The organism is Nocardia sp. NPDC004711, from assembly GCF_053601595.1.
Map to the genome: position 1 here is coordinate 57,672 of NZ_JBSGCB010000038.1, position 44,251 is coordinate 101,922.

The 44,251-nt window shown below is 69.7% G+C and carries 37 protein-coding genes (1 of these 37 running past the window's edge); 22 read left to right on the plus strand and 15 right to left on the minus strand.

Annotated features, from left to right (window positions below):
- Positions 1–1,573: the beginning of an ABC transporter ATP-binding protein gene (locus ACWEKS_RS32685; protein WP_452343658.1), read on the minus strand. Its footprint begins 2,150 nt before the window's first position; the window shows 1,573 of its 3,723 coding nt (coding positions 1–1,573); the start codon lies at positions 1,571–1,573; its stop codon lies off the left edge, out of view.
- A gap of 142 nt (positions 1,574–1,715) precedes the next feature.
- Between ACWEKS_RS32685 and ACWEKS_RS32690 the strand changes: the two genes are divergently transcribed.
- Positions 1,716–2,249, plus strand: a complete 534-nt coding sequence (locus tag ACWEKS_RS32690) for a VOC family protein (RefSeq protein ID WP_452343659.1) — start codon at positions 1,716–1,718, stop codon at positions 2,247–2,249.
- On the opposite strand, the gene ACWEKS_RS32695 is transcribed toward ACWEKS_RS32690, so the two are convergent.
- From ACWEKS_RS32695 to ACWEKS_RS32705, 3 genes are all read right to left on the minus strand, one after another.
- Positions 2,250–3,038, minus strand: coding sequence for an ABC transporter permease (locus tag ACWEKS_RS32695; RefSeq protein ID WP_452343660.1), 789 nt, complete (start codon positions 3,036–3,038; stop codon positions 2,250–2,252).
- A 79-nt stretch (positions 3,039–3,117) separates the two neighbouring features.
- The gene (locus ACWEKS_RS32700; protein WP_452343661.1) at positions 3,118–4,065 is read right to left on the minus strand and encodes an ABC transporter ATP-binding protein; all 948 of its coding nucleotides are present in this window, start codon (positions 4,063–4,065) and stop codon (positions 3,118–3,120) included.
- On the minus strand, positions 4,062–4,778 hold the full coding sequence (locus ACWEKS_RS32705) for a hypothetical protein (protein WP_379379715.1): 717 nt from the start codon (positions 4,776–4,778) through the stop codon (positions 4,062–4,064). Before ACWEKS_RS32705 ends, ACWEKS_RS32700 begins: the two co-directional genes overlap by 4 nt.
- Positions 4,779–4,907: 129 nt before the next feature.
- Here ACWEKS_RS32705 and ACWEKS_RS32710 point away from each other — a divergent pair, with 129 nt between their 5' ends.
- Positions 4,908–5,747 (plus strand): helix-turn-helix domain-containing protein, encoded by an 840-nt coding sequence (locus tag ACWEKS_RS32710; protein WP_452343662.1) that lies wholly within the window; start codon positions 4,908–4,910, stop codon positions 5,745–5,747.
- A 4-nt stretch (positions 5,748–5,751) separates the two neighbouring features.
- Positions 5,752–6,171 (plus strand): VOC family protein, encoded by a 420-nt coding sequence (locus tag ACWEKS_RS32715; protein ID WP_452343663.1) that lies wholly within the window; start codon positions 5,752–5,754, stop codon positions 6,169–6,171.
- Positions 6,172–6,176: 5 nt separating this feature from the next.
- Here ACWEKS_RS32715 and ACWEKS_RS32720 read toward each other — a convergent pair whose 3' ends face one another.
- Positions 6,177–7,208: a glutathione S-transferase family protein gene (locus tag ACWEKS_RS32720; RefSeq protein ID WP_452343664.1), complete on the minus strand. Its 1,032-nt coding sequence runs from the start codon at positions 7,206–7,208 to the stop codon at positions 6,177–6,179.
- 234 nt (positions 7,209–7,442) lie between these two features.
- Between ACWEKS_RS32720 and ACWEKS_RS32725 the strand changes: the two genes are divergently transcribed.
- Both ACWEKS_RS32725 and ACWEKS_RS32730 read left to right on the plus strand, forming a co-directional pair.
- Positions 7,443–8,237 carry an enoyl-CoA hydratase/isomerase family protein gene (locus ACWEKS_RS32725; protein ID WP_452343665.1) on the plus strand — a complete coding sequence of 265 codons (795 nt, stop codon included), beginning with the start codon at positions 7,443–7,445 and terminating at the stop codon, positions 8,235–8,237.
- A gap of 353 nt (positions 8,238–8,590) precedes the next feature.
- Entirely contained in the window at positions 8,591–9,829 is a 1,239-nt protein-coding gene (locus ACWEKS_RS32730) for a class I adenylate-forming enzyme family protein (protein WP_452343666.1), read from the plus strand.
- A gap of 32 nt (positions 9,830–9,861) precedes the next feature.
- Here the strand turns inward: ACWEKS_RS32730 and ACWEKS_RS32735 are convergent, their stop codons facing one another.
- Positions 9,862–10,596, minus strand: coding sequence for a tyrosine-protein phosphatase (locus ACWEKS_RS32735; RefSeq protein ID WP_452343667.1), 735 nt, complete (start codon positions 10,594–10,596; stop codon positions 9,862–9,864).
- A 375-nt stretch (positions 10,597–10,971) separates the two neighbouring features.
- On the opposite strand from ACWEKS_RS32735, the gene ACWEKS_RS32740 reads away from it, so the two are divergent.
- The gene (locus ACWEKS_RS32740) at positions 10,972–11,454 is read left to right on the plus strand and encodes a TetR family transcriptional regulator (protein ID WP_354833816.1); all 483 of its coding nucleotides are present in this window, start codon (positions 10,972–10,974) and stop codon (positions 11,452–11,454) included.
- 66 nt (positions 11,455–11,520) lie between these two features.
- Positions 11,521–12,699: an amino acid deaminase/aldolase gene (locus ACWEKS_RS32745; protein ID WP_452343668.1), complete on the plus strand. Its 1,179-nt coding sequence runs from the start codon at positions 11,521–11,523 to the stop codon at positions 12,697–12,699.
- A gap of 21 nt (positions 12,700–12,720) precedes the next feature.
- Here ACWEKS_RS32745 and ACWEKS_RS32750 read toward each other — a convergent pair whose 3' ends face one another.
- Positions 12,721–16,305 (minus strand): AAA domain-containing protein, encoded by a 3,585-nt coding sequence (locus ACWEKS_RS32750; RefSeq protein ID WP_452343669.1) that lies wholly within the window; start codon positions 16,303–16,305, stop codon positions 12,721–12,723.
- A gap of 388 nt (positions 16,306–16,693) precedes the next feature.
- Between ACWEKS_RS32750 and ACWEKS_RS32755 the strand changes: the two genes are divergently transcribed.
- On the plus strand, positions 16,694–17,416 hold the full coding sequence (locus ACWEKS_RS32755) for an alpha/beta hydrolase (protein ID WP_452343670.1): 723 nt from the start codon (positions 16,694–16,696) through the stop codon (positions 17,414–17,416).
- 36 nt (positions 17,417–17,452) lie between these two features.
- Positions 17,453–17,980: a gamma carbonic anhydrase family protein gene (locus tag ACWEKS_RS32760; RefSeq protein ID WP_354833823.1), complete on the plus strand. Its 528-nt coding sequence runs from the start codon at positions 17,453–17,455 to the stop codon at positions 17,978–17,980.
- On the opposite strand, the gene ACWEKS_RS32765 is transcribed toward ACWEKS_RS32760, so the two are convergent.
- Complete coding sequence (locus ACWEKS_RS32765; protein ID WP_452343690.1) at positions 17,974–18,621, minus strand: phosphoribosyltransferase; 648 nt, start codon at positions 18,619–18,621, stop codon at positions 17,974–17,976. The genes ACWEKS_RS32760 and ACWEKS_RS32765 overlap by 7 nt on opposite strands.
- A gap of 165 nt (positions 18,622–18,786) precedes the next feature.
- Entirely contained in the window at positions 18,787–19,647 is an 861-nt protein-coding gene (locus ACWEKS_RS32770; RefSeq protein ID WP_452343691.1) for a carbon-nitrogen hydrolase family protein, read from the minus strand.
- Positions 19,648–19,862: 215 nt separating this feature from the next.
- Between ACWEKS_RS32770 and ACWEKS_RS32775 the strand changes: the two genes are divergently transcribed.
- Positions 19,863–21,659 (plus strand): DEAD/DEAH box helicase, encoded by a 1,797-nt coding sequence (locus ACWEKS_RS32775; RefSeq protein WP_452343671.1) that lies wholly within the window; start codon positions 19,863–19,865, stop codon positions 21,657–21,659.
- Between the two features lie 82 nt (positions 21,660–21,741).
- Here the strand turns inward: ACWEKS_RS32775 and ACWEKS_RS32780 are convergent, their stop codons facing one another.
- On the minus strand, positions 21,742–22,485 hold the full coding sequence (locus ACWEKS_RS32780) for a hypothetical protein (RefSeq protein WP_452343672.1): 744 nt from the start codon (positions 22,483–22,485) through the stop codon (positions 21,742–21,744).
- A gap of 226 nt (positions 22,486–22,711) precedes the next feature.
- On the opposite strand from ACWEKS_RS32780, the gene ACWEKS_RS32785 reads away from it, so the two are divergent.
- Positions 22,712–23,881, plus strand: coding sequence for an acyl-CoA dehydrogenase family protein (locus ACWEKS_RS32785; RefSeq protein WP_452343673.1), 1,170 nt, complete (start codon positions 22,712–22,714; stop codon positions 23,879–23,881).
- A 9-nt stretch (positions 23,882–23,890) separates the two neighbouring features.
- Positions 23,891–25,018: an acyl-CoA dehydrogenase family protein gene (locus tag ACWEKS_RS32790; protein WP_452343674.1), complete on the plus strand. Its 1,128-nt coding sequence runs from the start codon at positions 23,891–23,893 to the stop codon at positions 25,016–25,018.
- Positions 25,019–25,403: 385 nt separating this feature from the next.
- On the opposite strand, the gene ACWEKS_RS32795 is transcribed toward ACWEKS_RS32790, so the two are convergent.
- Positions 25,404–25,898, minus strand: coding sequence for a hypothetical protein (locus tag ACWEKS_RS32795; RefSeq protein ID WP_452343692.1), 495 nt, complete (start codon positions 25,896–25,898; stop codon positions 25,404–25,406).
- Between the two features lie 183 nt (positions 25,899–26,081).
- Between ACWEKS_RS32795 and ACWEKS_RS32800 the strand changes: the two genes are divergently transcribed.
- Positions 26,082–26,447: a hypothetical protein gene (locus tag ACWEKS_RS32800; RefSeq protein WP_452343675.1), complete on the plus strand. Its 366-nt coding sequence runs from the start codon at positions 26,082–26,084 to the stop codon at positions 26,445–26,447.
- An 11-nt stretch (positions 26,448–26,458) separates the two neighbouring features.
- Here the strand turns inward: ACWEKS_RS32800 and ACWEKS_RS32805 are convergent, their stop codons facing one another.
- From ACWEKS_RS32805 to ACWEKS_RS32820, 4 genes are all read right to left on the minus strand, one after another.
- Positions 26,459–27,385: a hydroxymethylglutaryl-CoA lyase gene (locus ACWEKS_RS32805; protein ID WP_452343676.1), complete on the minus strand. Its 927-nt coding sequence runs from the start codon at positions 27,383–27,385 to the stop codon at positions 26,459–26,461.
- Positions 27,382–28,593 carry a CaiB/BaiF CoA transferase family protein gene (locus ACWEKS_RS32810; protein ID WP_452343677.1) on the minus strand — a complete coding sequence of 404 codons (1,212 nt, stop codon included), beginning with the start codon at positions 28,591–28,593 and terminating at the stop codon, positions 27,382–27,384. Before ACWEKS_RS32810 ends, ACWEKS_RS32805 begins: the two co-directional genes overlap by 4 nt.
- A gap of 263 nt (positions 28,594–28,856) precedes the next feature.
- Complete coding sequence (locus tag ACWEKS_RS32815) at positions 28,857–29,807, minus strand: TauD/TfdA dioxygenase family protein (RefSeq protein ID WP_452343678.1); 951 nt, start codon at positions 29,805–29,807, stop codon at positions 28,857–28,859.
- A gap of 147 nt (positions 29,808–29,954) precedes the next feature.
- Positions 29,955–30,725 carry a deoxyribonuclease IV gene (locus ACWEKS_RS32820; protein ID WP_354833838.1) on the minus strand — a complete coding sequence of 257 codons (771 nt, stop codon included), beginning with the start codon at positions 30,723–30,725 and terminating at the stop codon, positions 29,955–29,957.
- 224 nt (positions 30,726–30,949) lie between these two features.
- Here ACWEKS_RS32820 and ACWEKS_RS32825 point away from each other — a divergent pair, with 224 nt between their 5' ends.
- From ACWEKS_RS32825 to ACWEKS_RS32865, 9 genes are all read left to right on the plus strand, one after another.
- Positions 30,950–32,878 carry a serine/threonine protein kinase gene (locus ACWEKS_RS32825; RefSeq protein ID WP_452343679.1) on the plus strand — a complete coding sequence of 643 codons (1,929 nt, stop codon included), beginning with the start codon at positions 30,950–30,952 and terminating at the stop codon, positions 32,876–32,878.
- 217 nt (positions 32,879–33,095) lie between these two features.
- On the plus strand, positions 33,096–34,817 hold the full coding sequence (locus ACWEKS_RS32830) for a serine/threonine-protein kinase (protein WP_452343680.1): 1,722 nt from the start codon (positions 33,096–33,098) through the stop codon (positions 34,815–34,817).
- Positions 34,818–34,917: 100 nt separating this feature from the next.
- The gene (locus tag ACWEKS_RS32835) at positions 34,918–35,691 is read left to right on the plus strand and encodes an ABC transporter ATP-binding protein (RefSeq protein WP_452343681.1); all 774 of its coding nucleotides are present in this window, start codon (positions 34,918–34,920) and stop codon (positions 35,689–35,691) included.
- The gene (locus ACWEKS_RS32840; protein WP_452343682.1) at positions 35,691–38,219 is read left to right on the plus strand and encodes an ABC transporter permease; all 2,529 of its coding nucleotides are present in this window, start codon (positions 35,691–35,693) and stop codon (positions 38,217–38,219) included. Before ACWEKS_RS32835 ends, ACWEKS_RS32840 begins: the two co-directional genes overlap by 1 nt.
- A 158-nt stretch (positions 38,220–38,377) precedes the next feature.
- Positions 38,378–39,388, plus strand: coding sequence for an ABC transporter ATP-binding protein (locus tag ACWEKS_RS32845; protein WP_452343683.1), 1,011 nt, complete (start codon positions 38,378–38,380; stop codon positions 39,386–39,388).
- A 40-nt stretch (positions 39,389–39,428) separates the two neighbouring features.
- Positions 39,429–40,481, plus strand: a complete 1,053-nt coding sequence (locus ACWEKS_RS32850) for an extracellular solute-binding protein (RefSeq protein WP_452343684.1) — start codon at positions 39,429–39,431, stop codon at positions 40,479–40,481.
- On the plus strand, positions 40,478–42,193 hold the full coding sequence (locus ACWEKS_RS32855) for an ABC transporter permease (RefSeq protein ID WP_452343685.1): 1,716 nt from the start codon (positions 40,478–40,480) through the stop codon (positions 42,191–42,193). Before ACWEKS_RS32850 ends, ACWEKS_RS32855 begins: the two co-directional genes overlap by 4 nt.
- Positions 42,190–43,086: a metallophosphoesterase family protein gene (locus tag ACWEKS_RS32860; RefSeq protein WP_452343686.1), complete on the plus strand. Its 897-nt coding sequence runs from the start codon at positions 42,190–42,192 to the stop codon at positions 43,084–43,086. The genes ACWEKS_RS32855 and ACWEKS_RS32860 overlap by 4 nt, the downstream gene beginning before the upstream one ends.
- A 184-nt stretch (positions 43,087–43,270) precedes the next feature.
- The gene (locus ACWEKS_RS32865; protein WP_452343687.1) at positions 43,271–44,041 is read left to right on the plus strand and encodes an alpha/beta fold hydrolase; all 771 of its coding nucleotides are present in this window, start codon (positions 43,271–43,273) and stop codon (positions 44,039–44,041) included.
- The last annotated feature ends 210 nt before the right edge of the window (positions 44,042–44,251 follow it).

The following is a 44,251-nucleotide window of genomic DNA, read 5'->3' on the forward strand; positions in this document are numbered from 1 at the left end:
GGGAGGCGAAGATGGCGGCCTCGGTGACGGCGTCCACCGCGGAGGTGGCGTCGTCGAGCACCAGGATGCGCGGGTCGGCGAGCAGGGCGCGGGCCAGCGCGATGCGCTGGCGCTGACCACCGGAGAGGGTCAGGCCGCGTTCGCCGACCACGGTCTCGTAGCCGTCGGGCAGGGCGTTGATGAAGTCGTCGGCCGCGGCCTGTTTGGCGGCGGCCTGGATCTCCGCCTCGGTGGAATCGGGCCGGCCCAGGGCGATATTGGCGGCGATGGTGTCCGAGAGCAGGAAGGCCTCGTCGAAGACCACGCCGACCGCCGAGCGCAGGTCGGCGGCGCGCAGGTCGGCGATGTCGGCGCGGGAGTCCTTGCCGTACAGGGTGATCCGGCCGGAGCCGGGGGAGTAGAAGCGGGGCAGCAGCAGGCTCAGGGTGGATTTGCCCGAGCCCGCCGGGCCGATGACGGCCACCGTCTCGCCGGGTGCGATGTTCAGCGTGAAGTCGCGCAGCACGGGCCGGCCGGGCTCGAAACCGAAGGTGAGATCGTCGATTTCGATGCCGAGCGGTCCTTCGGGCACCTCCACCGGGTGCTCCGGATCGATGCGTTCGGGCGCGCTGTCGATGACCTGGTTCACGCGTTCGGCCGCCGCGCGCGTCAGCTGCGCCATGACCACCACATACGACACGATCCGGGTGGAGTTGGTCATCGTCGACACGTAGGCGACGAAGGCCAGGAAGGTGCCGAGCCCGATGCTGCCGTGGAAGGCGAGCAGCCCGCCCGCCGCGATCACCGCGACCAGACCGGCCTGCGGAATCGATCCCAGGGTGGGGCTGAAGCGGGCGTCGATATGGGCGGCGCGCATGCGTTCGGCGTACAGCGTGCGGCCGTGCTGCTCGAGCACGTCGACCATGCGGGCCTCCTGCCCGAAGCCCTTCACCACGCGCACGCCGGTGACGGTCTCCTCGACGTGCTGGGCCAGGTCGGCGGCGCGCTGCTGCGCGGACCAGGTGGCCGCGTACAGCCGCGGGCGCACCCGATAGACCACCAGCGCGAGCACCGGCACCACCAGCAGCGCGGCCAGGGCCAGCGGCGGCGAGAGCCACAGCATGACGCCCGCGGCCAGCACGAATTGCAGTGCCGCCACCGCGGACCAGGGACCCATGGCCAGCAGGCCCTGCACCAGGGTCAGGTCGCTGATCGAGCGCGAGATGACCTGCCCGGTGCGCAGCCCGTCCTGTCCGGGCCCGTCCAGCCGTTGCAGCGCGGACAGCAGATCCACGCGCAGTTCGTGCTGGACGTCGAGGGCGAGCCGCCCGGCGAGCATGCGCCGCCCGTACGAGGCGAGGAAGCGGCCGACCGCGAGCACGCCCAGCGCCACGGCCATGGCCGCGATGATGCCGGTGTTCCCGGCGGTCGCGCCGTCGAGGGCGCGCTTGGCCAGCAGCGGCCCGGTCACCTCCACGATCGCGCCGAGCGCGATGGCCAGCCCCAGCCCGGACAGCATCCACGGGTGCCCGGCGCACCGTTCCCACAACCTGCGCAGCCAGCCGCGCACCCTATTCACATCCTTCGAAGTCATCGCGGAGAACAACTGTCTCCCCACCCCCACTTTGTTCCCGTCGTCGTGCCGCCCTGTCCAGTGTGCCGGGACGGTGGCTTGTGCGGCGCGGCCCGCCGTGGTCGGCTGGATGGTCACGGTCCTTCGAAACGGAGTCGCCCCCATGCCGATTCAGCGTCTCAATCACGCCGTCCTGTTCGTCTCCGACCTGGAGCGCTCGGTCGCCTTCTACAGCGAGGTACTGGGCTTTCGTCGGCTGCCCGGCGGCTTCCCGGGCGGGGCGTTCCTGCAGGCGGCCGGGTCGGCCAACGACCACGACCTGGGCCTGTTCCAGTCGCCGGACCCGTCGGTCCCGCACCGCACCGGCCGGGTCGGCCTCTATCACCTGGCCTGGGAGGTGGACACGCTGAGCGAACTGCAGCGGGTGCGCGACGCCCTGGTCGCGGCGGGCGCGCTCACCGGGGCTTCCGACCACGCCTCCACCAAGGCCCTCTACGCCGCCGACCCCGACGGCATCGAATTCGAGGTCTGCTGGCTGGTTCCCGACGCCGCGGTGGAAGCGGAGCTGGCCGCCATGACCGCGCCGAGCCTTCCGCTGGACCTGCCGGGCCTCATCGCGAAGTACGGCGCGGACACTCCCGGCGGCCCGCGCGCCGATCACGAGGTGTGGCGGCGGTTGTTCTCCGGCCGCGCCTGATCAGAGGTCGCGGCGGGTGAGCATCCACCAGGCGGCCGCACCCGCCGCGGCGCTCCACAGCACCAGCAGCGCCATGGCGGCCGGGGTCGGCGCGATGAGCGCGCTCTTGGCGTAACGGCCGCCGCTGATCGCCCCGACCGTCGAGGACACCGGCAGGATGGCCGCCAGCCCGCCGAATCCGATGGCGCGCGCGGTGATCCAGATCAGCGGCTCCAGCACGGCCCAGCCCAGCACGGCGGCCAGCGCCCGGGTGGGCGAGCGCAGCACGACACCGATCGCGGTGCCGATCACCGCCCAGCACACCGCCGCCAGCGCCACCCCGATCAGCACGCCGAAGAAACCGCCGTCCAGGGGCACCCGGGAGCCACCGGCCAGCCGCATGGCGGCCCCGCCCAGCACCTCCATCAGCAGCACGGTGCCGAGCGAGAACGCCCCCGCCACCGCGAGTTTCGCGCCGAGCAGCAGGGTGCGGTCGGGGGTGTACAGCGAGCTCATCGCCAGCGATCCGGACTGGAAATCGGTGCCGGCGCCCAGCGCCCCGAAGGTGGCTGCTGCCGCGACCGTGAGCACCAGCACCCAGGTGGTCAGCAGCGCCGCCCAGCCGGATCCGGAGCTGAAGCCCTGCACATGCTGGTCGCCGGGCTGGAATCCGGTGCCCAGCGCCACGAACGCGATCACGCCCGCCACGATGACTCCGCCGCCGATCAGCCAGTTCGACCGCACCGAAGTCACCTTCCGCACTTCGGAATTCGCGGCCCGGGCCACCACAGGCGGCACAGTGAGGATCATCGAATGTCCTTTCGCGGGAGATCGTCGATCCGGCGACGGACCGTGCTCCCATGGCGGATAGCGGTGTGGCGCAACGACTTCACCGGTAGGTCCGGTAGGCGGCCGGGCTCGGGTACGCGGGAGACGGGGGCCCGCTGTGGGTGAGGGCGGCCAGGACCTGGTCGGGATGAATGTGTTCGGGGGTGATCTCGGTGAGCTGGACGCGGGCCGTGGAGGCGGCCGATTCCAGTTGCGAGAGCGAGGCTTCCGCGATGGCGAGGCGGCCGTCGGGCCGCATGACCGCGTCGGTGAAACCCTGCGCGGCCAGGGTGGTGGCCAGCGCGATCGGGCTGGAGGCCTTCACCAGCAGCCGGTCCGGGTGGCTGCGGCGCAGCCGGGCCGGGCTGCCCTGGTAGGCGATGCGGCCGCGGTCCAGCACCAGGAGCTCGTCGGCGATGGGCAGCACGGTGCTGAGCATGCGGGAGGTGAGCAGCACGGTGCCGCCGCTGCGGGCGTGGCCGCGCAGATAGTCGTTGAGCCAGGCGGTCTCCCCGATATCGAGCCCGGCGGCCGGATCGTCGAGCACCAGCAGCGGCGGATCGCCGAGCAGCGCGACGGCCAGCGCCAGCCGGGTCCGCATGCCCTCCGGCAGGCCGCCGATGCGCTGGTCGGCGGCCTCGGTGAGCCGCACCAGCGCCAGCAGTTCCTCCGCCCGGGCATCGGAAACGCCTGCGGCGGAGGCGTAGACGCGCAGTTGGGCGAACACCCGGCGGGCCGGGTGCAGGCCGCGCGGATTCAGCATGGCGCCCACCACCTGCCGTCCGGCCCGCACGCCGGAGCCGGGTCCGCCCACGCTCGCGGTGCCGGAGGTGGGGGTGAGCAGTCCGAGCAGCATGCGCAGCACCGTGGACTTGCCCGCGCCGTGCGGGCCCACCAGGGCGGCCACCTTGCCGGCGGGCACCACGAAGCTCACGTCCTCGACCGCGGTGACGCTCTCGAAGGTCTTGGTCAGGCCCCCGGCGGCGAAGGCGAGCGGTCGCGCGCTCACGGCTGCCGGGTCCGGGTCGGCGCCTCCACCGCGGGCAGCGGATCGGCGTCGATGACCAGGGGCTGGGGCCAGGTCAGCGGCGGCGCGCCGAACGCCCTGCGGGCATTGTCGACCACGCCGCGCCCGATCGCCCGGTTGCCGAATCCGCCGATGGCCGCGCCGATTCCGGCCGGAATCACCTTGCCGACCATGAGCGCGCCGCGTTTGGCGATGAACTGGATCATGAACCGTTTGAGCAGCGAATCGTTCATGGCGCTCAGGCCCGGGATCTTGCCCGCCAGCAGCCCGCCCCAGTTCGCGGCCGAGTGCCCGACGCTCTTCTGCACGATCTCCATGCCGCTCTCGCCGAGCACCACGGCCAGCACCAGGGCGCGGCGGCGCTCCTTGTCCTCGGGCGCCACTCCGTGCACGGCCGCCACCGCCAGGGTGAACACCGCGGACGCCTCCAGGAAGAAGGCGGTCTCCGCGCTCATGGCCGCCAGCGACGCCACCGTCCCGACGCCCGGCACCGCCGCGGTCGCGCCGACCGCCGTGCCGGAGGTGGTCACGGTATTGAGGTAGAGCTTCTCGATGCGGGCGATGATCTGCCCGGGCGTCTCACCCGGATGCGCATCCCGCAGCTTGCCCACGTATTTCGTGACAGCCGGGGCCTGTACCTGGGACCCGTTGTCGAGCAACGAGACGACCGCTTTTTCGAGCCCGGTCTTGAACATCGACGACAACCCCTTCTTCGTGCGGTCCTCCAGACCGAACTCTATGGCACCTCGACAACGATTCGCGAGATAGACCGGTTCCGGACGGGAGGGTCCCACGCCGGAGACCATCGGCCTAGGGTGGACGGCGTGGCAGGCGTGTCCGAAGGCGCGTCGGGAGTGCCCGACCCGCGATTACGCGCATACGTCCTCGGGTACGAGGGCTATCTGCTGTACGGCTTCGCGCCGGGTACGCATGTCGGGATGCCCGCATCGGCGCTGACCGTGATCATCACCATCGACGAGCCCATCCACGTGCCGGTGTCCTCGCATCCGGAGCAGGCGGGCGGTCACTGGGACATGCTGGCCAGCGGGCTCACGGTGCGGCCGGCGGTGATCGCGCACAACGGGTTCCAGCACGGGGTGCAGCTGAACCTCACGCCGCTGGGCTGCCGGGCGCTGTTCGGGATGCCCGCGGCGGCGCTCGGGTCGTGGATCGTGGATCTGACCGACGTGCTCGGGCCGCGCGCGACGGAGTTGCGGGAGCGGCTGTCGTCGGTGCGCTCGTGGCCGCGGCGCTTCGCCGTCATCGATGAGATCCTGCTGCGCCAGATGGATCCGGTGCGCTGGGATGCCGAGCTGACCCACGCCTGGACGCTGCTGTCGGGCCCCGACCCGGCGGTGCGGGTGGCCGCCGTGGCCGACGAGATCGGCTGGAGCCGAAGACATCTCGGCAGCCGCTTCAGCGCCGAATTCGGCATCACCCCCAAGGACGCCGCCCGGGTGGCGCGCTTCGAACGCTCGCACCGCCTGCTGCGGGAGCCGATCCTGCCCGCGCTCGCCGAGGTGGCGGCCACCGCCGGGTACTACGACCAGGCGCACATGGCCCGCGAATGGCGGGAACTCGCGGGCATGCCGCCGTCGGTGTGGCGAGAACGCGAGGAGTTCCCATTCGTCCAAGACCAGCAGGCCGCCGAGATCGGAGGCTAGTCCCATGAGCGAAACGACAACCCCCATCGCGACCGGCACCGTCGTCTGGCCGACCCTGGTCTACCGCGACGCCCCGGCCGCCATCGCATTCCTGGAGCGGGCCTTCGGCTTCGAGACCACCGCCCGCTACGACGAGGGCGACACCGTCGCGCACGCCGAACTCGCCTGGCCGGGCGGCGGCGCCATCATGCTCGGCGGCGCCCGCGAGGGCATGGCGCTGGACTGCCAGCCGCCCGGGGTCGGCTCGGTGTACATCGCCGTCGACGACGCGGACGCCCTGTACGCCCGGGCACAGGCGGCGGGCGCCACCATCACTCGCGAGCTGCGCGATGAAACCGATTACGAGTCACGGGGTTTCACCTGCCGCGACCCCGAAGGCGTCTACTGGAGCTTCGGCACCTACCGGGGCGCGGCCGGCGAGTAACCGCGTCAGGCCGGGGCGTGTCCCGCGGGCACGCGCTCGGCCTCGACCGGCGGAGGCGGCGGGGTGCCGTCGCCGAAGGGCCTGCCGCCCAAGGCTTCCCGGCCGTGCGGGGTCAGCCAGTTGCCGAGCTCGGGCCCCTTGGGCACCACCCGGGTCGGGTTGATGTCGGTGTGCACGAGGTAGTAGTGCTGCTTGATCTGCACGAAGTCGATGGTGTCGCCGAACCCTGGGGTCTGGTAGAGGTCGCGGGCGTAGGCCCACAGCACCGGCATCTCGGTGAGTTTCTGCCGATTGCACTTGAAGTGGCCGTGATAGACCGGATCGAAGCGGGCCAGTGTCGTGAACAGCCGGACGTCGGCCTCGGTGATGGTGTCGCCCACCAGGTACCGCTGGGTCGCCAGTCGCTCGGACAGCCAGTCCAGGGCGGTGAATAGCCGGTCGTAGGCGGCGTCGTAGGCGTCCTGCCCGCCCGCGAACCCGCACCGGTACACGCCGTTGTTGACCTCGGTGTAGACGCGGCGGTTCACCGAATCTATCTCCGCGCGAAGATCTTCCGGATACAGCCGCGGCGCGCCGGGCCGGTGGTACTGCGCCCACTCGGTGGTGAAGTCGAGCGTCATCTGCGCGTAGTCGTTGGTGACGACCGCGCCGGTGCGCTCGTCCACGATGGCGGGCACGGTGATGCCGCGCGGATAGTCGGGGAACCGCTCGAAGTAGGCGTCCTGCAGGAAGTGGATGCCCAGCACCGGATCCACCTCGCCCGGATCCAGGTCGAAGGTCCAACTGCGCTTGTCGTGGGTGGGCCCGCACAGTCCCAGCGACAGCACCGATTCCAGTCCGAGCAGCCGCCGCACGATGAGCGTGCGATTGGCCCATGGACAAGCGCGCGCCGCCACCAGCCGATACCGGCCGGGCTCGACCGGATACCCGTCTCGGCCGTCGGCGGTGATCCGCGTGTCGATGTAGTTCGTATCGCGCTTGAATTCGCCCGGTTCGACGTAGGTCCCCGGCTCGGATTTCGAGGTCACTGTGTTCATTTTGCCCCTCCGCTTCGCTCCGGGGCGGGTTCGCGGCCCCTAGGTCTCGATTCTTCCCTCCTCCGCTCCTCCGCTCCTCCGCTTCGCTCCCCCGCTCCAAGGCGGAGGTCTATTCCAGCCGCGGTCCAGAATCGAGACGGCCGCGAACCATTGGCTGATCTACTACTCGGTCGGCATCGCCGATTTCGTGCTCGACCCTTTTGCAGAAGTAAGCGTCCGCATACATTCAGGGTCATGACTGACTCGAAGCCCACCCGCCTGGAGCGCATCGTCACCGACGGCGGCGCGGACGCGGCCATCCTCACCATCGACAATCCGCCGCTGAACCTCTTCGACAAGGCCCTGATGGACACGCTGACCGCGGATATCGACGAGCTGTCGGCGAATCCGCCCCGCGCGCTGCTGATCCGCGCCGACGGCAAGCTGGTCTCCGGTGGCGTCGACGTGCACGTCTTCGACGGCCTGTCGGAGGAGGAGGGCGCGCAGCTGTGGCGGACCCTGTTCGCGCGCATCATCCACCCGCTCGAGGCACTGCCCTGCCCGGTCATCTTCGCCGCGCACTCGCTGACTCTGACCGCAGCCTTCGAGATGTCGCTGGCCTGTGACATCATCCTGGCCGCGCCCAAGGCCAAGTTCGGCCTGGTGGAGACCGTGGTCGGCCTGACCCCGTCGATGGGCGGCCCGCAGCGGCTGGCCGAGCGCGCCGGTTCCGGCCGCGCCCGCGAGTTCGTCATGACCGGTGACACCTACTCCGCCGCCACCATGGCCGAGTGGGGTGTGGTCAATGCGGTGCACGAGGATGTCGACACCGCGGCCCGGGCGCTGCTGGCCCGGCTCGCCGAGGGCCCGACCCGCGCGCACGCCGCCACCAAGGCGATCATCGAGGCCTGGCGGTCCGGTGGTGTGGCGCACGCGGATTCGGTGACTCCCGAGGTGTCCGGGCAACTTTTCGGCACCGCGGATCTGCGGGGCGCGGTGCGCAGCTTCCTCGAGGTCGGCCCCGGAAAGGCCACATACACAGGCCAGTAGGCGCTGATCGGCCGGGCCACGGCCGCGCTTCTGCTCGAAGAACAGGATCGACTGTGCGCGTCCGGGCGTGTCGGCTGCCGCCCGGGCGTGTCAAGCCCGTTACCTGCACTGGTATGGGATCGGAGGTGGCACGAGACCGCCCGGCTGGGAATCCCGGTGCGACTGTTGCGAAGCCACCGCAAATTCGATGTTTCCGCAGGCTCGATCGGGGGAATTTGGGGTCGACCGGGCGGCGATCTGTTTCCGTGGTGTGAAAGCCTGACATCCGTTTGCCGACAATCCGCCCACCGATGTGATCTGCATCATATAGTCACTCTTGCCTGCAGGGCTTCGAGGTACCCGGAGGGACGACGATGTCGCAGTTACTCGTGGAATATCCGCAGACGCGAAACGGCTGGTGCGACAACCCGCTTGCCCGCGCCGCAGACGGCATCCTGCGCTACGGCAACCTCACGCCCGCGCTCACCGAACTCCTCGACGTCCAGGTCCACACCTTCGCCGCCCGCGAGGCCGTGGTCGAGATCGGCGGCCCCCGGCTCACCTACCGCGAACTCTGGTACTCGGCCTCCCGCATCGCCGGCGGCCTCCAGGAACACGGCATCGGCTACGGCGACCGGGTCGCGGTCCGCATGCCGGTCGGCGCCCGCTGGGTGCAGGCGTTCCTGGGCGCGCTGCTCTCCGGGGCGGTGCCGGTGCTGGTCCACGACGGGCTGCCGGATGCCGTGGCGGACCGCGTGATTCACGACGCCTCCGCCGACTTCGTGCTCGACGGCGGCGGCCGCGCGGCGGGCTTCCGCGACGCGCTGCCCGACGGCGCGGCCTTCATCGACGACGGCGCGTCCCTCGGCGAACTGGCACTGCTCAGCTACACCAGCCCCTGCTCCGGGGCGGGCCCGCGCGGGGTGGAGCTGACCAACGAGAACCTGCTCTCCGCGGTCCGTTCCGTGGTCGGCGCGCTGGATCTGCCCACCGACGGCCTGCGCAATCTGGTGCTGCTGCCGCTCGCGCACGCCAGCGGCTGCGTCGACCAGCTGCTGCCCACCTTCGCGGTCGGCGGCACCGTGGTGCTCACCCCCGACCGGTCCGCGGTGCCGGAAGCCCTTGTCGCCGAACGCATCGACATGGTCGCCGCGACCCCGCGCATCTTCGCCGGCCTGTTGCCCGGCCTGGCCGGGCTGCGGGTGGAGCGGGTGCGGCAGATCTGCAGTGCCGGGCATCGTGCCGAACTGGCCGCGGCCGACCCGGCCACCTCCGAATCCGTCGCCAACTCCCTGCGCGCGGTCTTCCCGGAGGCCCGGCAGTGGTCGGTGTGGGGCGCGACCGAGACCTCCGGCATCGGGCTGGCCCGTGACGACACCGCCCCGGGCCGGGACGCGCTCGGATTCGCCTTCGGCGGAACCGAACTCGCGCTGTGTGGCCCGCTCGCGGCGGTCGGCCACGGCGAGCTGCTGTGCCGGGGGCCGAATGTCAGCCCCCGCTACTGGAACGACCCGCAGACCACCGAGTCCCGCTTCACCGGCTCCTGGTTCCACACCGGCAATCAGGTCAGCATCGACCGCAACGGGCTGGTCCGCCGGTCGAACGCGGACTGATCGCGCGCTGCCACGGAGAACAGCCGCAGCTGTCAGACGAGCATCCGGGCGCGCAGCGCGTCGCGCAGCTCCTGGGTGATGCCGATCTCGGCGAGATAGCCGTCCAGTCCGCCGTACATGGCGTTCATGGAGTTGGTGCCCGACTCCAGGTATTCGGGGCGGACGCCGAGCAGATCGTCGGAGAGTTCCTCGTCGGCGCCCGCGGTCATCAGCGCGCGCAGGGTGGGGACAGCGTCATTGCTGAGCAGGTAGTCGGCGTAGATGTCCTCTTCGGTGACATCGACCGCCCGCAGCAGTGTGGCCACGGCCCACCCGGTGCGGTCCTTGCCCGCGGCGCAGTGCACCAGCGCGGTGCCGCTCAGTACGGAGTCGGCGAGCGACCGGATGGCGACGTGCGCCTCGGGCAGGGCGGGGAAGAGCCGGTAGACCTCGAGCATGTGCCCGGAGGCGCTGCTGTGGCGGCGCGCCTCGTGCGGCGGGGTCTCGCCCATGCGGGGGTCGAAGGGGGTGACCTTCAAGCGCACGCCGTCCGGGACGACGTCGTGGCCGATGTGGTCGATCTCGGCGAACCCGCGCAGGTCGTGGACGTCGGTGACGCCCAGCTTGCCGAGGGTGGTGAGGCCCGTCTCGTCGAGCCGGCTGAGCTGGGCGGACCGCAGCAGCACTCCGTCCCGCACGGTGGAACCGCCCGCGGTGCGGGCGCCGCCGAGATCGCGGAAATTGAAGGTGCCGGAGATCAGGAATTGGTCGTGGCGCGCAGAAGTCACCCGCTCAGGCTATCGGTGGGCGGGTAACGCCAGAGTGTCGAGCAGTGGAGCGTTGTGGGTTCGCGCACACCCGCTATGTTTCATCGCACACCCGCCGATAAAATACCGTCCGGTCCAAACAACGGCTTTACCGGGCGATCGTTCAATTTGATCATTCCTATCCGGTCGCGGGCCTGTTCCAATTAGGTAACAAAACATTCTTGAGGTATGGAATCGGCTATCAAAGCTGGTTGCCGGGCCAGAAAAAGACGTAACATCGGTACCCGTTGAACGGGTACGTAGGCGTACAAGCCGGGGATCAGTGCCGATCTGCAACACCCGTTGAGCGAGCCGCGCAGGCGAGGTGCGCGAGTTCTTTGCCAAAGGGAGTCGTCGTTGAGCGCAAGTGGAGAAATCACCCAGGTCGGACTTCGTCCGGCCATGACCGAGGCCATCGAGACCGCGGCCGTGTCGCTTGATTTCAGGGGTAATCGTGCCCTGCGCATCCTGCTGCACGCGGGACTCAGCACGCTGTGGCCGATCCTGAAATCCTCCCCGGACCGGCAGATCCGGGCATACGAGTCCACCCTGGCGGTGCTGCGGCGGCGCTGGGAGAACCAGGCCACCTGTGTCCCGGACCCGGTCGCCACGGCCATGTTCCGGGAGTTGGACGCCGACGTGACGTCCTTCCTGGATCACTGCGCCAGCCGCTCGGGCACCCAGTGGCTGGAACCGGTGGATGCCATCGCCGCCTATCTGCTGGCCGTCATCCAGGGCATGGTGCTGCGCTGGCTGGCCGACTGCGATGACGAGATCTCGCTGGTAGTACTGGACGACCTGGTCTCGTACCTGTCGACCAAGGCTGTCGACCTGCCCTGACACACCCGGCCTACCCCGGAAAACTTAATGCTGGACGCATGACCAGGTTCATGGTCGAATGATCTGGTGACCGATTCGTCGCCGATCAGCGGGCTGCACGCGGCCACCGCCGACCTCGAACCTCCGCTCGCCGCGGTCGATATGACCGCCCTGCGCGCCAATGCCGACGATCTGGTGCGCCGCGCCCGCGGCGTCCCGATCCGGGTGGCCAGTAAATCCGTGCGCTGCCGCGCCGTTCTCGAGGAAGTCCTCGGGCCCAAGCTCACCGCCTCCGGCGGCTTCGCGGGCATCATGGGTTACGCACTGCGCGAAGCCATCTGGCTGGTCCGCGAGGGCGCGCGCGATGTGCTTCTCGGCTATCCCACCGCCGACCGGCACGCCCTGGCGGAACTCGCCTCCGACCAGTTGCTGCTCGACTCCATCACCCTCATGGTCGACGACACCGCCCAGCTGGACCTGATTCGCGAGGCCGTCGGCAGCGAAAAGGTCGCTCCCCGTGTATGTCTGGATGTGGACGCCTCCCTGCGCCTGGGCCCACTGCACCTCGGGGTGCGCCGTTCGCCCATCCGCACCGCCGAGCAGGCCGCCCGGCTGGCCGCCGAAACCCGTTCCCGCGGTTTCCGGGTCGTCGGCGTGATGACCTACGAGGCTCAGATCGCTGGTCTTCCGGACACCAATCCAGCTGTGCGCCTGGTGAAGTGGGCGTCCGCGGCGGAGATCGGGAAGCGCCGCCGCCAGGTGCTGGAGGCGGTGCGGTCGACGGTCGGTGAACTCGAGCTGGTCAACTCCGGCGGCACCGGGTCCATCGAGGTCAGCATTACCGACCCGGGCGTCACCGAGGTGACCGCGGGTTCGGGCCTGTACCTGCCGACCCTGTTCGACGGCTACCGCAATCTGGCGCCGCGGCCGTCCATGTACTTCGCCACGCCGGTGCTGCGCCGGCCGGCGCCGGGTATCGCCACCGTCTTCTCCGGCGGCTACATCGCCTCCGGGCCCACCGGGGCCTCGCGGGTGCCGAAACCGGTGTGGCCCTTGGGCTTGAAGCTGATCGGGACCGAGGGCGCGGGCGAGGTGCAGACCCCGCTGACGGGCGCCGACGGCCTGGAGATCGGCGACCGGGTCTGGTTCCGGCACGCCAAGGCGGGCGAGCTGTGCGAGCGCTTCAACGAGGTGCATCTGATCGACGGGGACGGCAGCCGCACCACGGTGCCCACCTATCGCGGCGAGGGGCACTGCTTCGGCTGAGCCGAAGGCGCGGGGCCCGGGCTAGACCCGGTCGAGCTGCAGTACCGCGGCCAGGTCGGACAGCTCGGCGGTGGTGGCCGGGAGGTATTCGGTCAGCAGCGGCGAGCGCACGATGATCGCCGACCACATGGCCCGCGAGATCGCGCTGGTCAGCCAGTGCCGCGACAGCAGCGCGCCGATCCCGTGCGGGGCGTCCTCGGGCGCGGAGGTGGTCATGGAGACCAGCACCACCGCGGCCTCGCGGCCCTGGAAGTGGTCGGGCGTGCCGACCAGGACGTCCTCGATGCGGGCCCGCGACAGCAAGGTCCGGATGCGCGCCACCTGGGCGTGGTAGGGGGCCACCACCAGGATGTCGTGCGGATGCAGGCGGCGGGTGAGTGCGCCGGTGTGCCAGGGCAATCCGAGCAGCGTGCGCACCTGGCGCACGACTTCCCGTGCCTCCTCGGCGGATTCGGTGCTGTTGCCGTGATGCTCCACCGGCACGGTGCGCACGCCGGGCGGAAAGCCGTCGAGTTCCCGTGCGAGGGTGACGGTTTCATTGGAGCGCAGCCGATTGTCGTAGCGCAGGCGCGATACCGGGCCACACATGCGCGGATGCATGCGCCAGGTGCGGTCCAGGAAGTAGCCGTAGGCGGCGGGCAGGGTGCGGTGCGCGCCGAGCAGTCGGCCCAGCACGGATTCGGCGATCGGCTCGGGATGCGCGCCGTGTCCCGTCGGCGGCGCGGGGTCGCCGACCAGCAGCAGATTCCGGGCACACACGGCCACGGCCACTGCCTCGGCCAGCGGGAACTTCCCCGCGTCCACGATGACCAGCAGGTCCAGGCTGTCGCGCGCGATGCGGTCGGGATCGGTGAAGTCGCTCGAGAGTCCGCCCACCACACAGCCGTTCACGGCATTGTCGAGGAAGCGCGGATAGCGCGAGGCCTCGATGGGCAGCCATTCCGGCGCCACCGCCCGGCTGTCGGCCTTGGCGACCAGCTCCGGCAGCACGCCCATCTGCACCACGGCGTCGAGCACGTGCTCGACCACCTGGTGCGAGCGCGCCACCACGCCGACCCGCCACCGGTAGCGGGTGACGAGCCGTTCCACGGCGCGCGCGGTGGTGTCGGTCTTGCCGGTGCCGGGCGGACCCTGCACGGCCACATACGAATTGTCGAGATCCAGGACCGCGGCGGTGACCGCGGCGGCGTGATCGCCGAACACCTCGGGCAGCGCCGCGCCCGCGCGCAGGCGCGGCGGGCGGCGGCACAGGATGTCGAAGACCGCGGTCTCGGGCACCTGGGGGAGGGTCACCAGCAGCTGATGTGCGGTGTCCTCCAAGGCTTCCGCGAGATGGATGTCGTGGCCCGGCGGGCAGGGCGCGATGGCCGAGGGCAGCTCGTCGTAGGGTTCGCAGCCCACGGGGAGTATCTCCACCACCCGCACCACATCCTCGAAATTGGTGTCCAGCGCGCAGCCGAGGACGGTGGCGTGTGCCGTCGCGCGCAGGCCCGGGGTGACCGTCATGCCGGGCGTAGGGCGGTCGTAGAGGGTGAGCACCGGCGTGCCCGGGGGCGGTGCGTCGCCGGTGCCCAGCCGGCCGGTGAGGGTCAGGTAGCGCCGCATGGGCTGCTGCCCGGTGCCGTGCCAGTCGGTATCGACCGAACCGGAGTCGGCGACGAGAACCCCTGCGGTGTCGGCCCATTCGGCCACCGGATGGTCGAGCCGGTCGTCGTGCGCCCAGCGCAGCGGCCGCCGCTCGCGCCGGTGATAGCCCAGCGCCGCCGCCGCGAGCCCGGCCGCCTCCTGCGCGGGGCCGCGCTCCGCGCCGTCGCTCTCCGCGAATTCCCGCAGGGCCGCCTCGATTTCGTCGGGCCCGGTCTCGGCGTAGTCGTAGGACCACCGCCGGCTGGGCCGGACCTCGTGCCCGGCGGCCAGGTCGAGCAGCCAATCCCGCAGTCGCAGTACGGCTTCCGCGCCGCCGCCGCTCTCCTCCTGATTGGGCGGCAGCTGGTGCAGGTCGTAGGAGCGCTCGCCGACCACCAGCGCCGCCCGCACCACCGGGTACAGGTCGGCCAGCGCGGGTAGCAGCTCCGCCACCACATCCTCACCCTCGGAATCGCGTTCGCCGATGGTGTGCAGCAGGCCGCGCAGATCGCCGCGATAGTGGTGGATCCGCAGATCCGGGCATTCGCGCTGGCGCTCGATCAGGAACTCCAGCAGCGCGTCCGCGTCGTCGCGACGGCGGGAACGGCTCCCGTGACCGAGGGTGTCCGGGCCGTCGGCTCGAACGACGAAGGTGCGCGCCGGTTTCGGCACGGCGGGCGCGGGCACGAATCCCAGCGCGACCGTGCTCACCCCGGGCCCCTGCTCGAAGGTCGCGACCGCGGCGCTGCCGCGCTGTTCGGCGAACTGCTCGCCGTCGGCCGATTCCGCCGGGTCCGGGACGAATATCGCCGGCGCGGAGGAGGTTTCGGCCACGCGGAGGGCCTGCGCGGCCGGGTAGTCCGCCGGCGCCCGGTCGGCCGGCTCGAGCGCGCTGATCTGCACGATCACATCGCCTGCGGTGCGGGCGATTCCGGACCCCGCGCGCGGGAGGTCGGCGGTGTCGGGGGGATTGACCGGGGTGACGCTGACGAACAGGTCGCCACGGGTCGGCGCGGGCAGGGCGGCCAGCGCGGCCGGATCGAGCAGGGCGTGCACCGGACGGCCGGTGCGCTCGCGCAGGATTTGGACTTCGGCCTGGCGGCGCAGGGTGGTCAGGGTGGCGGACGGGATACCGGTGACGGCGGCGTCGGCGACGGCCAGCCGGTCCACGGTGGTGATCCCCGCGTCGCGCAGGTGGGCGCGGGTGGCCGGGCGCATTCCCGCCACCAGCAGCAGATCCCGGCGGGTCTCGAGTTCGGTCGTACAGGTGGGGCAGCGGCCGCAGGCCAGGAAGCGCCGGTCCCCCCACTGCACGGGGAGCAGCTCGCCGAGCTTGGTGTCGACGATGAGGTTCAGCCGCGCCCGCCGCGCCTGGTAGACGACCGCCATGTCCGCGAGCGGGTACGTGACCGGGACGCCGTCCTCCCACACCCGTACCTGCGGCGCGGATCGGAAACCGTTGTGCCGCAGGGCCTCCGCGGCGGCCGCCAGCCCCAGCAGGGTCGCGATCCCGCCGCGCCGGCCTGCCACCCCGGCCACCATGTAGTCGTGTCCCTCGGGGGCGTGATCGCGCACCAGGAATTCGCAGCGCGCCACGAAGTCCCCGTCGAACACCACACCGCCCGCGACCGCCTCGGCCTCCGCCCGCAGTGCCGTCAGCGTCCGCTCGTGCGCGTCCCGCAGTCCGGCCAGTGCGCGCTCGCGCAGGTCCTCGGAGACGAGCGCGGTCGTGGCGAGGGCGTCGGCCGCGGGCTCGGATGGGCGGATGCGGGTGACGCCCGGCCCGTACCGGTCGCGTAGGTCGGCGAGGCGGTGTTCGACGGCCGGGTCGGGGGTGCGCGTGAGCGTGCCGGGCGACGGGAACTCGACCGGCGTCACCAGTCCCAGTTCGGCGTCGAGCGCGCGCAGCAGCGCGAACTCACAACGCGCCGCCGCCACCAGGTCTCCGGTGCTGCACACGACACGATCACCGAACAGCATCAATCGCGGCCCTCCTGTGCCTCTCCTCCGCCGACACCCGCACCCGGCCAGGGTCGTCGTCTGGTGGCCGAGTCGGGCCATAGCGTAATGACTGCGGGCGGTGTGATGTGCTGCCAGGTGCGGCCCGCGCACCGGTCCGGACCCGCCATGACCCGCCCATGTCAGCACGCGTTTGCGGGCGATGTTGGGAGACAACGCGACTCGCGCGTCCCGCAGCCGCCGACAGCGGCTCGAGGCCCGGTCGGGCGCCAGAAATCGCATCGTCATTCCGGCGTGTCGCCCGGCGGCCGCTCGGCGGCGCGTCGCTGTCCGGCAGGTTCGCTCGTTACTCGCCAGTCGCTTGTTTCGAGCGGCCCCGCAACCCGTGCGCGTCTGTCACAATCTGCCGATGCTCTACCTAGCGGGCGCTCGCGGCCGCCTTCACTACCGCCGATGGCAGCTCGATGATGCACAGGCCGTCCTGGCGTTCTTACCCGGAATCGGCCAGCACAGCGCGCACTACCATCGATTCGCCCGGGCGCTGGCCGCCCGGGGCGTCGAACTCTGGGCCCTGGACACCTCCGGGCACGGTCTCAGCGAAGGAGATCCCGAAAGGCCGGGCACCATCCACGAGCTGGCCGCCGACGCCCGGCTGTTCCTGGACCAGGTGCACGCGCACGCGACCTCCACCCCGTTCCTGATGGGTCACTCCCTGGGCGCGGCCACCACGCTCGCCGTGCTGCGCGACGCGCAGCCGGGCGACTTCGCCGGACTGGTGCTGTGCGGGACGCCCAAGGCGGTGCTGGAGGGCAGGTCCCCGAAGTCCGCCCGCGGCGCCGAACCCGCGAATCATGCTCGCGCCCAGGGCGGTTCCCGCTCGCGTGCCGCACTGGCGACCGAGCAGGAGTCGGACTGGCCGGGACCGCGGCTGCCCGCGGGCCTGCCGGTGCTGATCGTGCACGGCGCGGACGATCGCCGGGCGCCGGTGGAACCGGTGCGGGAGTGGTCGGCCCAGGTCGGCGCGCGTTTCCACACCTACCCCAATGCCGGCCACGACCTGCTGCACGAGCCCGCGCACGCCGAGGTCACCGCGGAGATCGTCGAATTCGTGCACGCCCGCTCGCTGGTCTGAAGGATTCGCGCTCGTCCGAAGGATTACGGTGAGGGCGTGCCCCTCTACGAATTCGAAGGCAAGCGCCCGACGGTCGATCCGACCGCGTTCATCGCGCCCACCGCGACCCTGATCGGCGATGTGCGCGTCGAGGCGGGCGCCTCGGTCTGGTACGGCGCGGTGCTGCGTGCGGACCTGGCGCCCATCATCATTCGGGAACGCGCGAACGTGCAGGACAACGCCGTGATCCATGTGCCGCAGGACGTCACCGTGGAGATCGGCGCGGGTTCGACGATCGCGCACTCGGTGGTGTTCCACGGCGCGACGCTGGGCGCGGAATCGATTGTGGGCAACGGCAGTACGGTCCTGGACATGGCCAAGATCGGCAGCGGCGTCATGATCGCCGCGCACTCGCTGGTCGGCCCTGGGCAGGAGATTCCCGACGGCGTGCTGGCCGCCGGCTCACCCGCCCAGGTCAAGAAGCCGCTCGCGGGCACCCCGGCCGAACTGTGGGTCAAGACCAATCCGAGCTTCTACGCCGACCTCGCGCAGCGACACCGCACGGGCATCACCGAGGTTCACTGATCCCTATCCCGGGAAGCGGTGGGGCGCAACAGCTTCACCACTTCCGCATCGGTGAGCTGATGGAAGTCCCGGTAGGCCCCGCCTACTCCGCCGAGGGCCCGCGGCACCAGCGGGCACACCACCTCGTCGGCGATCTCCCGGATCCGGTGCAACGCTTCGACCGAGGACACCGGCACCGCCACCACCACCCGGCGCGGCTCGTGCAGCCCGGCGATCTCGCAGGCGGCGGCGACGGTCGCGCCGGTCGCCATGCCGTCGTCCACGATCACCACGGTCCGGTCCTTCAGATCGATCGGCGGCCCGGCCCGCAGTATCCCGCGACGGCGCTCCAGCTCGGCCCGCTCGACGAGCTCGATGTCCGCCAGCTGATCGGGCGTCACCCCGGTATGCCGCACCACGTCGTAGTTCAGCACCCGGACATCGTCCTCCCCGATGGCCCCCATGGCCAGTTCCGGCTGCCACGGCACCCCGAGCTTGCGCACCAGCAGCACATCGAGGTCGCCGCCGATCACGTCACGCACGGCCACGGCCACCGGCACCCCGCCCCGGGGCAGCCCCAGCACCAGCGGATCCGCCGCGCGCAGGTGCCCCAGCACCCCACCCAGCGCGCGTCCGGCGGCCACCCGATCCGGATAGATCATCGCTCTGTCCATTTTGCCCCTCCGCTCCGCTCCGGGGCAGGGTTCGCGGCCCTGAGGTCTCGATTCTTCCCTCCCTACGCTCCTCCGCTTCGCTCCGTCGCTCCAAGGCGGAGGTCTATCAAGCCGGAGTCCGGAATCGAGACGGCCGCGAACCCGTGGGTGGCTCTACTCTCCGCGGATTGTGTAGCGGCGTAATGCCAGGCTCGGATTCGTGGTGCGGACCTCGGTGAGGTGGTGCAGGTCGATGTGGGCGGTGGCGATGCCCGGCTGGTCGCCGAGTTCGGCCAGCACCGCGCCGGTGGGGGAGACGATCATGGAGGCGCCGGATCCGCGCGGGGCGGCCTGGTCGGCGGCGGCGACGTACATGGTGTTCTCGATGGCCCGGGCGCGCAGCAGCGTGGTCCACTGATCGACCTTGCCGGGACCGGGAATCCACTGGGCGGGCAGCAGCAGGACATGCGCGCCCGCGGCGGCCAGCCGGCGAATGCCTTCGGGAAAGCGCAGATCGAAGCAGGTCTGCAGCCCGAACACCACGCCGTCCACGGTGAAGGTCGGGGACTGCTCCAAGGGGCCTGGGATGAGCAGATCGGATTCGCGCGATCCGAATGCGTCGTACAGGTGCACCTTCCGGTAGACGGCCGCGAATTCGGCGTCGGGGGAGGCGGCGACGAGGGTGTTGTAGACGTGCCCGGCGGGCTGGTCCGGGCCCCCGGACTCGACCACGCCGGCGACCACGTGCACCCCGAATTCGGCTGCGATACCGCGTAATCCGGTGACGAACGGCCCGGTCAGCGGTTCCGCGGCGGCCAGCACTCGATCGTCGAGGCGCTTGGTGGCGAACATCGAATACTCGGGCGCCACCACCACCTTCGCTCCGAGTTCGCTGGCGGCCCTGACCTCCGCGCGCAGGGCGGTGAGATTGGCCACGGTGTCGGTGTACGGATCGAACTGCACCACCGCCACATCCACCGACCCGGCCGGTTCGGTCCCGGCGGGCCGCTCCGCCGCGGCGGCCGTTTCGTGCACGGCTGTCGCCACTGCTCCCGAGCTGCCCGCATCGGCGGTGGCCAGGGTCGCGGTGACGTAGTTGCGAGCGGGAGCGGGTTCGGGATTTCCGAGTCCGGACACGGAACTCGAGGGCGTCGGGGCGGCGGGCGCGGGCGGGTTGTCCGGTTGCACGACTCCCAGGGTATTCACCCGATGGTCAAGCCCGCAGCTAGCAGGCAGTAAAATCCGTGGCAATGAGTACCTCACCGGCCGACAGCGTTCCCACTGACGACGAGAGGGACGTTTCCGGCCCGTCCTTCGCTGATTTGGGTATCGATGACCGCATCCTGCGGGCCATCGCCGATGTCGGCTACGAATCGCCGTCGCCCATCCAGGCGGCGACGATTCCGCCGTTGCTCGACGGCGCGGACGTGGTGGGCCTGGCCCAGACCGGTACCGGCAAGACCGCGGCCTTCGCCATCCCGATCCTCATGGGCATCGAGATGACCGGCAAGGCCCCGAAGGCGCTGGTGCTGGCCCCGACCCGGGAGCTGGCCATCCAGGTCGCCGAGGCGTTCGGCCGCTACGCGGTGCACATGCCCGGCCTGCATGTGCTGCCCATCTACGGCGGTCAGAACTACGCGGTCCAGCTGTCCGGTCTGAAGCGCGGTGCGCAGGTGGTCGTCGGCACGCCGGGCCGCGTCATCGACCACCTCGAGCGCGGCACCCTGGACCTGTCGCAGCTGCAGTACCTGGTGCTCGACGAGGCCGACGAGATGCTCAAGATGGGCTTCCAGGACGATGTCGAGCGCATCCTCGCCGACACGCCCGACGAGAAGCAGGTCGCGCTGTTCTCGGCGACCATGCCGGCGGCCATCCGCAAGATCTCCAAGCAGTACCTGAAGAACCCGACCGAGATCACCGTCAAGACCAAGACGTCGACGAACACCAATATCACCCAGCGCTGGGTGCTGGTGTCGTATCAGCGCAAGCTGGACGCGCTGACCCGCATCCTCGAGGTCGAATCCTTCGAGGCCATGATCATCTTCGTGCGCACCAAGCAGGCCACCGAGGAGCTGGCCGAAAAGCTGCGCGCTCGTGGGTATTCCGCGGCCGCCATCAACGGTGACATCGCGCAGGCGCAGCGTGAGCGCACCATCGGCCAGCTCAAGTCGGGTGTGCTCGACATCCTGGTCGCCACCGACGTGGCCGCGCGCGGCCTGGACGTGGAACGCATCTCGCACGTCGTCAACTACGACATCCCGCACGACACCGAGTCCTACGTGCACCGCATCGGCCGCACCGGCCGCGCGGGCCGCTCCGGTGACGCGCTGCTGTTCGTGGCCCCGCGCGAGCGCCGGCTGCTCGACGCCATCGAGCGCGCCACCCGCCAGCAGGTCACCGAGATGCAGCTGCCCAGCGTCGAGGACGTGAACGCCCAGCGCGTGCAGAAGTTCGGCGACACCATCACCGAGAATCTGACCTCGGTCAATCTGCCGTTGTTCCGCAAGCTGATCGAGGACTACGAGCGCGAGCACAATATCCCGCTGGTGGATATCGCCGCAGCGCTCGCGGTGGGCGGCCACGACGGCGACAACTTCTTCATGGAGCCCGATCCGGAGCCGACGGCGCGTGAGCGCCGCGAACGCGCCCCGCGTTCCTTCGACGAGCGCGACCGCGGTCCCCGCGAGCGTCGCGAGCCGAGTGGCCCGTCCCGGCATCGCCAGACCGGCGCGGAGCTTGTCACCTATCGCATCTCGGTCGGCAAGCGCCACAAGGTCGCACCCGGCGCGATCGTGGGCGCCATCGCCAATGAGGGTGGCCTGCGCCGCAGCGACTTCGGCCACATCAGCATCCGCCCGGACCACTCGCTGGTGGAGCTGCCGGCCGACCTGTCCAAGGAAACCCTGAATGCATTGAGCCGTACCCGGATCAGCGGTCAGCTCATCGATCTCCAGCTGGACCAGGGCCCGCCCGGAGGGCGCTCCATGAGCCGCGCGCCGCGCCGCGAGGGCAAGCGCCCGGACGCCCGGCGCAAGCCGCGGTTCTGAGCCCGCCGCTCGAAACGATCAACGCCCGCATCCGGAAAGGGATGCGGGCGTTGCGTTTTCGAGGGTGCGGCGTCGCCGTGGGTCAGTTCGTTGCGGGCGCGCCCGCGGCGGGGGCGGCGTCGGGAGCCGGTGCCGGAGCCGCCGGGGCAGCCGAGGTGGTCGGGGCCGAGGCGTCCGGGGCGGCGGGGGCGGCAGGCTGGGCGGGCGGGGTGTCGGACACGGTGAACAGGCCGACGGTCGGCAGCACCACGCAGCGCGCGCCCGGGTAGTCGATGGTGCCCCACAGCGAGGCGACGACGGTGCCCGCGCCGGCGTCGACGGTCTTCGACAGCGAGGGCAGGTTGTACTCGGTCTGGTCGTCGAGGGCGGTGATGCCGCTGCGGCCGTTGTTCACATTGAGCCAGGCCACGCTCAGGCCGGAGGCGGTCGGAAAACCGTTCTGCTGCGCCATGACCTGGAAGCTGACATTGCCCGGCGGCAGCGACACCGAGGTGTTGGGGCCGGTGACGCCGGTGACGGCCATCGCCGAGGTCAGGCTGAACGGCATGTTGAAGCCGCAGCCGAGGGTGGGCGCCAGGTACGAGAACGGCGTGAACTGAACGTTTTCCAGCTTGGCGGCGGCGATCAGCTGGGCCGATCGGGCGATGTCGGCGACCGCGGCCCGGCCGTCGGCATTGTCGCCGACGGCCTGGGTGAGCTGGTCGATGCCGGTTTCGACGGGCGTCTTCGGCTGGTCGGCGGTGGCCGCGCTGGTCGCGCCGACGGTGGCCGCGGCCGTGAGGGCGGCGACCGCCAGGGCGCGCCGGGACAGAGTCCAACCGTTCACTCGTGCTGCTCCTGCGTCGATTCTCGCCGAGCCACAACAGCCCGACGTCCCGGAATTCGGGTATCGGATTCCTGGGCAACCTACCAGCTCAGCTCGAGAGCCGGGATGCCGAGTCGCTGCGAGCCGGGCACCCCGCGCCGTCCGGTCGGTGTGATCCGGGTGACATTCAGACCATTACCGGGGGGTAAGTTTGATGGCGACATCACAGCGACGCTCGGGAGAAGCAATGAAGCTGGCCCTATCGCCCGATGAGGTGAAATTCCGGGACGACCTGCGCGAGGTCTACCGGACCAAGATCCCGGCGGAGATCCGTGACCGCGTGAAATACGGTCACGAGCTCTCTCGCGATGACATCGTCACCACCCAGCGCATCCTCAACGAGGACGGCCTGGCCGTGCCCAAGTGGCCGGTGCAGTGGGGCGGCCGCGACTGGTCGCCCATGCAGCTGCACATCTGGGAGGACGAGATGCAGCTGGCCTGCGTGCCGGAGCCGCTCACCTTCAACGCCCAGATGATCGGCCCGGTCATCGCCCAGTTCGGCTCCGAGGAGCTCAAGCAGCGCTTCCTGCCGGCCACCGCCAATCTCGACATCTGGTGGTGCCAGGGCTTTTCCGAGCCCGACGCGGGCTCGGACCTGGCGGCGGTGCGCACCACCGCGGTGCGCGACGGCGACTCCTACATCGTCAACGGCCAGAAGATCTGGACCACCCTGGCCCAGTACGCCGATTGGATCTTCTGCCTGGTGCGCACCGACCCGACCGTCAAGAAGCAGGCCGGTATCTCTATGCTGCTCTTCGACGTCAAGAGCCCCGGCGTGACCATCCGGCCGATCAAGCTCATCGACGGCCACCACGAGGTCAACGAGGTCTTCTTCGAGAACGTGCGGGTGCCCGCCGATCAGCTGGTCGGCGAGGAGAACATGGGCTGGACCTACGCCAAGTTCCTGCTCGGCAACGAGCGCACCGGCATCACCGGTGTGGGCCGCACCAAGGTGAAGCTGGGCGTCGCGAAAGAGTATGCGGCGCAGATCCGTTCGGGCAGCGGCACGCTGCTCGAGGACCCGGCGTTCGCCGCGCGCGTGGCCGAGATCGAGAACGAGCTGCTGGCGCTGGAGCTCACGCTCATGCGCGTGGTCTCCAATTCCAATGACGGCAAGCCGAATCCGGCCTCGTCGGTGCTGAAGCTGCGCGGTTCGGAGCTGCAGCAGGCCGCCACCGAGCTGCTGCTGGACGTCGCCGGGCCGGACGCGCTGCCGGTGAACGCCGGGGACATCGCCTCGCCCGGGTGGGCGCAGCGCAGCGGTCCCGGCTATCTCAACTTCCGCAAGACCACCATCTACGGAGGCTCCAGCGAGGTGCAGCGCACCATCATCGCCTCCACCATTCTCGGATTGTGAGCCGCCGCCATGGATTTCGAACTCACCGATGAACAGGTCATGCTGCGAGAGACGGTCCGGGATCTGCTGGGCCGCGCCTACGACCCGGAGACCCGCCTGAAGGTCACCGACACCGACCTCGGCTGGAACCGCGACGTCTGGCGGCAGCTCGCCGAATTGGGCGTCCTCGGACTGGCTTTCGACGAGGAGGACGGCGGCGTGGGCGCCGGGCCGGTCGAGACCATGGTGGTCATGGAGGAGATCGGCCGCCGCAATGCGCCCGAACCCTTCCTCGACGCCGTGCTCGTACCCGGTGGGCTGGTGGCCCGCGCCGGCACCGCCGACCAGCGGCAGCGCGTGCTGCCCGTGCTCGCCGGTGGCGAGACCCTGCTGGCCTTCGCGCACCAGGAGCCCGGCACCCGGTGGCCCGCAACCGAACTGGCCACCACCGCGGTCCGCGACGGTGACAGCTATCGGATCACCGGCGTCAAGAACCCCGTCCCGCACGGTGACTGCGCCGATCAGCTGGTGGTCAGCGCCGCCCTTCCCGGCGGCGGAATCGGCCTGTTCCTGATCGCGGCCGACGCCGAGGGCGTCACCAGCACCCCCTACCGCACGTTCGACGAGCGCCGCGGTGCGCAGCTCGAATTCGCCTCCGCCGCAGCCGAGCTCCTCGGCGACGGCGGTGACGCGCAGCCGGTGGTGGACGCGGTGGAGGTGGCGGCGCAGGCGAGCCTGTGCGCCGAATCCCTCGGCGCGATGGAGGAGGCCCTGCGGTTGACCGCCGAATACCTGAGGACGCGCAAGCAGTTCGGCGTCACGCTGTCCAAGTTCCAGACCCTGACCCAGCGTGCCGCCAATATGTATGTGTCCCTGGAGCTCGCGCGCAGCATGAGCCTGTACGCCACGGCGGCCGTCGCCGACGGTTCCGCCGACCGGGTGGCGGCGTCGCGCGCCCGGCTGCAGGTCGGCCGCTCCGCCCGCCACATCGGCCAGGAGTCCATCCAGATGCACGGCGGTATCGGCATCACGACCGAATACCCGGTCAGTCACTACGTTGCCCGCCTCACCGCCATCGCCCGCACCCTGGGCGGCGACCTGGAACACCTGCGCGTTCTCACCGACCGCGTCGGCGACTACACCCTCGTGGAGTTCTGACCCGCACCACAGCGGCCGCGCCCCGCTCCACCCGGAGCGGGGCGCATTGCCGGACGCCGAGTTCATTGGTGCACAGTGGATCTCGGCGTATTCCTGTTTGCTCCCGCGTTCGGTGGTCTCGAGGGGTGCGAAGCTGGAATTTCGGTGTCGGGTACAGGTAGGGCGGGCGTAGGGTTCGGGTATGGCACGGCTGGCCCGGGATCCGCAGAACTATGTGGTGCTACCCAAACAGCCCTGGCTGGACGGCATCAACTCCGGCACCGGCACCATCCGTCAATTCGTCGCGGTGCCACTGGGATTGGGTGCGACCGTCGAGAACCAGGTCACCGGCGAGGAGACACACGGTCGAAGACGGCGACTGGTGCGCTCGGTGGGACCGGCCGCGCTACCCGTCGGAGTTGTCCGAGGCCGGGTGATCCGTGGTCGGGAGAGCGGTCGGCGGGACGGTGGTGACCGGGAGTTCGGTTGTGGCGCGCGGGCTTTCGGTGGTGGCCGGGCGCGTGGTGGTGCGCGACGGCGTGGAGCGGGTGCTCGCATTCGGGTCCGCGGCCGGGTCGTCCGGGGTGCCGGTGATGGTGGAGATCGGCGCGCGCCGGGAGGGCTGGTCGGCGGCCACCCGCCAGGTGGGGGACGGCGGGATGACGACGGCGGGCGTGGTGCTCGCGCTGCTGTTCGTCGAAGTCACCGGCGCCGCTTGCAGATCGGCGTTCAGCGGCGGCGGCGCGACGTAGGTGTCGGTGTGCCCGAGGCCGCAGGCGCCCAGGAGAATGAGCCCGGCCGACACCATGCCGACCGCCGCGGCGGCACCCGCCACGGGCTTGGGCAGGTGACGCAGCGGGGTGAGGCCGCGCTCGTCCGCGCCGGCGTTGCTGCCGTCCATTCGTGGCACTCCTGATTCGTGTCGAGTGGGCTCACCCTAACGGAGGCCGCAGGGTGGGGCCAGGCGGGTGGTCGGTTCGATAACCGGACGGCGCAGGCGATTCCGTAGGCCTCGGAAATATCTCAAACAGCCATGATTCAGATATCGAATTAGTAAACTCGCCGCGTTTTGGGCACGTGTCGTATGGACTTTCCGTTGCAGAGCCGTAATGTGTGTCCAAAGTTACACGTGAGACGCTCGAAATTTGCCGAGGGGCGCGCCGAAGAATCGCGAGACCCGGCGGGCGTCATCGAGGAGTGGATGATGGGTGCATTTTCGGCATCTCCGCTGCGCGCATCGGCGCGTGCAGGAGAACCTGCGGCCCCCGGGCTGCGGATGTCGGCAATCCTGGCCCGCGTCGTCGCCTGGCTGATCTTCCTGGGTGGGCTCGCCGGCGCGGTACTCGGCATTGCCGGCCTACGCGTCGAAATCACCGTCGCCGGACTGATTCTCGCCTGCACCGCGGGTTTGGTGTTGCTCAAACTTCGGGCCGACGCGCAGGCTGGCTAATTTTCCGCGAATTAGGCATTTGCGGCAATTACCCACTCGAATGCTTCGGCTTTGGATCGTGCGCCCTCAATCGTCCGGGATCGGTTGGGCTCACCGAGTTCCGTCAGCAACTCTTCGGAAATCCTTGCCAGATCCGACAATACGGACGGGGTAAACCATTCCGGACGGGTAGCGAACAGCAGATCCTCGCTCGAGGTGTTGCCGGAGGCGCCCGGCGCGAACGGGCAGCCGCCCAGCCCACCCAGCGAACCGTCCACCACGGCCGCGCCGGCGGCCAGGGCAGCCAGGGAATTCGCGACGCCCATGCCCCAGGTGTTGTGACCGTGAAAAACGATGCGGTGCTGCGGCGTTCCCCAGCGCCCGGTCGCGGCCACCGCGCCGATGAGCGCGCCGACCTGACCCGGATGCGCCTGGCCGAGGGTATCGGCCACCACGATGTCCGCCGACCCCTCGGTGCGCGGATCGGTGGCGATGGCCAGGACCCGCGCGGGATCCACGGGCCCGTCGAACGGGCAGGTGAAAGCCGTTGCCAGACAGAGCTGAATGCGCCCGCCCGCCTCCGCCGCGAGCCGCACCGCCTCCGGCATCGCGGCCAGGCTGTCCTCGGTGGTGCGGCCGATATTGGCCTTGTTGTGCGCATCCGACACCGAGAAGCAGTACTGGAAATTGCGCACGCCGGCCTCCGCGGCCAGCGCCACGTGCCGGGGTGTGGCCACCCAGACCCAGCAGCGTTCCAGTTCCGCGGGCGTGAGCTGGGCGACCAGATCGAGCGTATTGGCCATGGGCGGCACCAGATCCGGGCGCGCCATGGATCCGATCTCCAGCTCGGGCACGCCCAGCGCCAGCAGTTGTCGCGCGATCTGGACCTTGCGCTCGGTGGGCAGCACTTTCCCGGTGAGCTGCAGGCCGTCGCGCAGCGTGACATCGCGCAGGGTCATGAGTTCGCCTCCAGGGCATCGATATCGGCGTCGGTCAGGCCGAGCAGGCCGGTGAGCACCTCGCGGGTGTGCTCGCCGAGGTCCGGGCCGACATTGCGGATGGGCAGCGATCGGCCGCCGATCACCGGAACGATGCCCGGGAAGCCGACCTCCTTGGGCTCGGGCTCGCCCACGTCGACCCGGAAGGGCTGGATCATATTGCGCGCCCGGTACTGCTCGTCGGAGACGATGTCGGCGGCGGTGTAGATGGGCCCGCACGGAATCGCGGCCGCCTCCAGCACCCGCAGCGCCTCCTCGCGGGTGCGCACCCGTGTCCACTCGGCGATCGAGGCGTCGAGCCGCTCGCGGTGGCGCCAGCGTCCGGCGTTGTCCTGCAGCTCCGGATCGGCGGCGAGGTCCGGACGGTCGATGACCTGCATGTACCGCTGGAAGATGGCGTCGCCATTGCCGCCGATGATGATGCTGGTGCCGTCGCTGCACGGATAGGCATTGCTGGGCGCGATGCCCTCCATGCGCCCGCCGACGCGTTCGCGGTTGATGCCGTAGGCCAGATAGTCGGGCACCAGGGATTCCATGACCGACAGGATGGATTCGTTGAGCGCCACGTCGATGACGCGCTGCTCCAAGGGAACCCGCTGCACCCGCTCGCGCTGGAACAGTGCCATCACGGTGCCGAACGCGGCGTAGATCCCGGCAATGGAATCGCCGATGGACACGCCGACCCGCACCGGTGGCCGGTCCGGATCGCCCACGAGTTCGCGCAGCCCGCCGACCGCCTCGGCCACCGCCGCGAAGCCCGGCCGCTGCGCGAGCGGACCGGTCTGGCCGTACGCGGAGATACGGGTGATGACCAGATTCGGATTGGCCTCGTTGAGCACCTCGGGCCCGAGCCCCCACTTCTCGAGCATCCCGGGCCGGAAGTTTTCCAGCAGCACATCGCACTGTTCGATCAGATCCAGCACGATCCTGCGCCCGGCCTCGGTGCGCAGATCCAGCGTGATGGACTTCTTGTTCCGGTTGACCGTCCGGTACAGCATCGAGGTGTCACCGCCGTAGAGCCGCCAATTCCGCAGCTCATCACCGGTTTTCGGCCGCTCTACCTTGATCACCTCGGCCCCGAAGTCCCCGAGGATCCGCCCTGCCGTCGGCGCGGCCACGTAGTTGCCCAGTTCCAGAACCCGAACGCCGTCGAGCGGCCGAATCTCCATGCTCACAGTCTGCACGATGGGCGTACCCCGAAAACGGCGAAGCCGGTGCGACGGTCGAGAGGACAGTTGCACCGGCGTGCCGATCGCGGAACCTGCAACGACTCCACGAAAGTTCGGACCAACCCTGTCGGTTCGCGGCCCGTCTCGTTCTGGACTGAGCGGAGCCGGGGGAGCGAAGCGGAGGAGGCGGAGGGAGGGAAGAACGAGACCTTCAGGGCCGCGAACCCGCCCGGAGCGAAGCGGAGGGCAAATCAGATACCGCTTCAGGCGGCGCGGGGTGCGACCTCCTCGATGATCGAGTAGTGCTCGGCGTTGCCGGTGATGATGGTGCTGGTTTCCCCGTGCACGCCGACCGGGACGTCGCCGGCGAGCGTGATGCGGGTGAGGCGGCGGGGCTGGCCGTCGTAGTCGTCGATGGCGTAGTGCTGGGTGGCGCGGTTGTCCCAGATCGCCACATCGCCGAGCTGCCAGTTCCAGCGGGTGGTGTTCTCCAACCGGGTGACACGGTTCTGCAGCAGCTGGAACAGGGCCTGCGATTCGGCGGCGGAGAAGCCGACGAAGTTCTTCACGAAATGCCCGAGCAGCAGCGCGCGTTCGCCGGTGACGGGGTGCACGCGCACCACCGGGTGCTCGGTCTCGTAGTAGGTGGACTCGAATTCCTCGCGGTAGGCCTTGATATTGGCCGTCACCTGCGCGTTCTCGCCGCGCGCTACCTCGGTGCGGTCGGCGGCGTAGTCGTAGGCATTGGTGTGGCGGGCGCGCAGGTTCTCGACGAGGGCCCGCAGCGGCGCAGGCAGCGAGTCGTAGGCCGCCACGGTCGAAGCCCAGGTGGTGGAGCCGCCGTAGGGCGGCAGGTGTACCGCGCGCAGGATGGACGCCTTCGGAATCCGGTCCACGAAGGTGACGTCGGTGTGCCAGCTGTTGGCGCGGCCGTACTCGGAGTCGATGGGCAGCGTCTTGACGCCCTTGGAGGTGACGGTCGGGTGCGGGGTGGTCGGCGCGCCCAGCAGCTGCGCGAACTCGTACTGCCCGTCCTCGGTCAGGTGCTCCTGCCCGCGGAAGAAGATGACCTTGTGCTTGTGCAGCGCGTCCTGGATGGCCTGCACGGTGACCGAATCCAGATCGCCGCCCAGGCGCACGCCGTCGATGCGCGCGCCGATCTTGCTGCCCAGCTGCACGACAGTGAGGTTGGATGTTGCGTAATCGACGGACATGCAATGCCTTTCGCCCGATGGAGTGCGGCCCGGATTCGAGCCGTGATCAGCACACCATCGGGGCGTCCGGTGAAACAGGTTCAGGATCAGCCGGATCGAAAGGCTCGTGAGCGAACGCCCGGCGCTACCCGTGCTGTTCGCGCAGCACTACCCGAGGTGTTCGCGCAGATAGGCGAGGTCGTCGGCGACACCGTCGGCGGGGGTCTCCAGGATCACCGGCGCTCCGGCCGTGCGGCACACCTCGGCCAGCAACTGCGGGTCGATGGTCCCGTCGGCGAAATTGGCGTGCCGGTCCGCGCCCGAATCGAAGGCGTCCCGCGAGGAGTTCAGGTGCACCAGGTCGATGCGCCCGGTGATCCCCTTGATCCGCTCCACGATCCCGACCAGTTCCTCACCGCCCGCCCAGGCGTGGCAGGTGTCGAGGCAGAACCCGGCCCCGAAGTCGCCGACCGCGTCCCACAGCCGCCCGATATCGTCGAAATACCGTGCCATGGCGTGGTTTCCGCCGGCCGTGTTCTCGATGAGGATGGGCACCGCGAATCCGCCCTTGTCCTGCTGCCGCTCGAACAGCTTGCGCCAGTTGACGAATCCTTCGGCCATCTCCTCGTCGGAGCGCACGTGGCCGCCGTGCACGACCAGCCCGAAGGCGCCCAGCTCGGCGGCGGCCTTGGCCTGCTGCGCCACCGCGTTGCGCGAGGGCATGCGCAGCCGGTTGTTCAGGCTGGCCACATTGATTTGATAGGAGGAGTGCACCACCAGGTCGATATCGCTGGCCTTGATCTCTTCGGCCCGCGGGTGGGGTTGGGGCTTGTCCCAGCTCTGCGGATCCACCACGAACATCTGGATGACGTCGGCCCCGAGCTTCTCGCCGAAGCCGATCGGGTCGCTGTCCATTCGGACGTGAGCTCCAATGCGCATGCGGCCAGCGTATCCCCGACCCCCGACAGCGCAGACGGGGTCACCAGCGGCGATAAGCAAACGTTGAGTGTTGCGTTAGCGGACTGCGCGTAGATAGTTCGGTAGGCCGCGAATCGGCTACAGTTTCGGTGTTTTCGGATCGGCCCGAACGATCACGCCGATCGTCTGTGGTACCTCGCGCGCTGGTGGGTCCCGGCACGTGGAATGGGAAGTGGGAGATCGTCATGCTGTCCAACGGTGACGTTTTTGCTGGGTATGTCATCGAACGGCAGCTCGGCCGGGGTGGCATGGGTTCGGTGTACCTGGCCAAGCATCCGCGGCTGCCGCGAATGACGGCGCTCAAGCTGCTGAATCGGGAGATGGTCTTCGACAAGGAGGTTCGCGCCCGCTTCGAGCGCGAGGCCGACCTGGTCGCGCAACTGGACCACCACAATATTGTCACCGTCTACGACCGCGGGCTCGAGGACGGCCAGCTGTGGATCTCCATGCAGTACATCGACGGCATCGACGCCGCCAGCGTGAATCCGCAGACGCTGCCGCCCGAGCGGGCCGTGCAGATCGTCGCCGAGATGGCCGACGCCCTGGATTACGCGCACCGCAACGAGGTGCTGCACCGGGATGTGAAGCCCGCCAATATCCTGCTGGCCCGCTCCACCGGCGGTAAGGGCGAGCGGGTGTACCTGACCGACTTCGGCATCGCGCGGCTGCGCGACGACAGCGGTCACCTGACCCAGACCGGGACGTTCACCGCGACCCTGGCCTACGCCTCGCCCGAGCAGCTGACCGGCTCCGCGCTGGACGGCCGCTCCGACCAGTACTCGCTGGCCTGCACGCTGTTCTGGCTGTTCACCGGGTCCGGTCCGTTCTCGGCGACCAATCCGGCGGCCGTCATCCAGGGGCATCTGCAGAATCCGCCGCCGCCGCTGGGCAGTGCGCGCGCCGGGCTGCCGCCGAGCCTGGACATGGTGATCGCCAAGGCCATGGCCAAGCGTCCCGAGGATCGTTTCCCCAGCTGCAGTGACTTCGCGGCCGCCGCCCGCCGCGCCCTGGCCAATCCGAGCGCGCCGGCCATTCCGCTGGTGCAGCGCACGTCGCCGCCGATGCCGGTGATGCCGTACACCGGCGGGCCGAACCCGGTGGCGCCGTCCCCGACCGGGGGCGCCATGCCGACCGGTATGCCCATGTATACGGGTGGCGCCATGCCGACCGGCAATCCGGTGACCGGGGGCGCGTACTCGACCGGTGTGCCGATGACCGGGGGCGCGTACTCGACCGGTGTGCCGATGACCGGTGCGCCCATGCCGACCGCGGGCCCGCGTCCGCAGACCGCGCCGCCGTCCCCGGCGGTGCCGTATCCGGCTCCGACGCAGGTCAATCCGGCCCCGCCCAAGCCGGTGACCGGTAACTACACCGGGCGCGGGACCAATCAGTACACCCAGCCGCCGTCCTACACCTATCCGAGCCCGGGGCAGCCGCAGCGCCCGCCGGTCGCGCCGGTGGGGGCGCATCGGCCGGCAGCGCCGGCGAAGTCGAACACCGGGCTCATCATCGGCATCGTGCTGGCGGTGGTGGTGCTGCTCATCGTGGTGGTCGCGGTGATCGCGGCGGCGGGCAGCAAGGCCGGCGGCACCAAGGCCGGTGGCGCGCCGGGCAGTGTCGTGAACACCTCGGCGGGCGCCGCGCCCGGGGGCGCCCAGCAGATCGACTGGTCGGTCGCGGCCAAGCAGTTCCCGAAGCTGCTGCCCGCGGTCAAGACCGGCGGGAAGGGCTACAACGGCGCGACCTGCTGGGTGGCCGACTCGCCGGTCTCCTCCGACGCCACCGACGGCACCCCGGACTTCGGCGACTGGAAGGTGCAGTGGCGCTGCTACGGCGGCAGCAACAACAGTGACCCCTTCTACCGCATCTTCGCCTACGACTCGGCTGCCACCGTGCAGACCGTCCTGAGCGGTCTGACCCCGGACACCAAGTCGCAGGACGCGAACGGCGGCAAGACCTACACCAACTACCAGCTCACCGACGACAGCCACCCACGCCTGGTGACCGCCTTCACCGGCGACAACAACCGCGCCCAGTACCTCATGTACACCGACGGCCTCACCGGCAGCCTGGATCCGGTCCTGAAGTGGTGGAAGAACGCACCCATCAACTGACCGCTCGCTGACCTCGCATATTCGAATCCCGAGGCTGATCAGGCTAGGGTCGGCGCAGTATCTGGTTCGCGGCCCCAGCACAGGTCGATGGAGCGCTCGTTCTGGACTGACGGAGCGGGGGAGCGAAGCGGAGGAGCGGAGGAGGGGAGGACGAGACCCTCAGGGCCGCGAACCCGCCGGAGCGAAGCGGAGGCAATTAGATACAGAAAGGGAAGTTGTGCTGCGCGCTGGGGAAGTGTTCGCGGGTTACGAGATCGAACGCGAACTCGGCCGCGGCGGCATGGGGTCGGTGTATCTGGCCCGGCACCCCCGTCTGCCGCGGTTGATCGCGCTGAAGCTGCTGAGCCGGGACGTGTTCGGCGATATCGAGATCCGGCGGCGGTTCGAGCGGGAGGGCGATCTCGTCGCGCGGCTGGATCATCCCAATATCGTGCCGGTCTACGACCGCGGCATCGACGACGCGCAGCCGTGGATCGCCATGCGCTACATCGATGGCCCCGACGCGTCCCAGCTGGAGGCCGCGAATCTGCCGCCGCGCCAGGCGATCCGGATCATTGCCGAGACGGCGCGAGCCCTGGATTTCGCGCATCGCCGTGGCGTGCTGCACCGGGATGTGAAGCCCGCCAACATCCTGCTCGAACGGCTGGACGGCGAGGAGCGAGTGTTCCTGGCGGACTTCGGCATTGCCCGCCTGCGCGACGACGCCACCAAACTGACCCAGACCGGCTCGTTCACCGCGACGCTGACCTACGCCTCCCCGGAGCAGCTCTCGGGTCAGCCGCTGGATCCGCGCTCGGATCAGTATTCGCTGGCCTGCACGCTGTTCCGCTTGCTGACCGGGGATGTGCCGTTCGCCGCCGAGCATCCGGTGGGCATCATCCACGGTCACCTCAATCAGGCGCCGCCGCCGGTCAGCGCGCTGCGGGCCGGACTGCCGCAGGCGCTGGACGCCGTGCTGGCCCGCGCGCTCGCCAAACACCCTGAGGGACGGTTCGATTCGTGCGGCGAGTTCGCCGCGGCGGCCCAGCAGGCGCTGGAGAATCCGGCCGGGGCCACCGTGGTGGCGCACTCGCCATTCGTTGCGCAGTCCGGCGGATCATCGACTGCGCCAGGGCAATTCGGTCCCGCGCCGACGACCCCGTACGGTGTCGATCCGAATCCCGTTCCCGGACAGCAGCCACCCGCGACCATGCGCTACACCGCCCCGGCGCCGGCGCCCGCCCCGCCCGCGCCGCGTCCGGCGCCGCCGCGGAAGAAGCGTTCGAAGCTGCGGGGCTGCCTGCTGGGCGCGGCGGCCGTCGTGGTGCTGCCGCTGGTGGCGGTCGGCGGGTGTCTGGCCGCGCTGGATCGGAGTGGGACCTCGCACACCCCCGCGACCATCTCCGAGGCGCCCACGCCGACCACCGACGACGAGCCGGCCCCGACCGAGACCACCGATCCCGCCGCCGGCATCCCGGAGCATTCGGGCACCGACGCGCAGGTGCTCAGCCAGCGCTTCCCGCAGATGCTGCCGCAGTCCGACCCGAACGCCGACTCGAACTCCGGCACCGGCTACCAGGGCGCGGTCTGCTCGACCTACCAGCATTCCGCGCCCCCGCCCGACACCGGATCCGGCGATCCCGACCTGGGCAACTGGGCGGTGGCCTGGAACTGTGCGGGCGGTGTCGGCCACCCGAGCTACCGCTTCGTCATGTACCGGTCGGCCGCCGATGCCGAGGACGCCCTGAACACGCTGTCGGGGTTCTCCCGGTCCGACGTCAAGGTGCACGGCAACCTGTACACGAACTACCAGCTCAGCGACAGCGCCCTGCTGCGTCCGCGCCTGGTGACGGAGTTCCACTCCCAGGACGGCAAGCACGCTTTCCTGATGTACAGCACCGGTTTCCTCGCCACCGACGACCAGCTGCTGGATTGGTGGCGGTCCGCCCCCATCAATTGAGGGCTGTTCGACGCGGGTGTTTGTGTGGAGTCTGTGAGGACATCGGCATCGGGGACATCCCGGATGGCGTCCATCCCAGAACCTAGACACACTGGACATCATGACTTCGAACGTCTCGGAATCCGCCACGCTCGAGCAGAGCACGGCCGCGGTCGCCGCCCGAGCGACCGATCTTGTGAAGATCTATGGATCGGGCGACACACAGGTTCGTGCGCTGGACGGGGTGACGGCCGAGTTCGCGAAGGGCGAATTCACCGCCATCATGGGGCCCTCGGGCTCGGGCAAGTCGACCCTGATGCACTGCCTGGCCGGTCTCGACGCCGCCACCGCGGGCACGGTCCACATCGGTGACACCGATCTGACCAAGCTGTCGGACAAGCAGATGACCACGCTGCGCCGCGACCGCATCGGCTTCGTCTTCCAGGCGTTCAACCTGGTCCCCACGCTGACCGCGCTGGAGAACATCACGCTGCCGCTGGATATCGCGAACCGCAAGACCGACGAGGAGTGGTTGTCGACGGTGGTCAAGCGGCTGGGCCTGGGCGACCGGCTCACCCACCGGCCCGCCGAGCTGTCGGGTGGCCAGCAGCAGCGCGTGGCCTGTGCTCGCGCGCTGGCGGGCAAGCCGGACATCATCTTCGGTGACGAGCCGACCGGCAATCTGGACTCGCACTCCTCCGGTGAGGTGCTCAATATCCTGCGGGCGGCGGTCAACGAATTCGGGCAGACGGTGGTGATCGTGACCCACGATCCGCGCGCGGCCTCCTACGCCGACCGGGTCGTCTTCCTCGCCGACGGCCAGATCGTGGACGAATTGCGGGAGCCCACGGCCGATTCCGTGCTCGACAAGATGAAGTCGCTGGAGACGCTCTGATGGCTGCCTCCCCGATGCGCAAGGTCGCCTTGCGCAATCTCGCCGCGCACAAGGTGCGCCTGGTACTGACCGTGCTGTCGGTGGTGCTCGGAACCGCCTTCATCTCAGGGTCTTTCATCTTCACCGACACCTTGTCGAGCACCTTCGACAGCATCTTCGCCGCCCAGGCGAAGGGCGTGGACGTGCGGGTACAGCCCAAGGAGCAGCAGTCGCTCGGTGTGCCGAACGACGTGGTGGACAAGCTCTCCCACCTGGACGGCGTCAAGACCGTCGCGCCCAGCGTCAACGGCCCGGTGGTGCTGCTGAAGGAGGGGCACGCCGTACAGACCGGTGGCGCACCGAGTTTCGGGCAGTCGTATCTGCCGCCGGGCAAGTCGGTGGCCGAGCCGGACAAGTTCATCGACGGCGTGCCGCCCGCCCAGCCGGGTCAGGTCGCCATCAACAGGGGCGGTGCGGAGCGGGCCGGGCTGAAGGTCGGCGACCACACCACGGTGCTGGTGCCGTCCAAGGGCAATATCGACGTCACCATCTCCGGCATCTACGACATCGACGCCTCCAATACCGGCGGGTTCATCGCGCTGCAGTTCGAGGATGCGCAGGCCCGCCAGCTGTTCACCGACGGCCTGCACGTGGCGTACGTGGACATCGCGGCCCAGCCCGGGGTGAAGGCCGATGATCTGCGCGATCGGCTCAAGGCGGCGCTGCCCGACTACAAGGTGCAGGACGCCCAGCAGGTGCGTGACGACTTCAAGGCGCAGCTCGGCAATGCGCTGAAGTTCATCAACTACTTCCTGCTGGCGTTCGGGTCCATCGCATTGCTGGTGGGCACGTTCATCATCTACAACACCTTCTCCATGCTGGTGGCGCAGCGACTGCGCGAGCTGGCGCTGCTGCGCGCGGTCGGCGCCAGCCGCGGGCAGATCTCGCGGTCGGTGGTGGGGGAGTCGCTGATCGTCGGATTGATCGGCAGCGCACTGGGTCTGGCGGCGGGCGTGGGCCTGGCGTTCGGCCTGTCCGGGCTGCTGAATGCGTTCAAGCTGGGGCTGCCCACCGGCACCATGTCGCTGCAGCCGCGCACCGTGCTGGTGGCCCTCGGCGTCGGCACCGTGGTGACGGTGCTCAGTGCGTACGCGCCGGCGCGGCGGGCGGCCAAGGTGCCGCCGGTGGAGGCGATGCGCTCGGAGTCCAACTCGGCCGGAGAGTCGTTGCGGCTGCGCACCATTATCGGCGCGGTGCTGGCGGTGGCCGGCGCGGTGCTGGTGGTGCTGGGTGCGCGCGGCACCGGCGGCAGTGCGGCCACGGTGGTCGGAATCGGCGCTGCCGCACTGATTTTCGCGGTGCTGTTCGCCTCCCCGGCGCTGTCGCGACCGGTGGTGACCGGGCTGGGTGTGCTGGTGCGGCCGTTCGGTCCGGTCGGAAGGATGGCGCGCAACAACGCGATTCGCAATCCGCGCCGGACCGCCGCGACGGCTTTCGCGCTGACCCTGGGCCTGATGCTGGTGTCGGCCATCGGCATGCTCGGCTCCTCGGCCAAGGCCAGCGTGAGCGACTTGGTCGACAAGGGCGTGAAGGCCGACTACATCCTGGCCGGGCCGCCCGGCGGCATCATCGGCGTCCCGCTGGCCGCCACCGCCACCGTCGGGCAGGTGCCGCGGGTCAAGGACGTGGTGGCCTTCCACGGTGTCGCCCTGAGGGTCGACGGCAAGCAGGTGCTCGGCACCGCGCCCGAGGGGCCGATGGCCAAGGTGCTCAACTACACCATGGAGCAGGGCACCGACCGGCTCGGCGACGACGACATCATGGTGTCGGAAACCTATGCCTCCGACCATGATTGGAAGCTCGGCGAGAGCGTCGAGATCTCCAGCATGGACTACAAGAAGTTCAAGGTCACCGTCGCGGGCATCTACAAGGACACCCAGCTGCTGCAGAACATGGTCACCTCCATGGCCCTGTACCAGAAGACGGTTCCGGTCAGCTACCAGTCCAGCTTCCTGGTCCTGGTCGCCGCCCAGCCCGGCGCCGACCTCCCCGCCATGCGGAAGAACCTGGAGAAGGCCACCGAGCAGTACGTCATCGTCCAGGTGCTGGACCGCAACGACTTCAAGGGCGCCCAGGGCAAACAGATCGACACCCTGCTGGCCATCCTCTACGGCCTGCTGGCGCTGGCGGTGGTCATCGCCATCCTCGGCATCGTCAATACGCTGGCCCTGTCGGTGGTGGAGCGCCGCCGCGAAATCGGCATGCTCCGCGCGGTGGGCATGCAACGGGCGCAGGTCCGCCGCAGCATCTACCTGGAGTCCATGCTCATCGCCATCTTCGGCGCGGTGGTGGGCGTCATCCTCGGCCTCGCTCTCGGCATAGGCTTCCTCAAAACCCTTACCGATCTGGGCATTGCCACCATCGCCGTGCCCTGGGCACAAATCGTGCTCATGCTCCTCGGCTCCGGCGTGGTCGGCGTCCTCGCCGCCCTCTGGCCCGCTGTGCGAGCCGCCCGCACACCCCCACTGGCCGCCATCGCCGACCTGTAAGCACTCCGGACCGATCTGGGCCCCTCGGGATTTCGATCCCGAGGGGCCCATTGCGTCTCCGCCGCCGCGGCCTCGCTGGCGGGGCTGAGACGAGTTGTCATCGGGCGTTCACCCCGCGCGCCCACAGAAGTCAGATTTGCTGCCTACTGTCAGCCGCCATGTTTGCTGTGGCCGGGGAGGGACTCGGGACGCGGGTCGTCCTGGAGGAACTGAGCCGTACCTATTCGGACGGGACCGGTTTGCTGCCCGCCGATCTGGTGATCGAACCCGGGGAGTTCGTGTCGGTGCTGGGGCCGTCCGGGTGCGGGAAGTCCACGCTGTTGCGGCTGCTGGCGGGGTTGGATCGGCCGCAACAGGGGCGGATTCGGCTCGGTGACGAGGTGGTCTGCGATGTCGGTCGGGGGGATTTCGTGCCGCCGCGGCGCAGGCGTCTGGGGATGGTGTTCCAGGATCTGGCGTTGTGGCCGCATCTGACTGTCGCGGCGAATGTCGGGTTCCCGCTGCGGGTTACCGGCGTCGCGCGCGCCGAGGCGGGGCAGCGGGTGGCGGAGGCGCTGGCGCGGGTCGAGCTGGCCGCGGCGGCGGAGAAGATGCCGCATCAGTTGTCCGGCGGGCAGCAGCAGCGGGTGGCCATCGCCCGGGCGCTGGTGGCGCGGCCGAGCCTGCTGCTGATGGACGAGCCGCTGTCGGCGCTGGATGCGGCGCTGCGGGAGCAGCTGCGCACCGAGATTCGCTCGCTGACCACGGAATTGGGTCTCACCACGGTCTTCGTCACCCACGATCAGGCGGAGGCGTTGAGCATGTCCGACCGCATCGTGGTGATGCGGGCCGGGCGCGTGCTGCAGCACGGTAGTCCGGAGGAGCTGTATCACCGGCCCGCCGATCTGTTCGTGGCCGAGTTCGTCGGCACCTTCAATCCGCTGCCGTCCGGTGGCGGTGTGCGCGCCGAGGCCGTGCGGGTCCTCGGCGACACGCCCGCCGCGCCGGACGAAGTGACCGTGTCGGGGACGGTCCGATCGTCCGTCTTCACCGGCGGCGCATACCAGTTGCGCTGCGCGGTCGACGGCGTCGATCGGCTCTGGACGGTTCCGGACCGGCGCGCGCACGCGGCCGGGACCGAACTGCGGTTGGCGGTACGAGCGGACGACGTCGTCACTCCCGCCGCCTGAACCCGCTCTCCACCAGGCTTTTTCGAAAGGAATCCCCGAAATGTCGATGTCCCGTCGCGCTTTCGCCGCGGCCACGCTCGCGTCGGCGCTCGTGCTCGCCGGTTGCGGTTCGGCCGCCGATGACACCGCGAAGACCGCGGTCACCAGCACCTGGACCGCCCCGGCGGGCCTGTCGGGCGAACTCACCCTGTACTCGGCCAACCCGCAGGAGCTCACCGACGACCTGGTCGCCGCCTTCACCAAGGCGTCCGGCGTGAAGGTGAACGTCTTCGCCGGGGAGACCGGCAAGATCACCGCGAAACTCGATGCCGAATGGGCGAATCCGCAGGCCGACATCGCCTACCTGGCCTCCTGGACCCCGGCCGCGAAGTACGCGGCCGACGGCCGCACCCTGCCCTACCGCCCGGCCGGATCCGACCAGATCCGCGCCGGCTGGGCCGGCAAGGACGACGCCTTCGTCGGCCGCGACGGTTCGGCGCTGACGCTGGTGGTCAATACCAAGGCCACCACCGCCCGCCCGCAGGACTGGGCCGATCTGGCCGGGCCGGACTACAAGGGCAAGGTGATCATGCCCGACCCGCGCGAATCCGGCACCGCCCGTGACCTGATCGCCGCCATGGTCGCGGCCTGGGGCAAGGACAAGACCTGGGAGCTGTTCGACAAGCTCTTCGCCAACGGCATGGTGGTGCACGGGGCGAACGGCCCGGCCCTCGACGATGTCACCGCCGGATCGCACGCCGTGATCCTGGGCGGCGTCGACTACTCCGCCTACGACGCCATCGCCAAGGGCGAACCGCTGCAGGTGATCTCGCCGTCCTCGGGCACCACCATCACCCCGCGCCCGGTGTTCGTGCTGAAGACCGCCAAGAACCCGGCCGCGGCGAAGGCGTTCCTGGACTTCATGTTCGCCCAGCAGGGTCAGCAGATCTCGGCCGCGCACCAGATGATTCCGGCCCGGCCCGAGGTGTCCGTCGCCGACGGCACCCGCAAATACGAGGACGTCAAGCAGCTTTCGTTCACCTGGGACCAGGTGAAGAGCAGCGGCAGCGACGTGCTCGCCGAATTCAGCAAGCGCTATCTGGGCGCGGCGTGACCGCACGCCTCGACGAGGCCGCATCCGGTCGTGCGGCCACCCGCCCGCGCACCGGCGGCGGGGTCTACGCCCTGCTGGCGCTGCTGCTGGTCGGTGTGGCCGCGCCACTGGTGGCGGTGCTGATCCGGGCGGTGACCGGCTACGACGGGCGGCCGTCCGCGCTCGGGCAGCTCACCGAATCGGCGAATCTGCGGATCGCCGGCAATACGGTGCTGCTGGGTGTGCTGGTCGTGGTCATCGCCACCGTGATGGCCGCGCCGCTCGCCTTCCTCATGTCGTGGACGCCGCTGCGGCGGCACCGGTGGATCGACATCGCCGTCATGGTCCCGTTCCTCACCCCGCCGTATGTGGCGGCCATGGCGTGGCTGGACTTCACCCGCGTCAACGGTCTCGCCGAGCGGTGGTTCGGGCCGTTCGGCGCGGGGTTGCGCGCCGTGGTGGAGACCCCGGCCGGGATGGCGGCCATCATGGCGTGCGAAATCTTCACCTTCCTGTACCTGCTGCTGCGCAACCGGCTCGACACCATCCCCGCCAGCGCGGATGAAATGGCCGCGGTGGCAGGGGCATCCGCCGGGCAGCTGCTGCGGCTGGTGCTGGCCCCGCTGCTGACACCCACCTACGCGCTGGGCGCGCTGATCGTGTTCATCCGCGCCGCAGGCGAATTCGGCACGCCGGTCACGCTCGGCAATCAGATCGGCTTCCCGGTGCTGGTGTCGGAGATCTACGGGAACGTCACCATCGACCCGCTGAATTTCCCGCGGGCCGCCGCATTGTCGAGCCTGCTGCTGGCGATGGGGATGACCGTGTGGGGGCTGCAGCAGTGGGTGAGCCGCCGCGATATCGGGTTCGGCGGCCGCGCCGCGCGCCGCGCCACCGTCGGGACCGGTCGCTGGACCGCGGCCGCGCTGCTGTGGCCGGGCCTGGTGCTGCTGGTGTCGGTGGTGGTGCCGTATATCGCGATCCTGCTGGGCGCCATGACGATTCTGCGGTCCAAGCCGCCGACGCCGGACAATCTCACCTTCGACTACTTCGCGAGAGTGCTGCGTCCGGGCCGCGGGCTGGAGGCGCTGCAGAACAGCGTGGTGCTGGCCTTCATCGCGGCCACCGTGACCACCGTGCTGGCCGTCGCCTGCGCCCTGGTGATCGTCCGGCGCGGCCGGGATGCCGATCCGCGGGCGCGAGCCGCGGCCCGGCGGGGCGTCGATCTGCTCGGCATCGCGCCCGACACCGTGCCCACCATCGTGCTGGTCATCGGCTTCATCTTCTTCTGGAACGCGCCCTGGCTGCCTTTCACGCCGTACAACACGCGCGCGATGGTGGTGCTCGCCTATGTGGTCATCACCCTGCCCATGGCGTTGCAGCAGGTGAAGACCGCCTATGCCGCCATCGACGACACCCTGCTGGAGGCCGCGGCCGCCGCGGGCGCGAACACCTGGCAGATCCTGCGCCGCATCACGATTCCGCTGCTCGTCCCCGGCATCGTCGCGGGCTGGCTGCTGGCGTTCCTGCTCGGTGTGCGCGAGGTTGTCGCGTCCTCGATGGTGCGGCCGTCCTCGCTGCCGCTGCTGTCGCCGTGGATTCTCGGCCAATTCGATCAGGGCCACCGTGCCGAGGCCATGGCCATGACGGTGATCGGCGTGCTCAGCTCGACCGTTGTCCTGGTGGTCCTGGAGTGGTGGCGGCGCCGCCTCACCGAGCGGTCCACCCGATGATCCGGCTGGCACACGTCGCCGACATCCACCTGGGCGCCCGCCTGCGGGCGGTCCCGGACTATCCCGGATGCCCTGCCATCGATCCGGTCGAGGACGCCTACGCCGCGTTCGCCGTTCTCCTGCAACGGATTCTCGACGAGCGCTACGACGGCGTCCTCCTCGCCGGCGACCTCTTCGACCGGCACGAAGCCACCCCGCGCGCCCTCGCCACCGCCGAGCAGGCGCTGGCCGACCTGCACGATGCGGGCATCCCCGTGGCCCTCATCTGGGGCAACCACGACGCCGAATCTCCGCTCCCGCAACACCTCCGGCTCCCACCCACGGCCTGGCTCGCCCCCGCCGACAACCCTGCCACCCACCGCTGGCCCGACCTCGGCATCGCCCTGCACGCCCAATCCATCGCCGCCCGCGACGACCTCCGCGACCTTGCCGCCGGCTACCCCACGCCCCTCACCGCCGCGACCAACATCGCCCTGCTCCACACCAGCCTCACCGGCCAGCACAGCCGCCGCGCCTGCGCCCCAACCACTCTCGCCACCCTGGCCGCGCATGGCTACGACTACTGGGCCCTGGGTCACGTCCACCAGCGCACCCACTTCGGCCCGGCCTCCTACGCGGGAAGCCCCCATCCCGCCCGCAAGTCCGAGACGGGCCCGCGTGGTTTCCTCGAACTGCGCCTCTCCGGCCGCCTCACCACCCACCCCGTCGACACCTCGCCGGTCATCCGCGAACCTCTCACCGCCACAACAGAAGACGACATCTGGAAACAGTTCGACAACTATGCGTCGGCCGCCCGTCTCGTGATCTGGACCCTGGACGCCCCCACCCACCTCCTCGCCCCCGCCCGCTCCGCAGCCCGCAACTACCCCAACTTCGCAGTGGCACTTCCCTAAACCTCCGCGGACCCCTACCGCCTCGACGGCATCTCCGCCATCCACGGCTTCCACGAATTCATCGCCATCGACCGCTCCGACCAGGTCCCGGCTCTCGTCGTCGGCTCCGACGACTGATCCATATCGCTCTGTTCGAACCTGCCTGGGTCGGAACATTCGAGTCGGGCTGCGTGTTGGTCGGCGCATGATCTTCGTTCTGGTTCCCGGTGGATGGCATGGCGGTTGGTCGTATACACCACTGGCGAACTCGCTGCGCCAGCATGGACACGACGCCTATCCCGTGACTCTCACCGGCGTGGGCGATCGCAACCACCTGCTGACTGCCACAACGAATTTGGACACACACATCAACGACGTCACGGCAATGCTCGAATCCGAGCGTATTACCGATGCCGTGCTGGTCGGTCACAGCTATGCCGGCATGGTCATCACGGGCGTCGCCGACCGCGTCCCGGAGCGAGTTGCCACCCTGGTGTATTCCGACGCCTATGTGCCTGCCGACGGCCAATCCTGCTTCGAGCTCACCTCCGCAGAGTTTCGACGGATGTTCATCGAGGGGACGGGTGACAACGGATTCGCGGCGAGGCCCCCCGAAGGCCTCGATCCGCGTGCCACCAGCCATCCCATGGCATCGTTCCTGCAGCGGATCCGGCTCAGCGGCCGGGCGCCCGAGAGCATCCTGCGCGAGTACATCTATCTGTCCGGGTGGGAGGGCACGCCGTTCACCGATGTCTATCAGCGGTTGCGAAACGACCCATCCTGGCGCACCCACAGTTTGCCCACCAGCCACAATGTGCTACGGGATGCCCCGGAGGAATATCTGAAGCTATTGCTGGACATCGCGGACCGGACCACGGCAGCCCGCACCGGTGCTACGCCCCCGACCACTCCACCGGGTCACGCGGTTCAGGACCCGCACCCAGGTAATGACGCCCATCATCGCAACCTGGACTGACCACACCCGCACCCGGGACAAGGCTGGCATGTCCGCTCGTAGCCACATCCTGCGCTGACCGAACCGGCCAGTGGAAGATCAACGGGCAGAGCGCCGTACGGCCGCCGGCAGTGCGCGCTCATGGCTCCCCTTTATGTCAAGACCGGGATGTGGGTGTGGGGTTAGCCTGGTTGGTGGGTCCGGGATGTGGCTTGTCCGAAGGATCGGGTG

Bases quoted from the DNA above. Each gene is read 5' to 3' on its own strand.
- ACWEKS_RS32690 (WP_452343659.1), top strand. From the start codon at position 1,716: ATGCCGATTCAGCGTCTCAATCACGCCGTCCTGTTCGTCTCCGACCTG.
- ACWEKS_RS32695 (WP_452343660.1), bottom strand. From the start codon at position 3,038: ATGATCCTCACTGTGCCGCCTGTGGTGGCCCGGGCCGCGAATTCCGAA.
- ACWEKS_RS32705 (WP_379379715.1), bottom strand. From the start codon at position 4,778: ATGTTCAAGACCGGGCTCGAAAAAGCGGTCGTCTCGTTGCTCGACAAC.
- ACWEKS_RS32715 (WP_452343663.1), top strand. From the start codon at position 5,752: ATGAGCGAAACGACAACCCCCATCGCGACCGGCACCGTCGTCTGGCCG.
- ACWEKS_RS32720 (WP_452343664.1), bottom strand. From the start codon at position 7,208: ATGAACACAGTGACCTCGAAATCCGAGCCGGGGACCTACGTCGAACCG.
- ACWEKS_RS32725 (WP_452343665.1), top strand. From the start codon at position 7,443: ATGACTGACTCGAAGCCCACCCGCCTGGAGCGCATCGTCACCGACGGC.
- ACWEKS_RS32730 (WP_452343666.1), top strand. From the start codon at position 8,591: ATGTCGCAGTTACTCGTGGAATATCCGCAGACGCGAAACGGCTGGTGC.
- ACWEKS_RS32750 (WP_452343669.1), bottom strand. From the start codon at position 16,305: ATGCTGTTCGGTGATCGTGTCGTGTGCAGCACCGGAGACCTGGTGGCG.
- ACWEKS_RS32755 (WP_452343670.1), top strand. From the start codon at position 16,694: ATGCTCTACCTAGCGGGCGCTCGCGGCCGCCTTCACTACCGCCGATGG.
- ACWEKS_RS32765 (WP_452343690.1), bottom strand. From the start codon at position 18,621: ATGATCTATCCGGATCGGGTGGCCGCCGGACGCGCGCTGGGTGGGGTG.
- ACWEKS_RS32775 (WP_452343671.1), top strand. From the start codon at position 19,863: ATGAGTACCTCACCGGCCGACAGCGTTCCCACTGACGACGAGAGGGAC.
- ACWEKS_RS32785 (WP_452343673.1), top strand. From the start codon at position 22,712: ATGAAGCTGGCCCTATCGCCCGATGAGGTGAAATTCCGGGACGACCTG.
- ACWEKS_RS32790 (WP_452343674.1), top strand. From the start codon at position 23,891: ATGGATTTCGAACTCACCGATGAACAGGTCATGCTGCGAGAGACGGTC.
- ACWEKS_RS32795 (WP_452343692.1), bottom strand. From the start codon at position 25,898: ATGGACGGCAGCAACGCCGGCGCGGACGAGCGCGGCCTCACCCCGCTG.
- ACWEKS_RS32800 (WP_452343675.1), top strand. From the start codon at position 26,082: ATGGACTTTCCGTTGCAGAGCCGTAATGTGTGTCCAAAGTTACACGTG.
- ACWEKS_RS32805 (WP_452343676.1), bottom strand. From the start codon at position 27,385: ATGACCCTGCGCGATGTCACGCTGCGCGACGGCCTGCAGCTCACCGGG.
- ACWEKS_RS32810 (WP_452343677.1), bottom strand. From the start codon at position 28,593: ATGGAGATTCGGCCGCTCGACGGCGTTCGGGTTCTGGAACTGGGCAAC.
- ACWEKS_RS32815 (WP_452343678.1), bottom strand. From the start codon at position 29,807: ATGTCCGTCGATTACGCAACATCCAACCTCACTGTCGTGCAGCTGGGC.
- ACWEKS_RS32820 (WP_354833838.1), bottom strand. From the start codon at position 30,725: ATGCGCATTGGAGCTCACGTCCGAATGGACAGCGACCCGATCGGCTTC.
- ACWEKS_RS32825 (WP_452343679.1), top strand. From the start codon at position 30,950: ATGCTGTCCAACGGTGACGTTTTTGCTGGGTATGTCATCGAACGGCAG.
- ACWEKS_RS32835 (WP_452343681.1), top strand. From the start codon at position 34,918: ATGACTTCGAACGTCTCGGAATCCGCCACGCTCGAGCAGAGCACGGCC.
- ACWEKS_RS32840 (WP_452343682.1), top strand. From the start codon at position 35,691: ATGGCTGCCTCCCCGATGCGCAAGGTCGCCTTGCGCAATCTCGCCGCG.
- ACWEKS_RS32845 (WP_452343683.1), top strand. From the start codon at position 38,378: ATGTTTGCTGTGGCCGGGGAGGGACTCGGGACGCGGGTCGTCCTGGAG.
- ACWEKS_RS32850 (WP_452343684.1), top strand. From the start codon at position 39,429: ATGTCGATGTCCCGTCGCGCTTTCGCCGCGGCCACGCTCGCGTCGGCG.
- ACWEKS_RS32860 (WP_452343686.1), top strand. From the start codon at position 42,190: ATGATCCGGCTGGCACACGTCGCCGACATCCACCTGGGCGCCCGCCTG.
- ACWEKS_RS32865 (WP_452343687.1), top strand. From the start codon at position 43,271: ATGATCTTCGTTCTGGTTCCCGGTGGATGGCATGGCGGTTGGTCGTAT.